50 protein-coding genes, 2 tRNA genes and 1 pseudogene (1 of these 53 only partly in view) are annotated in these 57,671 nt (G+C 65.5%); 25 read left to right on the top strand and 28 right to left on the bottom strand.

Annotated features, from left to right (window positions below; genetic code table 11):
• Positions 1-604: 604 nt before the first annotated feature.
• Positions 605-1,717: a hypothetical protein gene (locus tag H5T74_06415; protein MBC7230007.1), complete on the top strand. Its 1,113-nt coding sequence runs from the start codon at positions 605-607 to the stop codon at positions 1,715-1,717.
• Positions 1,718-1,835: 118 nt separating this feature from the next.
• The gene (locus H5T74_06410) at positions 1,836-2,633 is read left to right on the top strand and encodes a (Fe-S)-binding protein (GenBank protein MBC7230006.1); all 798 of its coding nucleotides are present in this window, start codon (positions 1,836-1,838) and stop codon (positions 2,631-2,633) included.
• A gap of 868 nt (positions 2,634-3,501) precedes the next feature.
• On the opposite strand, the gene H5T74_06405 is transcribed toward H5T74_06410, so the two are convergent.
• A complete protein-coding gene (locus tag H5T74_06405) occupies positions 3,502-4,734 on the bottom strand; it encodes a diacylglycerol kinase family lipid kinase (protein MBC7230005.1) in 1,233 nt (410 codons plus the stop codon).
• A 682-nt stretch (positions 4,735-5,416) separates the two neighbouring features.
• Here H5T74_06405 and H5T74_06400 point away from each other — a divergent pair.
• From H5T74_06400 to H5T74_06345, 12 genes are all read left to right on the top strand, one after another.
• A complete protein-coding gene (locus H5T74_06400; protein ID MBC7230004.1) occupies positions 5,417-5,929 on the top strand; it encodes a CBS domain-containing protein in 513 nt (170 codons plus the stop codon).
• A gap of 229 nt (positions 5,930-6,158) precedes the next feature.
• The gene (locus H5T74_06395; GenBank protein MBC7230003.1) at positions 6,159-6,947 is read left to right on the top strand and encodes an AAA family ATPase; all 789 of its coding nucleotides are present in this window, start codon (positions 6,159-6,161) and stop codon (positions 6,945-6,947) included.
• A 512-nt stretch (positions 6,948-7,459) separates the two neighbouring features.
• Positions 7,460-8,275 (top strand): sulfide/dihydroorotate dehydrogenase-like FAD/NAD-binding protein, encoded by an 816-nt coding sequence (locus tag H5T74_06390; protein MBC7230002.1) that lies wholly within the window; start codon positions 7,460-7,462, stop codon positions 8,273-8,275.
• A gap of 7 nt (positions 8,276-8,282) precedes the next feature.
• Positions 8,283-9,416 carry a glycerate kinase gene (locus H5T74_06385; GenBank protein ID MBC7230001.1) on the top strand — a complete coding sequence of 378 codons (1,134 nt, stop codon included), beginning with the start codon at positions 8,283-8,285 and terminating at the stop codon, positions 9,414-9,416.
• 877 nt (positions 9,417-10,293) lie between these two features.
• Positions 10,294-11,268, top strand: a complete 975-nt coding sequence (moaA, locus tag H5T74_06380; protein MBC7230000.1) for a GTP 3',8-cyclase MoaA — start codon at positions 10,294-10,296, stop codon at positions 11,266-11,268.
• Positions 11,269-11,337: 69 nt separating this feature from the next.
• On the top strand, positions 11,338-11,775 hold the full coding sequence (gene moaC, locus H5T74_06375; GenBank protein MBC7229999.1) for a cyclic pyranopterin monophosphate synthase MoaC: 438 nt from the start codon (positions 11,338-11,340) through the stop codon (positions 11,773-11,775).
• Positions 11,776-11,827: 52 nt separating this feature from the next.
• Positions 11,828-12,271, top strand: a complete 444-nt coding sequence (locus H5T74_06370) for an MOSC domain-containing protein (protein MBC7229998.1) — start codon at positions 11,828-11,830, stop codon at positions 12,269-12,271.
• A gap of 166 nt (positions 12,272-12,437) precedes the next feature.
• The gene (locus H5T74_06365; protein MBC7229997.1) at positions 12,438-12,935 is read left to right on the top strand and encodes a MogA/MoaB family molybdenum cofactor biosynthesis protein; all 498 of its coding nucleotides are present in this window, start codon (positions 12,438-12,440) and stop codon (positions 12,933-12,935) included.
• Positions 12,936-13,035: 100 nt separating this feature from the next.
• Positions 13,036-13,488, top strand: coding sequence for an RsbRD N-terminal domain-containing protein (locus tag H5T74_06360; protein ID MBC7229996.1), 453 nt, complete (start codon positions 13,036-13,038; stop codon positions 13,486-13,488).
• A 93-nt stretch (positions 13,489-13,581) separates the two neighbouring features.
• The gene (locus H5T74_06355) at positions 13,582-14,208 is read left to right on the top strand and encodes a histidine phosphatase family protein (GenBank protein MBC7229995.1); all 627 of its coding nucleotides are present in this window, start codon (positions 13,582-13,584) and stop codon (positions 14,206-14,208) included.
• Between the two features lie 108 nt (positions 14,209-14,316).
• Positions 14,317-14,691: a DUF5318 family protein gene (locus tag H5T74_06350; GenBank protein ID MBC7229994.1), complete on the top strand. Its 375-nt coding sequence runs from the start codon at positions 14,317-14,319 to the stop codon at positions 14,689-14,691.
• Position 14,692: 1 nt separating this feature from the next.
• Positions 14,693-14,884, top strand: coding sequence for a CooT family nickel-binding protein (locus H5T74_06345; GenBank protein ID MBC7229993.1), 192 nt, complete (start codon positions 14,693-14,695; stop codon positions 14,882-14,884).
• A 24-nt stretch (positions 14,885-14,908) separates the two neighbouring features.
• Here the strand turns inward: H5T74_06345 and H5T74_06340 are convergent, their stop codons facing one another.
• From H5T74_06340 to H5T74_06330, 3 genes are all read right to left on the bottom strand, one after another.
• Positions 14,909-15,466, bottom strand: a complete 558-nt coding sequence (locus H5T74_06340; protein ID MBC7229992.1) for a hypothetical protein — start codon at positions 15,464-15,466, stop codon at positions 14,909-14,911.
• Between the two features lie 30 nt (positions 15,467-15,496).
• Complete coding sequence (locus tag H5T74_06335; protein MBC7229991.1) at positions 15,497-16,771, bottom strand: Nramp family divalent metal transporter; 1,275 nt, start codon at positions 16,769-16,771, stop codon at positions 15,497-15,499.
• A 220-nt stretch (positions 16,772-16,991) separates the two neighbouring features.
• Positions 16,992-17,591: a 5-formyltetrahydrofolate cyclo-ligase gene (locus tag H5T74_06330; GenBank protein MBC7229990.1), complete on the bottom strand. Its 600-nt coding sequence runs from the start codon at positions 17,589-17,591 to the stop codon at positions 16,992-16,994.
• A 120-nt stretch (positions 17,592-17,711) separates the two neighbouring features.
• On the opposite strand from H5T74_06330, the gene H5T74_06325 reads away from it, so the two are divergent.
• Positions 17,712-18,200, top strand: a complete 489-nt coding sequence (locus tag H5T74_06325) for a metallophosphoesterase family protein (GenBank protein MBC7229989.1) — start codon at positions 17,712-17,714, stop codon at positions 18,198-18,200.
• Between the two features lie 247 nt (positions 18,201-18,447).
• Here H5T74_06325 and H5T74_06320 read toward each other — a convergent pair whose 3' ends face one another.
• The 5 genes from H5T74_06320 to gltA all read right to left on the bottom strand — a co-directional run bounded on the left by H5T74_06320 (position 18,448) and on the right by gltA (position 23,066).
• Complete coding sequence (locus tag H5T74_06320; protein ID MBC7229988.1) at positions 18,448-19,080, bottom strand: hypothetical protein; 633 nt, start codon at positions 19,078-19,080, stop codon at positions 18,448-18,450.
• Between the two features lie 144 nt (positions 19,081-19,224).
• Positions 19,225-19,956 carry a zinc ribbon domain-containing protein gene (locus H5T74_06315; GenBank protein ID MBC7229987.1) on the bottom strand — a complete coding sequence of 244 codons (732 nt, stop codon included), beginning with the start codon at positions 19,954-19,956 and terminating at the stop codon, positions 19,225-19,227.
• 290 nt (positions 19,957-20,246) lie between these two features.
• Positions 20,247-20,753: a hypothetical protein gene (locus H5T74_06310; GenBank protein MBC7229986.1), complete on the bottom strand. Its 507-nt coding sequence runs from the start codon at positions 20,751-20,753 to the stop codon at positions 20,247-20,249.
• Between the two features lie 35 nt (positions 20,754-20,788).
• A complete protein-coding gene (locus H5T74_06305) occupies positions 20,789-21,268 on the bottom strand; it encodes a zinc-ribbon domain-containing protein (GenBank protein MBC7229985.1) in 480 nt (159 codons plus the stop codon).
• Positions 21,269-21,662: 394 nt separating this feature from the next.
• The gene (gene gltA / locus H5T74_06300; GenBank protein MBC7229984.1) at positions 21,663-23,066 is read right to left on the bottom strand and encodes an NADPH-dependent glutamate synthase; all 1,404 of its coding nucleotides are present in this window, start codon (positions 23,064-23,066) and stop codon (positions 21,663-21,665) included.
• 391 nt (positions 23,067-23,457) lie between these two features.
• Here gltA and H5T74_06295 point away from each other — a divergent pair, with 391 nt between their 5' ends.
• Positions 23,458-24,438: a DUF4349 domain-containing protein gene (locus H5T74_06295; GenBank protein ID MBC7229983.1), complete on the top strand. Its 981-nt coding sequence runs from the start codon at positions 23,458-23,460 to the stop codon at positions 24,436-24,438.
• A 99-nt stretch (positions 24,439-24,537) separates the two neighbouring features.
• On the opposite strand, the gene H5T74_06290 is transcribed toward H5T74_06295, so the two are convergent.
• Positions 24,538-25,653, bottom strand: coding sequence for a fructose 1,6-bisphosphatase (locus H5T74_06290; GenBank protein MBC7229982.1), 1,116 nt, complete (start codon positions 25,651-25,653; stop codon positions 24,538-24,540).
• 312 nt (positions 25,654-25,965) lie between these two features.
• Between H5T74_06290 and H5T74_06285 the strand changes: the two genes are divergently transcribed.
• A complete protein-coding gene (locus H5T74_06285) occupies positions 25,966-28,656 on the top strand; it encodes a calcium-translocating P-type ATPase, PMCA-type (protein ID MBC7229981.1) in 2,691 nt (896 codons plus the stop codon).
• Between the two features lie 280 nt (positions 28,657-28,936).
• Here H5T74_06285 and H5T74_06280 read toward each other — a convergent pair whose 3' ends face one another.
• From H5T74_06280 to H5T74_06270, 3 genes are all read right to left on the bottom strand, one after another.
• Complete coding sequence (locus tag H5T74_06280; protein ID MBC7229980.1) at positions 28,937-30,694, bottom strand: putative glycoside hydrolase; 1,758 nt, start codon at positions 30,692-30,694, stop codon at positions 28,937-28,939.
• 132 nt (positions 30,695-30,826) lie between these two features.
• Positions 30,827-31,927 (bottom strand): polysaccharide deacetylase family protein, encoded by a 1,101-nt coding sequence (locus H5T74_06275; GenBank protein MBC7229979.1) that lies wholly within the window; start codon positions 31,925-31,927, stop codon positions 30,827-30,829.
• Between the two features lie 256 nt (positions 31,928-32,183).
• Positions 32,184-32,417, bottom strand: a complete 234-nt coding sequence (locus H5T74_06270; protein MBC7229978.1) for an Lrp/AsnC ligand binding domain-containing protein — start codon at positions 32,415-32,417, stop codon at positions 32,184-32,186.
• Between the two features lie 400 nt (positions 32,418-32,817).
• Between H5T74_06270 and H5T74_06265 the strand changes: the two are divergent.
• The 4 genes and pseudogenes from H5T74_06265 to H5T74_06250 all read left to right on the top strand — a co-directional run bounded on the left by H5T74_06265 (position 32,818) and on the right by H5T74_06250 (position 35,734).
• Positions 32,818-33,687 (top strand): annotated as a pseudogene (locus tag H5T74_06265) (transposase).
• A gap of 246 nt (positions 33,688-33,933) precedes the next feature.
• Entirely contained in the window at positions 33,934-34,386 is a 453-nt protein-coding gene (locus tag H5T74_06260) for a hypothetical protein (GenBank protein MBC7229977.1), read from the top strand.
• A 517-nt stretch (positions 34,387-34,903) separates the two neighbouring features.
• Positions 34,904-34,978: transfer RNA gene (locus H5T74_06255), tRNA-Ala, on the top strand.
• 303 nt (positions 34,979-35,281) lie between these two features.
• Positions 35,282-35,734 (top strand): hypothetical protein, encoded by a 453-nt coding sequence (locus tag H5T74_06250; protein ID MBC7229976.1) that lies wholly within the window; start codon positions 35,282-35,284, stop codon positions 35,732-35,734.
• 175 nt (positions 35,735-35,909) lie between these two features.
• Here H5T74_06250 and H5T74_06245 read toward each other — a convergent pair whose 3' ends face one another.
• Together H5T74_06245 and H5T74_06240 are read right to left on the bottom strand one after the other, a co-directional pair.
• A complete protein-coding gene (locus tag H5T74_06245) occupies positions 35,910-37,028 on the bottom strand; it encodes a CoA protein activase (protein ID MBC7229975.1) in 1,119 nt (372 codons plus the stop codon).
• Entirely contained in the window at positions 37,028-38,059 is a 1,032-nt protein-coding gene (locus H5T74_06240) for a hypothetical protein (protein MBC7229974.1), read from the bottom strand. Before H5T74_06240 ends, H5T74_06245 begins: the two co-directional genes overlap by 1 nt.
• Before the next feature lie 1,119 nt (positions 38,060-39,178).
• Between H5T74_06240 and H5T74_06235 the strand changes: the two genes are divergently transcribed.
• Positions 39,179-39,886, top strand: coding sequence for a GerMN domain-containing protein (locus H5T74_06235; protein ID MBC7229973.1), 708 nt, complete (start codon positions 39,179-39,181; stop codon positions 39,884-39,886).
• A 386-nt stretch (positions 39,887-40,272) separates the two neighbouring features.
• Entirely contained in the window at positions 40,273-41,211 is a 939-nt protein-coding gene (locus H5T74_06230; GenBank protein MBC7229972.1) for a M20/M25/M40 family metallo-hydrolase, read from the top strand.
• A gap of 60 nt (positions 41,212-41,271) precedes the next feature.
• On the opposite strand, the gene H5T74_06225 is transcribed toward H5T74_06230, so the two are convergent.
• Complete coding sequence (locus tag H5T74_06225; GenBank protein ID MBC7229971.1) at positions 41,272-42,501, bottom strand: zinc-dependent metalloprotease; 1,230 nt, start codon at positions 42,499-42,501, stop codon at positions 41,272-41,274.
• A 302-nt stretch (positions 42,502-42,803) separates the two neighbouring features.
• Positions 42,804-43,496, bottom strand: coding sequence for a PHP domain-containing protein (locus H5T74_06220; protein MBC7229970.1), 693 nt, complete (start codon positions 43,494-43,496; stop codon positions 42,804-42,806).
• A 938-nt stretch (positions 43,497-44,434) separates the two neighbouring features.
• On the opposite strand from H5T74_06220, the gene H5T74_06215 reads away from it, so the two are divergent.
• Positions 44,435-45,559: a hypothetical protein gene (locus tag H5T74_06215; GenBank protein MBC7229969.1), complete on the top strand. Its 1,125-nt coding sequence runs from the start codon at positions 44,435-44,437 to the stop codon at positions 45,557-45,559.
• Positions 45,560-45,800: 241 nt separating this feature from the next.
• Here H5T74_06215 and H5T74_06210 read toward each other — a convergent pair whose 3' ends face one another.
• The 7 genes from H5T74_06210 to H5T74_06180 form a co-directional block, all read right to left on the bottom strand.
• Entirely contained in the window at positions 45,801-46,517 is a 717-nt protein-coding gene (locus tag H5T74_06210; GenBank protein ID MBC7229968.1) for a response regulator transcription factor, read from the bottom strand.
• On the bottom strand, positions 46,517-48,118 hold the full coding sequence (locus tag H5T74_06205) for a GAF domain-containing sensor histidine kinase (protein MBC7229967.1): 1,602 nt from the start codon (positions 48,116-48,118) through the stop codon (positions 46,517-46,519). Before H5T74_06205 ends, H5T74_06210 begins: the two co-directional genes overlap by 1 nt.
• Before the next feature lie 267 nt (positions 48,119-48,385).
• Positions 48,386-49,420 (bottom strand): hypothetical protein, encoded by a 1,035-nt coding sequence (locus tag H5T74_06200; GenBank protein ID MBC7229966.1) that lies wholly within the window; start codon positions 49,418-49,420, stop codon positions 48,386-48,388.
• Between the two features lie 153 nt (positions 49,421-49,573).
• Positions 49,574-49,660, bottom strand: a tRNA-Leu gene (locus tag H5T74_06195).
• 329 nt (positions 49,661-49,989) lie between these two features.
• Positions 49,990-50,907, bottom strand: coding sequence for an ABC transporter permease (locus tag H5T74_06190; protein ID MBC7229965.1), 918 nt, complete (start codon positions 50,905-50,907; stop codon positions 49,990-49,992).
• Positions 50,908-51,013: 106 nt separating this feature from the next.
• Positions 51,014-52,000 carry an ATP-binding cassette domain-containing protein gene (locus H5T74_06185; GenBank protein MBC7229964.1) on the bottom strand — a complete coding sequence of 329 codons (987 nt, stop codon included), beginning with the start codon at positions 51,998-52,000 and terminating at the stop codon, positions 51,014-51,016.
• 10 nt (positions 52,001-52,010) lie between these two features.
• Entirely contained in the window at positions 52,011-52,520 is a 510-nt protein-coding gene (locus tag H5T74_06180; protein MBC7229963.1) for a MarR family transcriptional regulator, read from the bottom strand.
• Positions 52,521-52,780: 260 nt separating this feature from the next.
• Between H5T74_06180 and H5T74_06175 the strand changes: the two genes are divergently transcribed.
• Positions 52,781-53,065 (top strand): nucleotide pyrophosphohydrolase, encoded by a 285-nt coding sequence (locus H5T74_06175; protein ID MBC7229962.1) that lies wholly within the window; start codon positions 52,781-52,783, stop codon positions 53,063-53,065.
• Between the two features lie 79 nt (positions 53,066-53,144).
• Here H5T74_06175 and H5T74_06170 read toward each other — a convergent pair whose 3' ends face one another.
• From H5T74_06170 to pknB, 4 genes are all read right to left on the bottom strand, one after another.
• A complete protein-coding gene (locus tag H5T74_06170) occupies positions 53,145-54,212 on the bottom strand; it encodes a hypothetical protein (GenBank protein ID MBC7229961.1) in 1,068 nt (355 codons plus the stop codon).
• A gap of 361 nt (positions 54,213-54,573) precedes the next feature.
• Positions 54,574-56,043, bottom strand: a complete 1,470-nt coding sequence (locus H5T74_06165) for a B12-binding domain-containing radical SAM protein (GenBank protein MBC7229960.1) — start codon at positions 56,041-56,043, stop codon at positions 54,574-54,576.
• 19 nt (positions 56,044-56,062) lie between these two features.
• Positions 56,063-57,244 carry a geranylgeranyl reductase family protein gene (locus tag H5T74_06160; protein MBC7229959.1) on the bottom strand — a complete coding sequence of 394 codons (1,182 nt, stop codon included), beginning with the start codon at positions 57,242-57,244 and terminating at the stop codon, positions 56,063-56,065.
• A gap of 325 nt (positions 57,245-57,569) precedes the next feature.
• On the bottom strand, positions 57,570-57,671 hold the 3' end of the coding sequence (gene pknB, locus H5T74_06155) for a Stk1 family PASTA domain-containing Ser/Thr kinase (GenBank protein ID MBC7229958.1). 1,698 nt of this gene lie beyond the right edge of the window; the window shows 102 of its 1,800 coding nt (coding positions 1,699-1,800); its start codon lies beyond the right edge, outside the window; it ends in the stop codon at positions 57,570-57,572.

Here is a 57,671-nt window from a genome sequence, read left to right as displayed (position 1 = left end):
CGCAAGGGGAGACAAACCTGGTGCTGGTGGGCTTGGTGCAGGGCATCATCTCCCCCGCGCGCGCAAGGGGAGACAATTGACAATTGGACGGGCGGGACAACACATCTCCCCCGCGCACGCAAGGGGAGACGCTGCTCTTATAGAGACAGTTTTTGGATTCATCTGCGGTCTCCACCCGGGCAAGGGAGACCACCTTCGTCCGCTTGCGCGAGCTCTACCTGGCTACGAGCTTCCCCCGTGCAAATGGGACTTTCCGATAACGGTCCGTGAGAGGGCCACTGCCATCTGACCTTCCCCTGCGCAAGGGGGCCCGCCGCATTATTCCTTTTCCGCTTGCCACATACTGATGATTTTCCCTCGCGCAAGGGACCCGTCCGGGCCACCTCCCGGGGGCCGTGAACGAAAGCCTAAAGCCCGCTCGCCACTACATCCCTTCATCCTCCCGCGAGAACTCCCCCGGCGACCCATTTCACATCCCAGGTCCACTGTACGGTCAATCCACGACTGCCATCCCTGATCCCGCCCGCGACCCAGGATCCGGCTCTGCCCCCCGGCCCGAGGCTGAGGCAGGCCTTGACACAAGCCCATGGGATATCATGAGGGCATGAAGATAACCATGAGGGAGCGCCGCTCTCCCACCCTGCACGATTTCCCCTACCGGGGGGAGGGGCGCAAGTGCTACCACAAGTGGATCGTGAACGTCACTCCCCCGGGGAAGGAGCAATGCCTGCACGCGTGTCTTTACTGCTACGCGCGCGACGCGGTCTATTCCCGGCGCCATGAGGAAGGCATGGTGGTGTATACCAACCTGGCCTCCGTAGTGGAGCGGGAGCTGTCCCGGCTGGAACTGTGCCCTCCCATCTCCATCTCCAACGTCACCGACCCCTGCCAGGAGGTGCCCCAGCTGCGGCGGGCGGTGAAAGAGCTGGTGGGCGTGTTGGTGGCATGGGGGGCGAGCTTCCACGTCATCACCAAGGGCGATCCCTCTTTCCTGGAGGAGGTCCCGGGGTTTCCGGGCCCGGGCCGGTTCTTTCTCGCCGTGACCGTCGAGGGGCCTCCGGAGGTCCTGGACATCCTCTCGCCACAGGCGCCCGCCTACGGGCAGAGGCTCGCCGCCCTGCGCTGGGCCGCGTCGCGGGGCCTGCCCGCCCTGGTGCGCCTGGACCCGGTAATCCCTCCCCTGTGGCGGGCGCTCTACGGCGAAGAGTGGATGGAACGGGCGTGGGATCTGCTGAAGGACTGCGCCTCCGTCGGAGCCGCTCACGTGGTCGGCTCCACGGGGCGCCTCACACGCTCCACCCTGGCTAGGTTGCGCGAGCTGGCGCGAGGCCTGTCCGCCCGCGGTGCAGCGGCGCTGGCGCGGGATTATGCCTACGACCGCTCCTACACGTCCGGCGGCTACATGCTGCGCCATCCCCTGCGCCTGGACTTCCACCTCGCCATGCGCGCTGCCGCGTGTGAGCTGGGCATGACCTACGCCGTCTGCCAAGAGCTTTCGGCGGACGAGGCGGACACGCCGGGGCTTCCCCACTGCGAAGCATTCGCCATGCCCTTTTCGCGCCGCGTGGGCCCGGGGGAGCTCGCCCCCATCCCGGGGTGCACGGCCAATTGCCACGCCACCTGCCCAGACCTGGACGCGCCTCCCTGCGGCCGGCCCGAGCTCGCGGTTCCGCGGCCCTACAGGCCGTCTTTTCTCAAGATGAGGGCAGGTCCATGACCATCATTACCAATATATGGGTTATTGGATGCAAGGCGGGTTGGTTCGGTATGTGACATTACGTGGTTTCAGGTCCAGGAGCGAAGATCTGACCCTGAAGGGACAAAAGGAGGAGAAGATGAGCGGATTGATAGACGAGAGGATGGTGGAGACCATCAGGGAGACCGGGAACGCCGCAGCCGGGCTCCCGCCGCGGGCGGAGGTGCTGGAGAAACACAGCCTGCCATATGACCGCGAGGCGGAGAACGTCATCGTCACCGGCTGCCAGGTGCTGCACCTCCTCCCCCACGTGCTCGCCTCCCTGGCGCGCGTGCTGGACCGCGGCGACTTCTCCTACACCTTTCTCTCTCGCGAGTACTGCTGCGGCAACTACCTCTACCGCCCCGCCATCAAGGCGCGTGACGAGGAGGCCCTGGGGCAGTGCCGCGAGCTCTCCAAGGAGTTCGTGGCCCTCAACCTCATGCGGGCTGACGAACTGGGAGCGAGGAGGCTGGTGATCTTCTGTTCGCCCTGCTATCCCATCTACAAGCACGCCTTTCCCGACCGGGACATCGTCTTCTACCCGCGCGCCCTGGCCGAAGCCCTGGAAAAGACATCCCTCGACAGGGAGATCGACTACTACGCCGGCTGTTACCGGCTTCACCGCAGGTTCTCCCCTGTGCCCATGGACCTGGAATCCACCGAGGAGGTCTTCTCCCGCCTGGAAGGACTTAAGGTGAACCGCATCGACGCGCCGCAATGCTGTTACCGGCCGGAGGGCGCCGCCCATATCGCCGCGAGCGTACTCACCGACACCCTGGTCACCGTGTGCACCGGCTGCTATGGACAGGCCCTGACGGTCCTTCCCGCCGGAGGGGACGTCGAGGTGCTGATGCTGCCCGAGTTCGTGGAACGGGTCCCGGGGCGGACGGGCTAGCGGGAAAGCGGCGCCTCCCCGGCGGTCCCGGGAAGCCCGTGCGGCTTTCGCTTTCCCCTTGGGAGCCGATGCCATACGTCAATTGAACGGGTATGGATCGCCTTTCTTTGCCGGTACGGCGCGGCCCTTCCAAACACGACATGGCATGTGCCCTTCGCCTGACCCGGAAGTGCGGCGCTGCGCGAGGGGAACAAACGGTGTGGATCCATCCTTTGCCGGTGCGGCAGACCCCCGCGCCACCTGTCCGCTGCATGATCCCCCCTTACCCTTTGCGCCGTAAAAGGTCCTTGCTCCGCACGTATACGGCTCGACTCCATCACTTTTCTGGGAGGCCCCGCACCTTTTATCCTTGATCTGCTTTCCTGAATTCTCCAACAGCTTAAAAGGAAGGGAGGCGCCGAAGCGCCTCCTCTTAAAGGGGAGCTATAAGCCACCGGCGGATAGGGCTATTTCAGGGGGTGGAATGTGCTGATTCCATCTCATGCTATAGGGCATATGGGGTTGGCCGGCAGCTTATAGCGTAGGGCCCTTTTCAATGTCCAAAAAAATCGACCCCGGATGGGGCTCAAGAATCGCTACCATATATGTCGTCCCACCCGTCGATTCGAAGTTAGCAGAGTGGTATTTCCATGTCAAGCAGAACGTCCACTTTTCTTCCGCCAAAAGGATGATATGTATCATGCCCCTATCAGGGGATTTGCCGGCCCGCCCCCATCCAGACTGCTCTGTCCCTGATGGCGACCCCGCCCGCGCGATGCCCCGAGACCCCCTTCCCCTCCGGCGCGCCGCGGTCTTTCCGTGCTACCCCGCGCACAAGCATCTCTCCTCGTACCCCGAAGGGGGCTTGCGTTCCGTCCCGCCCGAGCCGCTATCTCCCGCCGCGGGAACCCCTGGCCTTGGCCTCCTTTTTCAGCCTTCGGGCCGCTCCCCGCACCAACCTCTCCTCGCGGTCCGGGCGGAAAAGGACCTGCTGCCGCCCGGTCTTGCGCCGGCGGCTGAAGGTGGGGGCCAGGCGAGGTCCAAGGCGCGCCGCCTCCAAGGCCTGGTCCACCCTGGCCTTCACCCTCCGGGACAGCTCCTCGAGCTCCTCCGAGACCCCTTCCCGCTGGGGGATCAGCCGGAGCTGCACGGGCTCCGAGGGTTCCTCCGTGGGGACGAAGGGCAATCTCCTGTTCTTGAGGGAAGCGGCGGGCACCAGCACCTTCAGGGCCCGCGGGACCACCGAGAGGTTGATGACCCTCCCCGCATCGAACTTGTAGACCTCGCCGTCGATCTGGGCGTAGGTCTCCGTCTTACACTCCACGCGCATGCTCCGCACCTGGTGGTAGGAGACCAGGCGGGAGAAGCCGTGCCGGCCTCCCATGCAGGCGAAGGCGAAGAGCAGCAGGCCGTATACGTTGGGCATCTCCCGGCCTATGGTGAGGTCCAGCAGGCCGTCGTTCATACGCGCATTGGGATTGATCCGGATATAGCGGCCGAAGACCGGCGCGTTGCAGAGGATGGAGATGAGCACCCACCCCTCGAAGGTCTGTCCCTCGTAGTCGAAGCGGACATGGTACCGCTTGCGCTCCTCGAAGAAGCACTTCTTGAGGCCGCTGTAGAAGTAGGCGGGGATGCGGAAGCGCTTCCACTTGTAGGCGCCGTCGGCGATCTCCGAATCGACCCCCAGCCCCCAGGTCACGGCGGCGTACCGGTCGTCGTAACGGATGAGGTCGATGGTGCGGTAGGCGTTTCCCAGGATGGCCTTAAGCGCCTGCTCCTTGTCCTTGCGGTCATACCCCATGTTGCAGGCGAAGTCGTCGGCGGTGCCGGCGGGGAACATGGCCAGCTTGAGGTCGGCGGAGGGGACCTTCATGATGCCGTTGATGATCTCGTTGGTGGTACCGTCGCCCGAGACCGAGACCACCACGTCGAATTCATCGGCCCACTGTACCACCATCTCCTCGGCGTGGCCTGCGCGCTCCGTGAACAAGGCCTCGTACTTCACCCCGGCGCGTTTAAGGCGATTGAGCAGCCAGATACCCTCCTCCTGGGCCTTGCCGCCCCTGGAGACGGGATTCACGATGACCAGGTATCTCCTCTCCCTGCCCTCCTCCGGCACCGCGGCACCTCCGTTTCGCCGACCCGCCCTGCCCGCCCTCCAGGCAAAGCGCTCCAGAACACCAGACCACGCCAGAAGATCATGCCAGACAGAAGCGCGAAAAACTGAAAAATCATATTATCATCTCGCCCTCCAGCAGTAAACAATAGCGCGCCTCCTGTTCAGGTCATACCTCCGGGAAGCCCGGCACGGTACGAGTCAGTCCGTTTTTTGCAGGCTTTCCGGGACTTGACCCTGAAGGGCTGCATGCAGGCAGTTTTCACCACTGCGGTAAAGCAGTAGAAGGAGAGGGGCGGTAAGGCTCGTATAAGTAGACTGCATGCATGTAGCTTTCACCACTGCGGGGAAGGGCGTTGTAGTGAGCGCGGAGATAGGACCCCCGTCCTGAAAAGTCACGCCGGCAGTTTTCACCATGGGAGGTCCGCCGAGCGACCCACTGCCGCGTGAGCGAGTCCCCGTACTAAAAGAGGCAGGCCGGCAGTTTTTGTCTATGGTGCCGTTTATTCGCCTTACAACCAGCGGTGTCGTGCATTTTAGAACCGCCGGACTCCGGCACCCCCGAAGGAAACCCAGACCTCCTGCCGCCACCGTCCCTCCACCCCCACTAGGCGTGACCGGGAGACGGATGGAGGGCATAATAAAGCCGAGCGGGCGGAAAAGGCGCCGTACAGAAGGAGGGACGATGCTCGTTAAGGAAGCGATGAACCGCAACCCGCCCCGCATCCACGATACCGCCACCATAAAGGAGGCCGCGGAGAGGATGGCCTTGACCCAGGCCGGCGACCTCGTGGTCACGTCAGGCGAAGAGGCGGTGGGGATGATCGGGGCCGAGGAACTGCTGCGCTGCCTCGTCCCCGAATATGACCGGCTTGTGGAGGAGCGCGGCGCTCCATCGCGGCTGCACCCGCACCGCCGCTCGACCGACCTCCTCCCCCACCTCAAGGTAAAAGAGGTGATGCGGCGGGTCCGCATCTTCCTCGACCCGGAACAGTCCCTGGAGGGCGCCTTCGGCCTACTCCTGGAGGGAGGAGGCGGGGCGCTGCCCGTGGTCAGCGAGGGGAAGCTGGTGGGAAGCTTGTCCATGGTGGACGTGGCGCGGGCGCTGATGTGGCGCGACCGCGTCGCACCCGCCCAGGGGCAGCCCGTGGTGGAGCGCCGGAAAGGCGGGAGGCGCGAGGGGCCCGGCTCCGCCTGATGATTTCCGGTAATTGCCCGCCGGGGTTCCCGCCAATAGGGGAAGTCGCCGCGAGACGGGGGCTTGGCGCTCCCGACAGGGGAAGAGATGTACATGAGCCAGGGCAGTGCCTCGGGATCCCCGGCGTCCTATCATGGTCACGGTGGGGCCGCGGGGACGGGAACGCGGATGCGGAAACGGGCCGCGGCACGGCGTAGCGCATAAGCGCGTATGCAAAGGAGTGGTGGTCTTGAAGATAGCGGTCACCGGCAAAGGAGGGGTGGGAAAGACCACCCTGGCGGGCGGCCTGGCGCGGCTGCTCGCAGACGAGGGTTACAACGTCATCGCGGTTGACGCGGATCCCGACGCCAACCTGGCGTCCAGCCTGGGCATCTCCGAGGAGGAGATGACGGGCGTGGTGCCCATCGCGGACATGAAGGAACTCATCGCCGAACGCACGGGGTCAAAGCCGGGCACCTTCGGCACCTATTTCAAGATGAACCCCAGGGTGGACGACCTCCCCGAAGCCCTCTCGCGGGTGCACAAAGGGGTGCGCCTGCTGGTGATGGGCACGGTCAAGGAGGGAGGCGGCGGCTGCGTGTGCCCGGAGTCGGTGATGCTCAAGGCGCTGCTGCAGCACCTCCTGCTCGCCCGCGACGACGTGGTGATCCTGGACATGGAGGCGGGGCTCGAGCACCTGGGAAGGGGAACCGCGGGGGCGGTGGATGCCATGATCGTGGTCATCGAGCCGGGCATGCGGAGCGTGCAGACCGCCAACACCATCCGCCGCCTGGCCTCCGACCTCAAGGTGAAGAACGTTTTCGTGGTGCTCAACAAGGTCCAGGATGCCCGTGAGGAGGAGCTGGTGAAGGGCCGCCTGGACGGACTTCCCTTCCTGGGCTCCATCTCCTACAACCAGAGCATACGGCGCTCCGACCTGGAGGGCACGAGTCCCTACGATGCCGATCCCGCCTTCGTCTCCGAGGTCAGGGCGATCAAGGAGAGGCTTTTCCAGGAACTGGGACGCCAGGCGGGCTGAGCGAGGGCGCCTCATCTTCTGTCCGCAAGCTCGCCGCGATCATGACGCGACCCGCTACGCATGCGCGGGAAACCGTGCCGAGGCCCCGGCAAAGTCCTCGCGGGCGTCACCCGATCCGCGTGCACGGGGAATGCCGCGTGGCGGCCAAGGAAATCGCGCGAGGTAGATATGCGGAGGGGTTTCCGTACACACGGATCCCGCAACAACCGGTACGAACCTATGCCCGGCTCCCTCTCTTCAGGCGATGCACCGTAACCCGACCATGGATGTAGTCTTTGCCGCACGCCGAAACGAAGTCCATGAGACCCGGCTGCGGTCACGGCCCTACCGTGCTGCTGTGGAACGTCTCCGCGGCGGTTATGGTATCTTATTTAGCGAGCTCTCCGTGGCTCAAAGACGGCGGGGGCCGGGGGCCGGGTCGCGGCGCCGCGCCCGGCGGGACGAACCCATCTCCGCCGCGGCGGAGGTCCCGGACGACCAGCTTCCCCATTGGGTGCTGAAAAGGAGGTCGCATGTTTCCCATCACGGCAAAGGAGCAACTGGCGGAGACGGTTTTCTCCGTGAAGGTCAGGGCGGAGAAAGTGGCGCGCAGGGCGCGGGCGGGGCAGTTCGTCATCCTGCGCCTGGACGAGACGGGCGAGCGCTTCCCCCTCACCCTCTGCGACTGGTCGCCCGAGGAGGGGTGGATACGGCTGGTGCTGCAGGTGGTGGGCCGTTCCACCCGCAAGCTCAGCCTCATGGAGGAGGGAGACGACATCCTGGACCTGGTGGGGCCCCTGGGCCGGCCCACGGAGATATGCGACTACGGACACGTGGTATGCGTGGGAGGGGGCGTGGGCATCGCCGCCATCTTCCCCATATGCCGCGCCCTGCGGGAGGCGGGCAACCGCGTGACCGGGATAATCGGAGCCCGCAGCGCCGACCTCCTCATCCTGGAGGAGGAGATGGCGGGGGTTACCGACGAGCTGGTGCTCACCACCGATGACGGGAGCAGGGGGTTGAAGGGGCGCGTGACCTGGGCCCTCGAGGAGCGCCTGAAAGGCGAGAAGGTGGACCTGGTCATCGCCATCGGCCCCGCCATCATGATGAAGTTCGCAAGCGCGGTGACGGCGGAATACGACGTCCCCACCAGGGTGAGCCTCAACTCCATCATGCTGGACGGAACGGGCATGTGCGGTACCTGCCGGTGCGAGGTCGAGGGCAAGACCCGCTTCGCCTGCGTGGACGGCCCCGAGTTCGACGGCCATGCCGTGGACTGGAACCTGCTGCTCTCCCGCCTCGACCAGTACCGGGAAGAGGAGGAGATCGCCCGACGCCTTCCTATTTGATCCGCCGATGCGGGTATTGGTCGCCCCGGACAAGTTCAAGGGATCCCTGAGCGCGCAGGAGGCCGCCGAGGCCATGGCCCGAGGCTTCAGGAGCGCCTGGCCGGAGGCGGAGGTTGAGCTCTGTCCCCTGGCCGACGGGGGAGAGGGCACGTTGGAGCTTCTGGTGGAGGCCACCGGCGGCAGGACGCTGGACTGCGAGGTCAGGGGCCCGCTGGGCGAACCCCGCCGCGCCCCCCTGGGCATCCTGGGGGACGGGGCTACCGCGGTGGTGGAGATGGCCGCCGCCTCGGGCCTGGCGCTGGTCCCGGCCGTGATGCGTAACCCCCTTATCGCCACCACCACGGGCACGGGGGACCTCATACGGTGCGCCCTCGACGCCGGCCTGCGCCGCATCGTCGTGGGCATCGGGGGCAGCGCCACCAACGACGGGGGCACGGGCATGGCCGCCGCCTTGGGGGCATGCTTCCTGGACTCCTCGGGCGCGGAGCTCCCGCCGGGAGGGGGCGGCCTGGTAGATCTTGCCACCATAGACCTCACGGGGCTGGACTCGCGCCTGGAGGAGACGGAGGTGATCGTCGCCTGCGACGTGGCCAACCCCCTGCTGGGGGAGGAGGGCGCATCGAGGGTCTATGCTCCCCAGAAGGGCGCGGATGCCTGTGCGGTGGAGCGCCTAGAGCGGGGGCTGGCGAGGCTGGCGGAGGTCACGGAGAGGACGCTGGGCCTGGACTGCGCGGACCGTCCCGGTGCCGGGGCCGCGGGAGGCCTGGGCTTCGGGCTCATGGCCTTCCTGGGGGCCGAGGTCCGACCGGGCATAGAGGTGGTCATGGAGGCGGTGGGCTTCGAGGAAAGGCTGGACGCCTGCGACCTCGTGGTCACCGGAGAGGGAAGGCTTGACGCCCAAACCGCCCAGGGGAAGACGGTCACCGGGGTCGCCCGGGCCGCCGCGCGCCGCGGTATCCCGGTGCTGGCCCTGGGTGGTGAGGTCGCCGCGGGAGCGGAGAAGCTGCACGAACTGGGGGTGACCGCGCTCCTGGGCATCGCTCGCGGCCCCATGAGTCGGGAAGAGAGCATGCGCTTCGCGGAGCCTCTGCTGGAGAAGGCCTGCAGGGAAACGGCTTCCCTCCTGCGCGAGTTGAGGTAGGATGGCTTTCCCCCCCGGGATGAGGACGGCCAGGCCCCGTGACGGTCATGCCGATGCCTTGGACATGACCTGTGTGGAGAATAGAGGTTGCTGTCGCTAGAAGTCATCGAAGTGAAGTATCGAATGCCGGAAACCTCCCGTGTTTACGGCTCTTAAGCCTTTCGTCTGTATTCCTTCACATTCTGAGCTTTCCAGAGCAATCCAGGTTCCCTCTCGATCTTGCGCAATAGATGCTTACCCGAAGTGAGCAGCACAGGATGTATTTCCCCCTCGTCCTTTAAGAGTGTAAGGAAATCGATTTTGTTCGCTCGCAAAGGCAAGAGGTCGGAAAGACCCTCCCGGCACTCGAGCACCAGGCGGTCCGCCCAAGAACTGACAACCTTGATATACGATGCATAATCATTGCGTAGAGTGGGCAGGAGAACGTTATGCAATTCGTTGATGTCGTATCCTATGTCATCGAGCGATATATCGCGCCGATCCCTCCTGCTCATGCCGCTAGAGTCCCCGGTAGTGATGTATAAACTGAAAGGCCCCTAGCAAATCAAGCTACATAAAGGACGCGCTTTTCGAAACCACCATAGCGCGCGATGTATTGCCGCTCGCCCATGTGGACAAGCCGGCCCTGTTGCGACGCCTTTTCGAGCTCGGATGCCTTCACTCGGGCCAGGTACTTTTCAACAACAAGACGAGGGGCAGCCGCGGGATGCCGGCAACACCACCTTCCGGGGAGCGCCGAAGGGCATGCTCTCGCGCCGGGTCCCCTGCCGACCCCTGTGCTATAATCTCCCCGTGAGCGAAAGACCTGCATAGGCGGTGATCTACGCATGTGGCGGCGCGGGTTCGCCCTATTTTTTACGCGTCCGGGAGATATAAGATGACCTCCCTTAAAGACCCCTACGCCAGGAAGATCGATTACCTGCGGCTGGCGGTCACCGACCGCTGCAACCTGCGCTGCGTCTACTGCATGCCCCCCGAGGGGGTGCCCCACCTCGACCACGCCGAGGTCCTCACCTACGAGGAGATCGTGCGCGTGCTCGGGGTCGCGGTGGAGGCGGGCATCAGCAAGCTGCGCCTCACGGGAGGCGAGCCCCTGGTGCGCAAGGACCTCGAGCACCTGGTGAGCGAGGTGGCGTCCCTGCGCCCCTCCCTCGACCTCTCCCTCACCACCAACGGCACCCTCCTCGCGGACCAGGCGGAAAGGCTGGCCGACGCGGGCCTGCGCCGGGTGAACATCAGCATCGACTCCCTGCGCGAGGAGACCTACCGTTCCCTGACGCGCACCGGCAGGCTGGGCGACGCCCTGCGAGGCCTGGAGGCCGCCCTGGCGGCGGGCATGGACCCAGTGAAGGTCAACGTGGTGGTGCTGCCCCACCTCCCCGAAGAGCTGGAGGATTTCGTGTCCCTGGTGCGGCGCCTCCCGGTGCATGTGAGGTTCATAGAATACATGAGCCCCTGCGGGGTGGTCGACGGCAGCTATTACGTGCCCGCGGAGAGGATACGGGAGGCGCTGGAGAGGCACGGGGAACTTAGGCGATGCGAACCGCCCCGGGGGGCGGGCCCGGCGCGTTACTTCCGCCTCCCGGGCGCTCGCGGCACCATCGGCTTCATATCCCCGGTGAGCTCGCATTTCTGTCCCCAGTGCAACCGCCTGCGCCTCACCGCGGACGGGAAACTCAAGCCCTGCCTCTTCTCCCCCTCGGAGACCGACCTCCTGGCGATCATGCGGGAGGGAGGCAGCGACGCCGACATCCTCGCCGCCCTGCAGGCCTCCCTGGCCGCCAAGCCGCGCGACCACGGGGGGCTGGCCAGCGGCGCCCCGGGCAGGACCATGTCCCAGATAGGAGGTTGAGGGGTGGCGGGTACCGGAGAGAGGAAAAAAGGCAGGCTCTCCCACCTGGACGCGTCGGGACGCGCCAGGATGGTGGACGTGTCGGCCAAGCAGGTCACCGCGCGGGAGGCGGTGGCCCAGGCCACCGTGACCATGCGGAGGTCCACCCTCGAGCTCATCACGGGCGGCGGGATCGAGAAGGGTGACGTGCTGGCGGTGGCCCAGGTGGCGGGGATCATGGCCGCCAAGAAGGCCAGCGAGATCATCCCCATGTGCCACCCCATCGCCATCACCGGGGTGGACCTGGAGTTCAAGGTGGACGAGGAGGCCTCCGCCATCACCGCCGTGGTCACCGCCCGGACCCGGGACCGCACCGGGATCGAGATGGAAGCCCTCACCGGGGCCGCGGTGGCGGCCCTCACCATCTATGACATGTGCAAGGCGGTGGACCGCGACATGGCGGTCACCGAGGTTAAGCTGCTCTTCAAGACCGGCGGCAAGTCGGGGACGTACCGGCGGGAAGAGTAAAGGGCGGCGGGCCATGACACCCGGATACGGACTGAACCGGAGGTAGGTCTGAATGGCGGAGGGAAGGATAGAGGCGGTCTGCGTCAGCGCGGAAAAGCACGTGCAGAAACAGGCGGTGGACCGGGTAGTGCTGGTCCCCGATAAGGGCATCGAGGGCGACGCGCATTACGGCTTCGGCCACCGCCAGGTAAGCCTGCTGGCGGACGAGAGCGTGGACAAGATGCGGGAAAAGGGCGTCAAGGACCTCAAGCCCGGGGCCTTCGGGGAGAACCTCCTCACCCGGGGCATCGACCTCCTCTCGCTGCAGATAGGGGACCGCCTGCGGGTGGGCGACATGGTGGTCCTAGAGGTCTCACAGGTGGGCAAGGAATGCGTCGACCGCTGCGCCATCTACTATGCCGCGGGCGACTGCATCATGCCCCGCGAGGGGATCTTCGCGCGGGTGATCGAAGGCGGGGCTGTCGTGCCCGGAGACGCGGTGCGGAAAGAGGGATAGGGCCGTCCCGGAACGCCGCGCCCGGAGGGTGAAGCGGCACGGACTAAAAAAAGACCGGGCGCGCATCACCTCTGGCCACGGAGCGATCCGCGGCGGCGGAACAACGGCGTGCTGGGGCGGACGGACCTCGAGACGAAGAGTGGAAAAGGGCAGGGGAGCAAGCAGGATGACGGTATACCGGGTGGCGATACTCACGGTGAGCGACAAGGGCTCGCGTGGAGAGCGGGAGGACCTCTCGGGCGCGGCCCTGGAGGAGGCCGTCCTCGCCCGGGGATGGAGCGTGGAGGTCCGCGAGGTCGTCCCCGACGAGGAGGAGGCCATCGCGGAGCGCCTGGTGCGTTACTGCGACGAGCTCAAGGTGGACCTGGTCCTCACCACCGGGGGCACGGGCCTGAGTCCCCGGGACGTGACCCCGGAGGCCACGCGCCGCGTCATCGAGAGAGAGGCGCCGGGCTTCGCCGAGGCCATGCGCGCCGCCTCCCTGGCCAGAACCCCCCACGCCATGCTCTCTCGCGCCGTGAGCGGCCTGCGCTCCTCCACCCTCATCGTGAACCTCCCGGGAAGTCCCCGCGGGGCGCGCGAGAACCTGGAGGTCATCATGCCCGCCCTCCCCCACGGCCTGGACAAGCTGCGCGGCGACGGCGGGGAGTGCGCCGTCCCGTGAGAGACGGGGACGATTTGAAAAGGGCCTTGAAACGGTTATAATATCCCTGTCTTTCGCCCTACATGGAGCCCGAACGGATATCGCACCTGCGGAGGTTGCCGTGCTGACCAGACGATTCGTTAAAATGATCGAGACCAGGGCGGACAAGGTGGCCAAACTCTGGTTGAAGGAAGTCAGGCAGTCCAAATACACTCCCACCTACCACCACTTTCCCGAGGAAATCCTCTTCGAGCGGGCCATGGCGGTCTACGAGCGACTGGGGTACTGGTTGAGTCCGGAGACCAAGCAGGAGGAGATAAGGCACTTCTATATGAACCTGGGACAGCGCCGCTACCAGGAGGGGTTCCGGCTCGAGGAAGTGATCATGGCCCTCATCCTCCTCAAGCGGTACCTCTGGCTGGAGGTGCTCTCGGAGGGGCTCACCCAGACCAATCTCGAGCTCTATCAGGCCCTGGAGCTCAACAACCAGGTGGTCCTCTACTTCGACCGCGCCGTCTACTACACCACCCTCGGTTACATGGAAGCCCTGGATGCCGCCAGGGCCTCGGGTTGAACGGAACGCCTTCATCCCCGCGGGTCTCAGCAGCGCCCACGCTCATATGGAACGGAACCCCTGCGATGAAAGCCTGGGAGAAAGGATAGAGTATTGGACCTCGTGCTGGTAAGACACGGAGAGACGGAATACAACCGCGCGGACGTCTTCCGCGGCCGCGTCGATCTCCCGCTGAACGAACGGGGACGGGAGCAGGCGGAGGCGGCGGCGCGCTACCTGGAGGGCGAGTGCTTCGAGGCCTTCTACTCCAGCCCCCTTGCCCGTTCCATGCAGACCGCCCGCGCCATCGCCGCGCGGCACGGGGCGGAGGTGGAGGCCCTCGACCTCTTCCTCGACGTCGATTACGGCGAGTGGAGCGGAAAGAGCGTCGACGAGATCAGGGAGACCTGGCCGGAGGAGTTCGCGGCCTGGTCCGATGACCCCGAGAAGGCCGTCTTCCCGGGCGGCGAATCGGTGCGGGAAGTGAGGGAAAGGCTGCGCCGGGGGCTGGAGTGGCTCTCCTCCCGCCATGCGGGAAAGGTGCTGGTGGTGGGGCACAAGCTCATCAACCGCCTGGTCATCTGCATCGTCCTCGACCTGCCCACGCGGGGCATCTGGAGGGTGGAGCAGTCCAACGGGGCGATCAACGTCATCACCCGCGGGGAGCGGGGATGGGTGTTGCGGCGCATGAACGACGTGGCCCACCTCCGCGGCCTGGAGAGCAACGACCAGCAGACTTAAAAAGGCGCCGCCCGGCGCGCGGGGACCCGATCCGTATCCTGATCCACGACGCCCCGGCGTCCCGGCGCGTAGGGTATAATGGACGCGACGGGATGGGAGTGAGGGAAGATGAGAAGCGTGGCGACGACGGTGGATTACACTCTGCGCAAGCGCTCCGTGCTGCGCGACTACCGCTGCGGGCGCCTCTCGGTCTACGACGTCTGCGACGCCCATCCCGAGATCCGCCGCATCGCCACCAACGTGGGCGAGACCACCTCGTGCCTCTGCCCGGTCTGCCGCAAGCATAACCTGCGCCTGCTCAACTTCGTCTACGGCAACGAGCTCGACGGGGACAACGGCCGCGTGTTTCCCACCGAGGTGGTCTTCGACGGGCTGAGGAAACGCTACCGCGACTTCACCTGCTACGTGGTGGAGGTGTGCATAGGTTGCAGCTGGAACCACCTGGTGCGCAGCATCAGCTTCAAGAACGCCGGAGGTGGCTAAGATGTGCGAATCCCACGCCTATCTTCTGGAGGGCGAGGAAGAGCGGCTGGTCATGGAGGACGTGATAAGCATCCGGGAGGAAGGGGGCAAGGTGATCCTCTCCAACATCATCGGGGAGGAGAGCACCCTCGAGGCCGAGGTCGCCTCCATCACCCTGCTGGAGCACAAGGTCCTGCTCAAGCCGACGGCTTAGAGCCCTCGCGCGTCCCCCGGCCCTTCAGGTCCGTATGACCAGGGCCTCCTCGTCCACGCGCACGATGGCCTCGTAAGGGATGACGTTCGCCTCCCCGGCGCGGTTGTAGCGGCGGCGCAGCTTCCCCACCAGGCGCTCCATCCGCTTCCCCGCGGGGAACCATTCCATGCCCACCTGCAACCCCTCCAGGAAGAGAAGCACCCCCTCACGCTTGAGGATGACCGCGTCCACGCGCTGCAGGCGGTTCCCCTCCGCGTCCACCATCTGCTTATTGAGGACGTCCCTGCGCAGGAGCAGCTTCCCCTCGCTGGAGGAGACCTCGAAACGCGGATGCTCATGCCGCAGGTAGACCGCCTCCGGCTCCAGGGCCTCCACCTCCGACCACGGCAGCAAGAGCACGATGTCCTCCACGGGCCGGGGAAGCAGCAGTTCCCCCACGCGGTCCGTCCACTCCAGGTGTACGGCGATGTCGGTGGCCACGGGCGGCCTCGCCGCGAGGTCAAAGGCGAGGTCCTCCAGATGGCCGACCTCCCGGTCCTTCGCGTCCCTGACCTCGCGCCTGAGCAGGGACGCCAGCATCAACTGGCCTTCCTCCACGCACCCTCACCCCCCTTATCCGGATGGTATAAAAGTGGACACGATCATGGCCAGGTTTACGAGGTAGAGAAACACCGTCACCGTCCACATCACGGCGTTGAAACGCGGTGAATTGGCATATTCTCCCATCAACTCGCGGTCGTTCACCAGGATCATCATGAAGGTCACGATCACCGGCAGCAGGATGCCGTTCAGGGTCTGGGAGGCCACCATGATGAAGACCAGGTTGATGCGGGGGATCATCACCAGCAGGGCGCTACCCGCTATGAACAGGGTGTAGGTGAGGTAGAACTGGGGCGCCTCGCGGTAGGGGCGGTCGATGGTCGCCTCCCAGCCGAAGGCCTCGCACACCGTGTAAGCGGTGGTGAGGGGAAGGATGGAGGCGGCGAAAAGGGAGGCGGCGAAGAGGCCGAAGGCGAAGAGGTAGGAGGCATAACCCCCCGCCACCGGAGCAAGCCCGGCGGCCGCCTCCTCGGCGGAGGTGATGTTGACGGCGCCCACCCCGGGCTTGTAATAGAAGGCGGCGGCGCAGCAGATGATGATGAACATCCCCACCACCACGGCGAAGAACACCCCCACCAGGGTGTCGGCGCGCTCGTAGGCCAGCTTATCCGCGTCCAGTCCCTTGTCCACGATGGAGGACTGCTGGTAGAAGAGCATCCAGGGGGCGATGGTGGTGCCGATGTTGGTCACCGCCAGCACGAGGTAGGGCGTCTCCATGCTCAGCCTGGGGACCACCAGCGAGCGCCCCACCTCGGACCAGTCCGGCCCGGCCAGGAAGGCGGAGACGAAATAGGCTATGTAGACCAGGCTCACCACCAAAAAGATCTTCTCCACCCGCTTGTAGGTCCCCTTGACCACCAGCCACCACACCGCGAAGGCGAGGGGGGGTATGGCCAGCAGGGGAGGGAGGTGGAAGAGCTGCAGGCTGGCGGCCAGCCCGGCGAAGTTGGAGACGGTGTTGGCGAAGTTGGTGAAGAGAAGGGCGAGCATCACCAGAGCGGTAAGGCGCAGCGAAAAGCGCTCCCTGATCAGGGCGGCCAGGCCCCTGCCGGTGACCGTCCCCAGGCGCACGATGACCTCCTGGATGAGGGCGAGAAAGACGGCGGTGACGGTGAGGACCCAGAGGAGGTCATACCCGTAGCGGGCGCCGGAAACGGAATAGGTGGCGATGCCCCCGGCATCGGTGTCCACCATGTTCACGATGATGCCGGGGCCGAGCACGGCCAGGAACAGCAGCAGTTCCCGGCGGGTCAGCCTCCTTTTCCTGCGCCCCTCCCTGGCGGGCATGGCTGTCCTCCAAGGTCATATCACTCCCGCTTGTCCGCCGGTGGGTCTGGGATCCCCGCGCCCGGCCCGGAACCGGCTCGGACTCGAGACCGTGCCGGCCGTGCCCAGCACACGCCCTTTCCGACCACTCGCGCACGTTTTTCGCGACTTCCACGCACGGGGCTCCCGCAGCCTGTACTGGTTGATTATACCACGCGGAGGTGAGGCAGGCCCGCCGCGGTCAGCGCAGGCGGCAGGCGGCGGGGCAGTCGATGACCCGCTTCTCGGTGACGATACTGTGGATACGCGCGTCGTGGTCGGCGCAGGGCACGTGCTCCACGATCTGTAGCTCGAAGGCCACGGCGATGAGACGGCAGCGGGGGCTGCACTTCTCCAGGAAGCGGTCGTAGTAGCCGCCGCCGTATCCCAGCCTGCCTCCGGAGAGGTCGAAGGCCACGCCCGGCATGAGCACCACGTCTATCTCCTCCGGAGGCACCGGCCGCAGGCATTCGCACCTGGGCTCCAGGATGTCGTAGTTCCCCGGCGCGAGGTCCTCCTGCAGGTCGAGGATGCGCGAGGCCACCATGCTCTTGTCACCGTCGTTGGTGCAGGGAACACAGACCACCTTGCCTTCCTCCAGGGCGCGCCGGATCATGGGCAAGGTGTCCACCTCGCTGCGGAAGGAGATAAAGAAGAGAACGGTCTTCGCCGCCGCGAACTCGGGGACCGTCCACAGGTTCTCGGCCACGCACGCCGAAAGCAGCTTCCTCTGCTCGGGATCTATGGCGTCGCGGAGCTCCTGGACCTTCTTGCGCAACTCTTTCTTCTTCTTGTGGATCATGTCGTTCTCCCGAGGTCCTGACCTCCTATAATAATATAGCAGGCCGGGGAAAAGGCAACCCGCGGCGCGGGGGGCGGCCGTGAGAGAAAAGTCGGCTATGCTCGAGGGGGAGGAGACGGCATGGCGAAGGTGTTGGTGATATCGGACACCCACATACCCAAGGTGAGCGATTCGCTGCCGCGGGAGGTCCTGGAGGCGGCAAGCAGAGCGGACCTGGTGCTGCACGCCGGAGACTTGGTGGAGATGAGGGTGCTGGACGAGCTGCGTTCCCTGGCCCCGGTGCGCGCGGTGGCGGGGAACATGGACCTGCCGGAGGTGAGTTCGGTGCTGCCCCAGCAGGTCACCGTGGAGGTGGAGGGGAAGCTGATCGGCCTAACCCACGGATCGGGCCCCCCCATGGGCATCGAGAGGAGGGTGCTCTCGCGCTTCTCGGGGGTGGACGCGGTGGTCTTCGGCCATACCCACAAGGCCCTCGTAGAGGAACGCAGGGGAGTGTTGCTGGTAAACCCCGGCACCCCCACTGACCTGCGCTTCTCCGACCGCCTCTCCTTTGCGTTGCTCACCGTCGAGAACGGCGCCATCGTTCCGTCCCTGGTATGGCTGGATTGAAGCGGCGCCGGTCCTAGGCGGAAAGGGCTTCGGCTCTCGCGGGCCACGGTTGTCATGCGTTGCTCACCGTCGAGAACGGCGCCATCGTTCCGTCCCTGGTATGGCTGGATTGAAGCGGCGCCGGTCCTAGGCGGAAAGGGCTTCGGCTCTCGCGGGCCACGGTTGTCATGCGTTGCTCACCGTCGAGAACGGCGCCATCGTTCCGTCCCTGGTATGGCTGGATTGAAGCGGCGCCGGCGCGGGGCTTTCAGGGGGTCTCGCCCCAAGGTTCATCCTCCGAGAGGTCCAGGCCTCCCACCACCACCCAGCGTCCCCTGCCGGCCAGTTCTTCGAAGCCGGGGATGAAGAGCAGGGGGTCGTTCGCCGCGTCTTCGTACCAGCGGAGATATATCTCGCCCTTCTTGTCGCCGAAGCTGTCCTGCTTGTACTCGGGGCTCCCGAACATCTCCTTGCCGATATAGCGCACGCCCCCGCCGGTGAGGGCCACCGTGGCATCCCTGCCGTCGTTGCTGACCTCCTCCATCTGCACTTCCAGGAACTCTATCTCCCACTCCCTGGAGTTCCACATCTCCCGCAGGGAATCCACCTGCTCCATGCCCACGAACTGCCCCTTCTCGTCCTGCAGGAAGGCGGGGTTCACCACCTCCAGATAGAGGTCGAAATCGCGCCCCTTCTCGGGATCGCGCACCGTCTTGCCGCCGGAGCTCTCGCCCTCCTTCCACTCCATGGACTTGAACCATTTCTTGACCGCCGTCACCGGGCTCTTGTCCTTGGGGTCGAACTCTTCCTTGAAGGAAGCCCCGCTGCTCCATCCGCATCCCGCGCAGGCGAGAAGAAACACCGCCGCGGCGGCATATCCGAACCATCTCGGTATCCGCAAGCTCGACCTCCTGTCCACAGAGACACCTCGCCCCGATCCCGCGAGCGGAGCAAGTAGCCGGCCCTCATCATGCGCCCGGCACGGCCATCCGGCCGGCGCACCTCCGTCTCGACCGCCTAAGTATATTGCACCGGCCCACGCCTGTCAGCTCGGCCCCTGCGCCCCTTCCTCGACCTCCGGAAACTCCGGCTCCCCGGGTCCGATATCCTCATAGTAGTAGGGCAGTTTGGCCAGCTGGTAATCCTGTACCACCCACGCGCCCTCCACCCTCACCAGGCGCACCGTCCTCGGGTACTGGGCGAAATCGATTCCGCCGCTGTCGCCCCCCGAGTTGTAGAAGCCCTTGAAGGTCCCCCCCACCAACTCGACTTCCGCGTAATCCCCCTCCTCCTTTACCAAGCGCGTCTTGAGCCCCTCCAGGAGATAGTAGTCGTAATCGATGCCCTCGGTGTAGGGATCGGGCTCGTATTCGCCCCGCTGCGCCATCTTGTACAGCTCCATGTCCGTGTGCTTGAGGAAGAGCATGACGTCCTTGTCGCGGATGGCGCCGTAGAACTCCTTGACCGCTTTCTCGGGCCCGCTCTCCCCGCCTCCGGCCAGCACCATCACGAGCACCACCGCCGCCGCTACCAACGCCGCCAGGAGCAGCAAACCCACCAGGGGGCTGGTGCGGCGGCGGGCGCGGCGCCTCCTCCTCTCGGCCTCCTCGGCGTCCAGGCCCTTGCGGAGGGCCTCACGGCGGTAGCGCGCCGCCTCGCGCTGGGAACGCCTGCGGGCGCGCGCCTTCAACGCTTCGAGTTCCATTATCTTCTCGCCGCACTCCTCGCAGTAACGGCGCCCCTCCGGGTTATCGAACCCGCAGTTGGGACAACGCAACTCAAACCCCCTTGTCCATCCGGGCAAGCCCACGCATATCCACTTCCACGCGCGGCGGGGCCGAAAACGCCGGCACAAGGTATCCCGTCAAGTGACCCGGCCTTTCCCGGAGCTTTCGTGAGCGACTCCGTTCCTCAGTATATTCTAACCGCCTTCCGGAACCCGCGCACCCTCCCTTGAACGCGGGCGTTCCTTGGTCTGCCACGTGCCGACCCCGACCTTGCCACCTTCCGCGCCGCGGTGGACGTCGCCGCGCATTCTCTGACACGCACGTATTCCCATTCACCGCTTCACGATCTCGCCGCTTCCTCGAGGGCGCGGATAATGTAGAGGTCGAGTGCCTCCAGGTACCATACGCCGTCTCTGCGCACCAGGTAAAGTGGCACGAAATCCTCGCGCGCGAAATCCACCTCTCCTTTCTTTATCCAGGCTCCTCCCGCCCTGCGGTAGAGCACGCAGCGGCCGGAGACGATCCTCACCAGGGCACGTTCCCCATCCAGGTAGTCGGCCTCCAGCCTTATGCCCGTGAAGGCCATGCGCCAGTCCACGGGCGCGGCGAGATACACACGATATAGACCCTCCCAGGCGCGCGCCAGTTCCCCATCCCCTTCAGAGACCCTTTTCAGAGCCTCGGGATTGACGCATGAGCGCATGGCCGGGAGGTCGTGGGACTGCACAGAGCCCAGGAACTTGTACACCGTTCCCTCCGGCGTCTCCTGTCCGCATCCTGCCGCCGCCAGACAGAGCGCCAGCGCGGCGGCCAGCGGAAGGAGGACCCTGGCGGCACGGAAGGCCATCTCCGTTCCCCGGGTATGCGTCCGCCGGCCTTCCCCTAGATCTTCGTCCCGCAGTTGGGGCAGAAGGCCGAGCCCTCGGGGACCTCTCCTCCGCAGGAAGGACAGGTGCCGGCGCCCGCGGCGGGCTGTGGGGCGGCCCCGGGAGGGGGCGGAGGGGCAGCCTGTGCCGGAGCCGCGGGGGGTGCTGGGGGAGCGGGAGCGGCACCCGGCGGGGGCGGCGCCGCAGCCGCGGCGGGCGCCTGGGCGGCGGCCCTCTGTTCCTCGATCTGCTTCTCCAGCTCGATGATCTGCCACTCGAGGTTGAAGATCTCGTCCACCTGAGGGCGCAGCAGCTCGGCGTCCACCTGCTGCTGCCTGAACTGTTCCACCAGTGCCTCTCCCAGCCTTGCCACCAGCTCGCCCCTCTGTTTGCGCAGGGCGTTCACCTGGCCCTTCTGCCTGGTGGTATCCAGGGCTTGGTCGAGCTGGGATCCCAGGCTGGAGGCCTGCTCCTTGATCTTGTCAAAAAATCCCATTCACCTCACCTCGTTCTTTTCGCCGTCGTTCTCCTCGGCCGCCAGCAGGCCGCTACCCGGTGCCGTTTCCATGTCCCGTTTTCCCTGTTCGCAAAACCCGGCCGCCGCAGCCCCGTGCCCGGAATCATCCCTCCGGGTCTCCGTTTCTATAATAATAAGCCATCCGCCCCTCGAGCGCGCCGCCCCGGCCTCGCAGGGGTAGAGCGCCTGCCGCTCCTCGCAGCCCCTTCGACATGCCGTCCGTCCCCTCGAGCGCGCTGCCGCTCCCGCCACGCGGCCGGACGCCCGGAAGGCGGCGGGGACACCGCACGGGCCTCTTGCGGGAGATACCCGGACGTGAAGGGCCCCCGCGCGCGGCGGGATGCGCCGCCCGGGAGCGGGGTCGGCGTCCCTCTCAGGAGAGGAGGGAATGGATGGCGCGGGCCGCCCTCTTTCCCGCCCCCATGGCCTCGATGACCGTCGCGGACCCGGTCACGATGTCTCCGCCGGCAAAGATGTTGGGCACCGAGGTCTGACCCGTCTCCGGGTCCGCCTCTATGTATCCCCACTTGTTCAGCTTTACCTCCGGGAGGGTGGAGGTGAGAAGGGGGTTGGCGCGGGTGCCGATGGCCATGACCACCAGGTCCACCTCCAGCTCGAACTCGGAGCCCTTGATCGGGACGGGGCGGCGCCTGCCGCTCTCGTCCGGCTCCCCCAACTCCATGCGCAGGCACTCCATGCCCCGCACCCACTCGTCCCCGAGGATGCGCACCGGCAGGGTGAGGAATTTGAAGGCCACCCCCTCCTCGGCGGCATGGGCGATCTCCTCCGCCCGCGCCGGCATCTCCTGCCGCGAGCGCCGGTAGACGATGGTCACCTCCTCAGCCCCCAGGCGCAGGGCGGTGCGCGCGCTGTCCAGGGCCACGTTGCCGCCCCCGATCACCGCCACCCGCTTGCCCCGCTTGATGGGGGTGTCGTAATCGGGGAAGAGGTAGGCCTTCATGAGGTTGGAGCGCGTGAGGTACTCGTTGGCGGAATATACGCCGTTGAGGTTCTCACCCGGTATGTCCATGAACATGGGCAGGCCCGCCCCGATGGCGATGAAGGCGGCGTCATAGCCGTCCGCGAAGAGCTCCTGCAGGGTGTAGCTGCAGCCGATGACCTGGTCCAGCCTGATCTCCACCCCCAGGCGACGCACGTATTCCACCTCGCGCATGACGATGGCCTTGGGGAGTCGGAACTCCGGGATGCCGTAGGTAAGCACCCCGCCCGGCGCGTTCAGGGCCTCGAAGATGGTGACCTCGTGCCCCATGCGGGCGAGGTCGCCGGCGCAGGTGAGGCCGCCGGGTCCCGACCCTATGACCGCCACCCGCTTCCCCGTCGGGCGTTCCTTGGGGGGCATAACGATCTCTCCCCGCGCCGCCTCGTAATCGGCGGCGAAGCGCTCCAGCCTCCCTATGGCCACCGGCTCGCCTTTCCTGCCCAGGGTGCACACCGCCTCGCACTGCGTCTCCTGGGGGCACACGCGCCCGCAGATGGCGGGGAGGCTGTTCTTCTCCTTCAGCTTGGCGGCGGCGGCCATGGGGTCGCCTTCCTCTATGAGCTTGATGAAGGCGGGGATGTCGATCTCCACCGGGCAGCCGGCCACGCAGGGCTTTTTCTTGCACTGCAGGCAGCGCGAGGCCTCCGCGGCGGCGGCCTCGGCATCCAGGCCCAGGGCTACCTCCTCGAAATTGAACCGGCGCACCTCCGGGTCCTGCTCCGGCATCTTCACGCGGTCTATCTTCACCCTTTTCTTCTTTCCGCCGTCTTCGCTCATCCGTGCTCTCCTTTTTCCGTATCGGGCTGCTGTCGTCACCATCCCCGGCATACGCGAGGTGGCGTTCGGCGTCGGTCCCCCTATTATATCGTGGGGCTCCGCGCCGGAGAATCACATCATCAGGACGATCTCCCACGAGTGCACCGGCTTTACGGAGATCCTTCAAAAGCAAAAAGAACGGGCGACCGGCATCTGGTTGGGAGGAATTTCCTGTAACTTGACCGTTCGTTCATCTCTGGCCGATACACGGCAGCCCGCCTACGTCCTCCCGCGCCGGCGAGAGAAACCCGGACCCCGTCGTCCGCAGCCCCGCCTTCCGAAAGGAACCGCGGCCGTTCCCGGGGCGTCAACAAAGAGAGGGGATCGAGGGAGAGCTTAACGGAGGGGAGAGATGGCTGGGAGAAAATGGTTATGGGCGGCGGTGCTGCTGGTGCTGGTCTCGGTGACGGTCTCCGCCGCCGTGCTGGGATGCGGGACGAAAGAGGCCGGATCCGTCGTCGGCGACGAGAGCGTTCTTTCCGACCGCGCGGGAGGAGAAGCGGACAAGGGGCGCTCACAGGGCGAAAGAGGTTTGTTTTCGGAGGGGATGGAGAACATGAGTGCCGAGGCCGCCTCGGGATGGAGCGCGCCGACTCCGCCCCAGGCGACTTCTTCCGCCGGAACCTCCGCCGTCCTGGAACAGCTGCAGCTCAAGGTGATCAAGACCGCTCTGGTGAAGATGGAGCTCGCAAAGGGAGAGTACGGCTCGGTGCGGGAGGACGCGGTGGCGGCGGCCAAAGCGGCGGGAGGTTACGTGGAGGACGAGAGCTCCAGCCGCGACGGCGACGGCTACACCCACGCCACCCTCACCCTGCGTGTCCCTGCGGACAGGTTCGACGAGCTCCTGGGGGAGGTGTCCTCCCTGGGGGAGGTGACCTCGAGCCAGGTCAAGACCCAGGACGTGAGCGAGGAGTACGTGGACCTGGAGAGCAGGCTGCGGCACCTGCAGGCCCAGGAGCAGTTTTACCTCACCCTCATCTCGAGGGCTCAGACCATCCAGGAGATGATCTCCATCCGGGAACATCTCGACTCCATCCAGCTCGAGAAGGAGCAGGTGCAGGGGCGCATGAACTTTCTCGACAAGCAGGTGGGCTTCTCCACCCTCACCCTTTCGGTGGACGAGACGTCCAGCGAGGGGGGAGGCGAGGAATTCTGGGACAGGGTGGGCGAGGCCTTCAAGAGCTTCGGACGCGGCATGAAGAAGCTGGCGGTGGGCTTCTTCTACGCCCTTCCCTACCTGCTCATCCTGGCGTTGGTGACGGGGGCGGTATGGCTGCTGGTGAGGCGCGCTCGCAGGTCCCGCTCCGGAGAGGGGACCGAAGCCGGCCGGTAGCGGACGGGCACCACGTGACGGGTCGAGTAAAGGAAAAACGCGCCGCCCGGGGCGGCGCGTTTTTCCTCTCGCGTACTCCGCGGAGACCGCGTCCCGGCCTTAGTGATCCCGCTCCGAGCCCTCCAGGGGGATGAAGCGGTCGGCCAGCTTCTCCAGCACCGCGGGCATGGTGGTGTATTCCATCTCGTCCAGGGGCAGGCGGTGCGGCTCGAAGGGTCCGTGCGCGCGCAGGTAGTCCGCTATGTCCAGGGCCTTCTGCCTCGCATTGTCGTAGCTGGGGTCCGCGAACATGTCCCTGGGCCCTACCAGCCTGCCGCCGATGAGCTGGAAGCCGAGGGCCACCACGCGCGGTGGGCCGTCGAAACGGGTGGGGGTGTCCCAGTCGGTGCCCACGGGCATGAACGGGCCGTGGTGGCTGCCGCGCATCCATCCCGCCACGGTGTAGGGGAAGGCGAAGGGCTCCAGCACCTCGCCCACTGCCGGGAGCCCGCTCTGGCAGCGCACCGCCATCACCGGGTCGTCCTTGCCCACGTAGCGCCCGGCCATGAGGAAGAGGCGCTGGGTGGAGGTCACCGCCACCGGCTCGTCGTCGCCCTTGCGGAAGACGTGCTTGATGACGTAGCGCGAGGGGGCGCCGATGAACACCAGCATGTCGTAGATCTCCTCCGGGGTGTTGAAGATGACCTTCTTCTCCTCGATGAGGTCGTGCACCTCGAAGCGGAATCCGTTGTGCATGGAGGGGTCGATGACCAGCCCGGCGGTGTTGAAGGGGTCCGCAAACATCTTGTAGAGGGGGAAGTTCCAGGAGCCGGGCTCCGTCTTGTCGGCCAGGAAGACGATCACCGGCTCGCTCTTGCGCTCCTCGAACTCCATCTCCGCGAATCCCGGACCCATGCCCCGCAGGTTGCCGGAGAAGGCGTCGGTGAGCAGGTCCTGCCCCGCCCCGTACTGCCCGAGCTCCTTGGCCACCTCGGTCACCGCCTCGAAGGTGTCCCAGGCGAAGCGGTGGATCTCCTCGTTGTCGGGGCCTTTCTTGTGGGTCATGATCATGGCGATGTCGTCGCCGCACTTGGCCTGGCAGTAGTCGATGAGCAAGCCCTTCTCCTTCGCCTCCGCCAACAGCTCGCGTGTGCGGCTGAGCATGGCCGGGTGCACGTCGGAGTGACCGACGTAACCGCCCACGTCGGCCTTGATTATGCTCAACGTGACCTTCATGCCACTACCTCCTTTGACTCGAGGAAGCCCGAAAGCTCCTCTTCCGCCCTGTTCCTCTTGTTCTCACCCCGGTCATAGGACAGTCGCCATTATAATATCTATACGGTATCATTTCAAAAACGCGCCGGGCGGGTTCGCGCGGCCCTCCCGTGCCGGAAGGCGCCCTGCCGGGCAGCTCCGGGCTCGACCGGTTGACCGTAAAGTGGAGGTCGCCGCGCGCCGGCGGCCATCTCCGCTTCGCGGGAGCCCGCGGCCCGGCATCCGCGGCCCGGTTTAACGCTCTTGTTCCCGGGAAGGGGTCAGGAAAAAGCGATGGGGGCGGACAAGGACATATACTGGCATGCCCTGGAGGTCGACGAAGCCGCCACGCGGCTGGGGACGTCGATCGTGGACGGGATATCGGAGGATGAGGCAAGGGAGCGCCTGCGCCTGCACGGTCCCAACCTCATCCGCGAGGAGGAGCGCGTCAACCCGCTCTCCCTCTTCCTGGACCAGTTCCGCGACTTCATGATCTACGTGCTGCTGGCGGCGGCGGTGATCTCCGGCGCCGTGCTGCGCGAATACCTCGACGCGGCGGTGATCATGTTCATCGTCATCGCCAACGCGTTGCTCGGATTCGTGCAGGAATACCGTGCCGAGAAAGCCCTGGAGAGCCTGAAGAAGCTAAGCGCCCCCACGGCGCGCGTGGTGCGGGGCGGGAAAGAGATGAGCATCCCCTCCTCGGAGCTGGTGCCCGGCGACCTCATCCTCCTGGAGGCCGGCGACCGCATCCCCGGGGACGCGCGCCTGGTGGAGGTCCACGGGCTGCGCCTGGAGGAGGCCTCCCTCACCGGCGAGTCGGGAGCGGTGGACAAGAACGCCTCCTGTCATGCCCCCGGATCCCTCCCCCCCGGGGACTGCAGGAACATGGTCTTCACGGGCACCCATGCCGTGCACGGCCGCGGCAGGGCCTTGGTGGTGGCCACGGGCCGGGAGACGCAGCTGGGGCGCATCGCGGAGATGATCGGGGAGGCCGGTGAGGAGAAGACCCCCCTCCAGGTGGAGCTGGGCCGGGTGGGGAAGCGCATCGCCCTTCTCTGCCTTGGCGTGTGCGCGGTGATCTTCGCGGCGGGGGTCATGCGCAGGCTGGAATGGGCGGATATGTTCCTCTTCTCCGTCAGCCTCGCGGTGGCCGCCATCCCCGAGGGACTTCCCGCCATCGTCACCATCGCCCTGGCCCTGGGGGTAAGGCGCATGGCCTCACACAACGCGCTGCTGCGCAAGCTGCCCGCCGTGGAGACCCTGGGCTGCGCCGACGTCATCTGCACCGACAAGACCGGCACCCTCACCCGCAACGAGATGGAGGTGCGGGAGGTGCTCCTTCCGGGGCGTCCGCCCGTGTCGCTGGAGGAGGCGGCGCGTGAGGGTGGGGGCCGGGAGGCATTGCAGCCCCTGCTGGCCACGGCGGTGCTCTGCAACGACGCCAGGGAGCAGGAGGGGGAATTCCTGGGGGAGGGGACGGAGATAGGTCTGCTGCGGGCCGCCCTCCAGGTGGGCTTCTCGCGCCATGAGGCCCTGGCCGCCCTGCCCCGCGTGGAGGAGCTGCCCTTCGAGAGCGAGCGCAAGATGATGAGCACCGTGCACCGCCGCGGAGAGGGCGACCGCTACTTCCCCCTCCCTCACGCCCCCTACCTCCTCCTGGTCAAGGGGGCGCCGGAGGCGGTGCTCAACCGCTGCACCCATGTCCTCACCCCCGCAGGCCTGGAGGAGATGGGGAGCGGAAGCCGCGTGCGTTACTCCGCCGAGGCGGAAAGGATGGCCGAGCGCGCCCTGCGCACCATGGCCTTCGCCTGCCGCCCCCTTGACGAAGCGCCCGAGGAGGCAGAGGCCGCGGCGCTGGAGAGGGACCTCATATACCTGGGGACGGCCGGACTCATGGACCCGCCGCGCCCCGAGGTCTTCGCCGCCCTCGAGAAATGCCGCAGGGCGAGCATAGAGGTGGTGATGATCACCGGGGACCACGCCGCCACCGCCCGCGCCATCGCCGAGGAGCTGGCCATCCTCACCCCCGGCAAGGAACTGGTCACCGGTCCGGAGCTGGCGCACATAAGCGACGAGGAGCTGGCCTCTCGGGTGGAGAGGATAGCCGTCTATGCCCGCGTCTCCCCATCCGACAAGGTCAAGATCGTGCGCGCCTGGAAGTCGCGGGGCAAGACGGTGGCCATGACCGGGGACGGGGTCAACGACGCCCCGGCCCTGAAAAACGCGGACATCGGGGTGGCCATGGGCATCACCGGCACCGACGTGAGCAAGGAGGCCTCGGACATGGTCCTCGCCGACGACAACTTCGCCACCATCGTCAACGCGGTGGAGGAGGGCAGGATCATCTACGACAACCTGAAGAAGTTCATCTACTTTCTGCTCTCCTGCAACATGAGTGAGGTCTCCACCATGTTCATCGGCATGCTCTTCTCCTCCGTGACCCCGCTCCGGGCGGTGCAGGTGCTGTGGATGAACCTGGTGACCGACGGCTTTCCGGCCATGGCCCTGGGGGTGGACACCCCCGCCCCGGACATCATGCTGCGCCCGCCGCGCGACCCCTCGGAGAGCATCCTCTCCTACCGCAAGCAGCTTCTGGTGGTGTGGCAGGGCCTCCTGCTTTCCCTGGGAGCCCTGGCCGCCTTTTTCGTCTCGCGCTCCATCCTCTACCCACACCACGCGGCGAAGGCCCAGACGGTGACCTTCACCACCCTGGTGATCTCCCAGCTCATCCACGCCTTCAACTCGCGCTCCGAGCGCCTCTCCATCGCCGAGCTCTCCTTCTTCGACAACCGGGCCCTCATCGGCGCGGTCCTCGCCTCCCTGGGCCTGCAGCTCATGGTGGTGCTGGTCCCGCCTCTGATGCGCCTCTTCGGAACCGCCCCGTTGGGCGCGGAGGGATGGGGACTCATCCTCGCCTGCTCGGTGCTGCCGTCAGTGCTCGTGGACCGCGTAAAGGTGGCGCTTCGAAGGCGGGGCGGGTAGAAGTTTGGGTGGGAACCGCGCACCCACGGCCGCTCCTGACAGAAGGGGGCGCAAGGGCGAAGGCTCGGTGTCGCGTGCCGGCGGATCCCGGCCGTGCTGACCGGGTACATGAATCCCTTCTGCGAAGGCAGAGGGCGACTTTCCGGCCGCAGGATGCCCCCAGGATGATGTCTCGTAAGCATGGCCGGTGCCTAAGGCTGTGCTTGTGGAACGTGCGGCGATATAAGGGCGGGAAAAGCTCGGGCCTGGCAGGTCTTGCCAGGTATGTATCGCCGGATATCTATGAGGCGGGCCGGAGGGCTTCCTCCGTGAAGGTGCAGTTGGGGTCCCACAGCAGCCACTCCTCGATGCCCAGCTCGTAACAGGCGCGGATCTGGGCCTGCACCTCCGCGGCGCCGTAATTGAGGCTCAGCGAGAAGTCCTGCAGCCAGGGGCGCAGCTTGCACCCCGTGCCCTCCAGCTTCTTCTGGAAGTCCACCAGGCTGGCATAGACGGTGTCATGGGGGTTGGCCTCGGGGTCGCCGATGTTGTACTCGCCCCGGTTGTAGTGGGAGGGATAGACCATGGGAGACATGTAGTCCAGGTAGCGGCCCATGGCCGCGACGTCCTGTCCGATGCCCATGTCCCCCTGCCCGGAGGCGGTGAGGCCGAAGACGTCGGCGGAGAAGGCCACCCCCAGGGGCTTGAGGCCGTCGCGCATGAAGGCGAGGAAATCGGTGATCACCTGGGACTTGGTGCGGGTGTCGCTTCCCTGGGCGGGGAAGACGCAGGTCCTCGTGTCGCCGTCGGAGGGGAAGCGCACGTAGTCGAGCTGTATCTCCTTGAAGCCCTTGCGTGCCGCCTCCACGGCCAGCCCCAGGATGTAATCCCAGTTCTCGCGGTTGTAGGGATCGAGCCAGTTCCCGTCCCCCCACCTTCCTCCGGCGGTGTTGTGCACCGCTAGGTCGGGGCGCTTCGAGGCCACTACGGGGTCCTTGAAGCAGACGATGCGGGCAATGGTGTAGATTTCGTTGTACCAGCACTTGTCCATGACCCGGCCGATATCCACCCCACCTTTGGTGAGATGGCTGTCCGTCTCCACCGCCAAAGGGACCTCGCTGGGATAGGCCACGCGCCCGCTCTCGTCCTTCACGTCGATCTGCATGCCGTTGAGCTCGGTCCTCATCACCAGGTCCACCATCTTCTTGAAGAGCACGCGATCCGCCGCCACCCAGATGGAGACGTGGATGCCCTTGACCTTGGGGGGCGGCGCGGTATCCACGAGTATCTCCCTGCGGTTTCCCGCCCGGTCCAGAGCCACCAGGGTAACGGCCTTGCGCTCGTAGCGGTCCACCTCGACCTGGAAGGAGCCGTCCGCTCCCAGCGAGAGCCTCCTGTCGTCCAGCATCAAGACGTCGGCTCCCTCGCACCTGCCCCTGATGACCGTCTTGCCATCGTCCCTTAACTCCCACTCCTCCACCTGCACCAGCGGCGGGGTGCCGTCCACCGTGAAACGCGACGAGGCCTCGACCTTGTCCCCCACCGCGATCTCCACCACGTGCACTCCGTCCTCCAGGTCGAGGTCCAGGGAGAGCTTCCCTTTCTCCACCGCCGCCTGTTCCCTGCGGTCCTCTCCGTCCACCAGCACCCCCACCGACCCGGGGTTGATGTTGCTCCTCAATGAGGCCTCGATGTGCACTGGCGAGCCCGCAACCAGGGATCCGTCGGCGGGCACCAAACCGCTGACGGCCGGGGAGTGCAGCAGCACCACGAGCATGACGATGAGGAAGACCACGGAGCCTAGACCGACCAGCGCCCAGACCGCGCGCGGGTTCATCTTCGTCCTCTGGCGGTAGATGCGCTGGCGGGGACGGACGGTGGGGCGCCTCACCCCCGTGGACCTCATCCCCGGCCTCGGCTCGGCCGTTCTCGCTCCCCCGGTCCGGGCGGTACCGGCCGAAACGGCCCGCGCGCCGGTTATCTTGGCGCGCGGCGCTATGCGCGACCTCAGGCGCCGCCGGGTGAAGATCCTCTTACCGCTTCCGGGATAGTAAGCCAATCCAGTCCTTCCGGAGCCCTGCCTCTCCGCACCAGCCCTCCTCTTCCTCTCCCTCGCGGTCGCCGACAAGGCACGGGGGCGACCCCTGCCTCATAGCCCCGCAGCCGGAAAACCCGCGGGCCAGGCGCAACGTCAATAGGTCCTCAGCTCCTTGCCCCCGAGCCTGCTCATGTCCACGCGGTCGGCCATGTGCCTGGGAACGGTCACCGTGGCGGGGTTTCCGTCGCTGCGGTAACGCCGCTCGGGGTTCTCCATGAAATACTGTATCCACGCGTAGATCCCGCAGTTGCCGGTGTCCAGCGAGGGGTCCAGCGCCTGTACGCGGGGAAGGCGTAGGGGGTCGAAGGAATGATCCACGGGCGAGGGGGCGGGATTGGCCCCCACCAGGAGCGAGGCCTGGAACCTGACCTCCACCCCGTCGTAGGTGCCGTGGGTGAGGATGGCGGGATTCTTGGGCTCCGAGCCGTTGGGCAGGGCGATGCTCGCCTGCTCGTATCCGGGCAGGTATTTCTGCACCATCTTTATATTCCCGGCCAGTTCCTTCAACGCACTTTCGTCGTCCAGGTCCCCAAGGGAGGGGTGGTTTATGGTATGGTTTCCGATATCGTAGCCATTCTCCACCAGCCAGGCGAGCTTTTTCTCAGCATACTCCTCCTGCCCGAAAAGGGTGGGCAGCACGTAGAAGGTTGCGGTGATGTTGAAATCGGGGTGCTCACGGCGAAATTCCTCCATGACCCCGACCGCGCAGCGGGGGTCTATGACCAGATCCCCGTTCTGCTCGACGTAGCGGAACTGGCTGGGGTCCGCGTCATCGAAGGTCAGCACCACCGGAGTGTAGCCGGGCTCGACATTGATGTCGTTGCTCACCAGGTCGTCAAGGCCTATGCAGCGGTAGCCCTGTTCGTAGAGGTATTCGAGGTCCGCGCGGAAGTTCTCCGGAGTGCGCGACCAGCGTCCCTCCTCGGCGATGCGGTGGTACTCCAGGACCATCACCGCGCCGAGCTCGTTGACCTTGAGGCGGTTCAGCTCGCCCTCGCTCAGGCCTATGGCGCCGGTAACGGCGGCTTTGAAGTCGGCCCCCGTGCCGCCGCCGGACAGTGAAGCCACCAGAATGACGGTGATGACGATCAGCCCTAGGGCGGCCACCAATGCGTAGAAACGCCGCGTGAACTTGAGCCCGCCACGGCGCCTGCGCCTCGCCGTCCTCCTGGCAAGCGTTTCCTGCTCCGTCATCCTCCCGCCTTCCATCACGCGTACGCTATTCCGGACCGGACCGGGCCCTTGCCGCGGCCGGGTTAAAGTTTAACATCAACCCCGCGGCGCCTCCAATGACGCCTCACAGGCGGGTCGGGCCTCTTTCCCCGCTGCCGTGCGCCTTGAGAGTCCAGCGCCTTCATCCGGCTCTCCTATGGATAGACTTTCTCCGCCATGCCCCGGGTTCCCTTGCGGGCCGGCGCGCCGGCGGGGATGCAGGCAGGGGGCTGCCGGGTCAGGCCAGGTCCACGACGATGCGCGTGTCCGTTCCCTTTATCCCCTCGACGTCATGAAGGTCGGCGATGACCACCTCGGATATGCCCCTGGCATCGTCGGATTCCAGCACCGCAATGATGTCGTCCGGCCCGGTCACGCAATAGGCCTCCTTTACCGGCGGCATCTGGCTGACCGCCTGCATGACCTCCTTTATCTTCCCCGGCTCCACCTTGATGAGCACGAAAGCCTTCATCTCCGCGACCCCCTTTCCCGTGACGTCTTCCTTTTCCTCCGCCAGGGAGTTCCCCTCCCTCCGGAAGGACGGTCTGGGACAACAACCATTAAACGACTACTTCATATACTAATTATATGACCCATCCGCAGGCGGCCAAACGGCGCTCCGCCGTAACGCCCCTTGTTTTCCCGGTTGATCCCGGTCGGCTCGGAAAACACGCGTTTCCGGACGGCTCCTCAAAGCCGGGCGCCACCGGACAACCCCTCATCGCCGGCGGCCTTTGGTTTATACCGGATTTCTCATATTAAAACGGAAGGATTCCTTGCTTGTATTGATAAAATATGCATCGGATAATGCAATAGCGGCAATACAAGAGGGAAAACACGGGAATCTTGCGGGTGAAGCGGAAAGCGGGGGCCTGAAGCCCCGTTTTGACGCACGTCTGAGGCTGCGATCCTGGGGGGCGAAGGTGACGACGGACGCCGGCCGCCTCGCTGTTCGGGAGCTGGACGAGGCGCTTGGATTTACCGAGATGGCGGGAGCGATGATACAAGACGGATGAACGGGCAGGAACGTAAGGCATGAATCAACCGGCCTGCTGCACCAGTCGGTCTATGCGCGTCTGGTCGGCTAGGAGGACATGAACGACCGGGAATTGCTACGCTTCCCCCGATATCTACGAATACCTGGAGGATAACAAGACGCTCTACGACATGAGGCTCAAGGCCGGCAGCGGGCTCTGCGACACCGTAGAACATCTCATGGAAAGGCCTCCGGCGGAGCCCTCCGCCAGGCCCAAGGTCCTCTACCATGACTTTTTGCCCTGCGCCCTCCCGGGATAGGCCAAGGAGGGTGCACGCCAAGATAGAGCGGCGCCGGGGAGCTCTTTTTCCGCATCGGGTTCATGGTCACCGGCTTAAGCGGGGCAGCGGAGAAGGTGGCGAGGCTCTACAGCCGGCGTGGCTTATGCGAACAGCCTGTAGAGGAGGGCGAGTATGCCCTCTCCTGGACCAGGTTATCCTGCACCAGGTACATGGCCCACCAGGTGAGGTTGGCCCTCTTCGGCTCGGCCCACAACCTGGGCGACTTCCTGCGCCGCCTCGCCCCGCCGAGGGAGATATCCCGCTGGTCGCTTTCAAGCGTCCATCTCAAGCTGATAAAGATGGGGGTCAAGGTCATAAACCGCTCAAGAAGGACGGTCTTCCGGATGGCGGAGGCGGCGGTGCCGGGGGGACTCTTCGCCGGGGTCCTTTCCCGCATCCGCTCCCTGGCCGCCGCTCCCGCCTGAGGCAGTAGGCAACGAGTAACTGCTTATGGAACTCACCTCGAGCGCTCAAGCTTCTCTGGATATCGCTTAAGTCGAAGCTCCCGGCGCGAAAACGAGGCAGGGCATCATGGGAAAGGAAGAATGCCGGGGCTTGGACGTTTCTGCTTGCCCGCAGGGAGGTTGGATATAATGACATCGGGAGGCGCATATAGGAAATACTCCATAGAGAAGGTCTGCAGCAAAATGGCCTGTTTAAGGAGGTGTGAAATGGCCGGCAACAGGAAAAACGCGATTCTGGCAGCGATCATCGGGGCCCTCGTCGTCCTATTCTGCGCCACCTTCACCCTCGGCTGCGGATCCGGGGATAAGGGCGCGGCTCCCAGCGCTGAAACGGGTGCCGAAAAAGGCGCGGAAAGCGATACCTCGCCTGCGGCCGCGCAGGGTGGGGAATACGTGTTCTCCACCACCGTGAGCCAGGACACCAAGACCGACGTCTTCGAGGTCTTCACCAGCTCGCAGACGCTCCATTACAACGTCATCGGGGGAGAGGACTCAGGGGTTACCATAATCGTTTATTCACACCCTGACGGCAAGATGCAGGCGGGCGCCAACGCCTTCGAGCCCGGCCCCCACCAGACGACGATCTATCTGACGCCCGGCAAATACTACATGGAGATCCTCCCTAGCAATTGCTCCGTCGAGGTGAAGGTCCAGGATTAAGTCTTGGGATCGTATCTTCGATGCGATTAACTCGGGTTCATGGGATCATGTCTTCAATCATGGCAATGCCCCGCATCATAGTCCAGGTTTGTCAAAGTCGTGGTGCTGCCTCTTTTGCAAAATCCAGATACCGGGCATGACCCTTTGGATTTGAGCCGATGGAGGGCAGACGAAGGCCCCGTGGACGAGCCCGTGGAAGGCCATGTATGAAGACGGGTGGGTGAGCGCCCGGTTGTTGATATTCTTGTCGGACTCATTGCCGCTCTTGCAGCCGCCGATGACTGGGGTGTTGCGGTAGGCGCAGAGCATCTTCACGAAAAACTGCTTGAGGTCGGGTCTGCGGTCCGTCGAGTGGCCGTGGGTTAAGCGCAGGCTCTCGTGCTCGCCCTTGTCCTCGCACCCAGGGCAATCTCCGATCGTCTGTCCCTATCACCGAGGGCCCGACCTCGCTCTCGTCCTCGTCCTCGCACCAAGGGTAATCACCCTTTATAATTCACCTTGTGGACAGCGGGAACGCGGGGATGTAGCTCAGTGGGAGAGCGCCTGCCTTGCAAGCAGGAGGTCGGCGGTTCGAATCCGCTCATCTCCACCATTGAGGATGCCCGGCCGGGGGATTTCCCGGACCGGGCTCTTTTCATCACCGAATGGGGTCACATCTTCGATCTTCGATGCCGGGAACCTGCGTCGCTCTGGGGGACCTTAGATCAGCGGTGCGGGACACAATCACGGGGACGGACCGTTCGCCTGCATTTCTTTTATTTGCCATTTCCGGAGGTCCGGCCCGGCATGTGGTAGGGTCGGTAAACCTTGAGGGGATGTTGCAGGCAGCAGAGCATGCACTCTATATTTTAAGGAAAAGCCCTTAAGCAAAACGGCCCTTCAAAGGAGGTGTGAAATGGCCGGCAACAGGAAAAACGCGATTCTGGCAGCGATCATCGGGGCCCTCGTCGTCCTATTCTGCGCCACCTTCACCCTCGGCTGCGGATCCGGGGATAAGGGCGCGGCTCCCAGCGCTGAAACGGGTGCCGAAAAAGGCGCGGAAAGCGATACCTCGCCTGCGGCCGCGCAGGGTGGGGAATACGTGTTCTCCACCACCGTGAGCCAGGACACCAAGACCGACGTCTTCGAGGTCTTCACCAGCTCGCAGACGCTCCATTACAACGTCATCGGGGGAGAGGACTCACAGGTTACCATAATCGTTTATTCACACCTTGACGGCAAGATGCAGGCGGGCGCCAACGCCTTCGAGCCCGGCCCCCACCAAAAGACGATCTATCTGACGCCCGGCAAATACTACATGGAGATCCTCCCTAGCAATTGCTCCGTCGAGGTGAAGGTAGAGGATTGAAGCGAGCCCGGTGAGGGAGCGCTGAAGCGGCGCCTCTCCCCTGCGATGATGCCGGGCAGCGCCGGCTTCTTCCGCCGGGCACCGGGTGTTGTCGGCGAGGCGTGATGCCCTTTCTCGCGACCTCTCTCGGCGGCCCCGGTACGATAAAACGTTTCCCGTGCCACTCGTACGGCATCTAGGCTTTCTCCGGCCTCCACAGGGCACCGCGAGCAGGCGCATGGGACCGCCCCCGGGAGCGCAGCATGTCGATGAAGGCCTCCAGGCGCGTGGCGGTGCCCACCGTGGAGGTGTGCTCGTCGAAGCACAGGCTGAGCAGGGGGACGTCCCGCGTGGAGCTGATGTGGGGGAGGATGGTGCGGCAGATGTTCTCAGGCATGCAGGTCAGGGGATAGGCGTGGATCACCCCATCGAACCCCTGGCGGGGGGCGTCAAGGGTGCCGGTGATGGTCATATGCTCCTCCCCTCCCAGCACGTAGGGCAGATAGGCGCGGCTGACCCGTCGCGCCCGCGACGAGGAGAGATGCAGGAAGGGGTCCAGCCAGAGGGGGCTCAGCAACCAGCGGTAGGTGGAGAGGATAGGCTGAGCCTCCACGCCGTGATCTGAGCCGAGCCTCCGTACCAGGTCGAAGTTCAGGGAGGGCTCCAGGAGCACGTAGAGCTCTCCCACGATACGCACGCGCAGGATGCCGTTCTCCTCCCTTAAGGGCAGGGCCGAGAACTCCTCCCGCAGCTCGCTCCGGATCTCGTGTACCTGCCTTATGGTGTCTGCTTCGTCGATCCTGGAGAGATAGCGCTGCATGAGGGCCTCCGTCTCCCCCGCCCTCTCCTCGCGGGGCCTCGCATGGCGGGACAGTCGTTCTATCTCCTCCACCGCGGCGGCCTTAGCCCGGAAGACGGCCGCCGCTCCCAACAAGCGGTGGAAAGCCCCCCTGCCCACCGCGCGTTTGACCTTCTCCCATACCACGCGCGGTTCTTCCCTGCCGATGAGCAGCGACTCGAACTCGTAACCCATATCCCTGAGGATGAGGTGCTGCACGTGCCCGTAGTTGCCGAACCGGCATGCCCACATGCCGCAGACCATGGCCATGGTGTCGGCGCCCTTTTCCAGGGCGTTGATGCAGTCGCCCAGGGTGATCTTGAAGGGCAGGCAGACGAACTCCGGCGCGTATCTGGCCCCCAGTTCCAGGGTGGCGCGGTTGGGGCGCTCGGGCACCACCGCCTCCACCCCCATGTGCTCCACCAGGGCGCGCAGGGGGATATAGGCGTTGCCCATATGAGGGAAGGCCACCTTCATCAGGCCGTCACCGCCCTGGAACGAGACCTCTTGCGGTGGCGCAGGAGGTCCACGAAAGCCTCGGCGCGCGTCCTCACCCCCGACTCCGCGCTGTGCTCGTCCAGCACCATGTCCAAAAGGGCCCTGCCGTGGGGGTTGGGCACCTCCCGGCGCACCATCTCCGTGACCAGCGAATCTGGGCCGCAGCCGAAGCTGGTGAGGTAGATGATGCCGTCCACTCCCTCCCTTTCCATAAAATGGGATACCGCCGCCAACAGCTCCCTCTCGTAACTCCAGGACAGGTCAGGCAGCCTGCGGGCCTCCCTCTCCAGTTCGCGCGGCGAGAGCATGGTGCTCGCCAGCACCCTCGCACCCGAGGAATCGAGCCAGTGCACCAGGCGCTTGTTCACCAGCGGGTCTCCAAGGAGGTAGGGGTGCCCCACCACGGCCACGGCGACATCCCGGTCTTCCGAGGCGTAACCCGGGGGAAGCCCCCCGTTGCCGTTCTCCATCCTCTTCAAAGCGTCGGCCGGCAGCAGGCCTTGATACTGCAGGTCCTCGAAACGCCTCTGCTCGCGTACCGCCGCCGCGTAAGCCCGCGCGATACCGCGCAGCGGGACCCCCAACTTCCTGCCCAACCTCACGCAGCCCCACCACCAGGGCGCCCTGCCGACATCGACCACGAACTCCAGGGGAGGGGGTAGATGCGGGAAGGAGAAGCGCACCATGTCCGGGGCGGCGATGAGCTTGGGACAGGTGAAGGTGTCGTAGTCTCTCTTCTCCACGCTCACAAGACGGGGGATGAGCACGGCGTCCACCTCCTCCTCGAGGTAACGCACGTGACCGAAGAGGGCTTTTACCGCCACGCATACATCGTCCACGCAGAGGTCGGTCCCCATACCCATGATGCGCAGGTTGGTGGGAGGAGAGGCCACCACCTCGTACCCAAATCCTTCCAGCAAGGTCTTGAGAAAGGGGTAGTAACGGTAGAACATGAGGGCGCGGGGCACCCCTATCCTGCTTATCGCCTTCGGCTTGCCAGTCTCTCTCATGGGCCGTCCTCTCTCCCGGCCGCCTTCAGGAGCTCTCGAGTCGGCCGGCTAGTAATGGGGACCCCGGTTCCATGGGAGCCCCTTCGGCCTCCCGCCTCCCGTATGACGCTTCCGCAAGCACGGCTCATCCGTTCTCTGTTTCTCTCATGGGCCGTCCTCTCTCCCGGCCGCCTTCAGGAGCTCTCGAGTCGGCCGGCTAGTAATGGGGACCCCGGTTCCATGGGAGCCCCTTCGGCCTCCCGCCTCCCGTATGACGCTTCCGCAAGCACGGCTCATCCGTTCTCTGTTTCTCTCATGGGCCGTCCTCTCTCCCGGCCGCCTTCAGGAGCTCTCGAGTCGGCCGGCTAGTAATGGGGACCCCGGTTCCATGGGAGCCCCTTCGGCCTCCCGCCTCCCGTATGACGCTTCCGCAAGCACGGCTCATCCGTTCTGTGTTTCTTCTTTTCCCGACGTCGCAAACGCCCTCGGAGCCGCCGCTGCCTCTGGGGCGACCCTTCCTCGCCCCAGAGGCGCATCCGAGCACCTCATACCCTACAGATTATCCCTCCCGGCGCTCCGGGGCAAACGCGCCTGTCCCCGACACGGACCGGGGCCTCGCGCCGGCGCTGCCTGGGACGAGGGGACGGATGGACCTTCGTGTCATCGACGTCTCCTCTTATCGGCGCTCCCTGGGACGAGGGGACGAGGTAGCGACACTCGCGCGAGGCATATGGCGCGGGTGGCCTGGGCACGCGGCGCCCCTTCTTACATCTCTACATCTCCGCCGCCACCTTCATGTACATGACCGCCGAGGGGGCGACCTCACGGCGACGCTACCGCTTCGTCTCCGCCCCGGGCGGGGCAAAAGCGGGCGCGCGCCGGTGGCCACACGAGGATGCCGCGGCATGCCTCGGATCCGGTGTGGGCATCCCCCTGTCGCAACCGGCCGAGGGACATACGGTCATCGTGGGATGCGCTTATCCGCCGCGGCGTGGCGCCATCCACGTCCGGTGGAACCTTGCCCGCGACACCGGCATCTCCATACAATAAGGCAGGGCCGTATTCTACGGTCCACGGGTCTTACATGGACCGCACGCTGGATCGGTCAAAGGTTAGTCAAGGCGCGAAGGGAGCGTGACCATGCCCAGGAAGCCGTTCGCCGTCATCGCCGCCGCGGTGCTTCTCCTCCTGGTATGCGGCGTGGCGTATGCACAGGAACAGCAGCCGACACCGGAGCCTGCCCAGGGGCAGTTCGGGCCCGAGGTCACCCAGCCCGGCGGGGAGACCGCCCCTCCCGGGCACGTATATTTCTTCCGGGACGGCGAGCTGGCCCAGGTGGAGCGCGAGATCACCGGAGGAGGCCAGATGGTGGAGTTCGCCATCCTCGAGCTCCTCAAAGGCCCCACGGAAGAGGAAAAGGCCGCCGGATACGTGACCTTTATCCCCGAGGGCACCAAGCTCCAGTACACCACCATCAAGCAGGACCGCAGCGAGTTCAGCCTCAACCTCTCGCATGAGCTGATGCAGCTGGCGGGGGACACGGAGGCCTCCCGGAAGGCGATGGTGCAGATCGTGCGGACGGTGCAGGACGTATCGGGGATCCAGAACGTGGGAGTCACGGTGGCGGGGGATGGCGCGGGCGGGCAGCCCCGGGACGCTTATGAGGCCTTGGGGCTCTCCCGGTCGGAGATCACGGGAACAAGCGGCGGAGAGGAGAAAGGTGGCGGGGGCGCCAGGACGGGCTTGATACTTGGTATGGTCTTCGGTTCCCTGGGAGCCCTGCTCCTCATCGCAGGCGCTGCCCTGGTATGGAAGAAACGGCGCGGAGCGGGGGAAGGGCGCCGGTAAGCCGAGCACTCCCGGCTCCGCCGACAGGAGGGCGAAGAGGAAGAAAAAGAAGCGGGGGAAGGGGAGATAGCCGCTTGGGAGGCACGGCGCATTCCGGAACGGGGTTTTCTGGCCCTGTGGAACGTCCCGCATCCGTAGAGGGGGCCTCCTCCCCAGTACCGGCCGGGAAGGGTGGAGGATCTGCACCTGTGGACCGTCCCGCATCCGTAGAGGGGGCCGCCCGCCATCCGCAGGATGCGGGCGGCCGTTGCCTTCTCGGCGTAAGGATGCGGGTCTCGCGACCGCCGCTATCGAGCATGCGCTCGAGGATTAAGCCCCGGTCCGCCAAGACCGAAGATCGAAGATGTGACCCCATTTTCATACTCTTGCTCGCCGCCGTCCTGGTGGTGGCGGGATGCGGAGGATCGGCGCCCCAGGATGGCGAAAAAGATGGTTTCCTGCTCTCCCTCGCCGACGCGGTGGATCCCGGACACATGATGCGTGATATAGAGTACCTTGCGGGAGAGGGGCTGCGGGGGCGTCCGGCCGGCTCCTCCGAGTCACGGGAACTGGAGGCCTTCCTGGCGCAGCGCTTGGAGGAGCTGGGGCTCGCGCCGGTGGAGGAGCTGGGCCTGTCGGGCTTTCGCCAGGAGTTCCCGGTGCCCGCGGAGCGGTGTTTCCTCGAGAACCCTCCCTCCGAGCCCGCCGTGACCTGCGCCAACATCCTGGGAGAACTCCCGGGAGAGAGGGGCGAGGAGGTGGTGATGGTCACCGCCAACTACGACGGGCTGGGCGTGGATGCCGCCACGGGGGAATACTTTCCCGGCGCCGACTACAACGCCTCGGGGACGGCGGCGGTGCTGGAGCTGGCGCGGGTCATCTCCTCGCTGTCCGATCGTCCCCGCAACACCGTGGTCTTCGCCCTCCTGGGAGCAGAGGAGTGCGGGGGGTACGGCTCCTCCGCGCTGGCCGAGGTCCTGGAGGAAAAGGGCTTCAAATCGCGCGTGCACATCATCAACCTCGAAGGCCTGGGCGCGGGCGAGGGCGATTACATGGACGTCTGGGACCTCAACTACCGCAAGAACCGTCCCGCGGTGGAGGCCCTGGACGAGGCGGCCGCCATGCTGGAGGTGACCCTGGAGATCGGGGGGGCGGACCCCGGCACCTCGGCTGCCACCTTTTTCCTCCATCACCTGCCGGCGGTGACCTGCGACTGGTCCTGGTTCGAAAGGGACGAGCACCCGGACTTCCACCAACCCGGCGATACCGTGGAGCGCCTCGGGGAGGAGGGGCTGCGCGCCGTGACCAGGGTGGTGGCGGTGGCGGTGTGGCTGCTGGCGGATTGAGGCCGGCGCGGGAGGTCTGCATCCGGGCCCGCGTGAGCGAGACTTCCGGCAACGCCGCGCTTAGATGGTGCGGCGCAGGACGGCGCGCCTCTCCTCCTCCTCCATGCGCTCTATCCAGCGGAAGGCGTACCTTATCTCCTCGGCGGTGGGCAGGTATTCCTTTCTTTTCCAGGCGCGGTTGAGGAAATCGATGCCTTTCTTCTCCGCCACCTCACGGCAGAAGAGCTCCCCCACCTGGTACTGCTGCAGCTTTAGGTCGAAACCCAGCATCCTCTCCACGAAGCGCTCCGCCCCCGACTTCCCCTCGCGGCGGCGGCGGAAAGCGGCGCTCATCGCCTGGAAGGAGGGGATGACCTCCTTCCCCGCAAGGTCCATGACGAGGTTGCTGTATCCCTCCACCAGGGACATGAACGCCTGAATGCTCGCGAGGATCTCCCTCTGTTCCGGGGTGTGCAGGACGGAGATGAGACCGCCCTGGTTGATGATCTCGTTCAGGCGCACGGAGTCCCTGAGCTCCCGGGGGCGCAGGCGCATGCCCATCTCCTCCAGGCGCAGGGAAACGCTGCCGAAATACCTCTCCATCAGCGACCGCAGGTAACCCTTTATCCAGGGATTGGCGGCGAACTCGAAGGCGTGGGTCACCTCGTGCAGGGTTATCCAGAGGCGGAAATCCTCGGGCACCAGCCGCATCTTCTCCTCCGCCTTCAGGAGGTTGGGATAGACGATGTACAGCCTGCCGCCGTCCTCGGGCCGGGGCAGCCCCAGATCGAACTGGCCCAGGACGTTTCGGGCGAGGTAGCCCATGACCATACCGAGCTGGGCGGTGAGGACGCCCTGGGTGAGGGCCCTACCCGCGCGCAGCGGCTTCCTCCTCTGCTCCTCCAGCTTCCCGATGGTCCTGCCGTAGCTCTCCGCCAGCGGCTCGAATATGAGCCGGAAGCTCTCCAGGTTGGCGTCTATCCAGTCGGGGCGGTCGAACACCATGAGCGGCCCCAGGGGCTCCCTGGGCTCCAGGCGCGAGTACTCACGCACCAGCTCCTCGCTGCGGCCTTTCATGGCCTCGAAATCCTCTCGCGGCGGAGCGGCCCGCGGCGGCGCGGCGGGCTCGGACTGGGCCACCAGCACGGCGATCTCCCGCGCCTGCTCCCAGTCCACCATGCCGTCGCCCCCCTCCAGGAAGGCACGGCGCAGGGAGCGGTAGAGGGGGAGCCTCCTGGCCACCCCTTCCATGAACGCATTGACCCCCTGCAGGCTGCGCTGCCAGAGGTCTTCCTGCTTCCTGTCCACCATCACCTCTCACTTCCGTCCAGGCGCCGAAACGGGAAGGTCGCGCCCGGTACGGGGGAACTTCCCCTTCATGCCTTCGCCGCCGGCGACCTCGCGCACGATCCCTCATCCATGCCCGTCCCGGGACCCGGTGCCCCTGCCTCACGCCTCCGCCTGGCCGCGGCATGGCGACCCCGCGGCATGGCCAAGGGATGCGGCCCGGAGGCTCTCACCGTGGCCCGTTCCTCCCGTGAACCGAAAAACGAAAGGCACCAGGCCGAAGGCCGGGGGCCGGGGGCCGGGGGCCATAAGCCCGTGGGCCAGGCTCACTCGCCCTGCGATAAGATGCCGGGGCGGACAGCATCTTCCGCCATCCCGGGGCGGACATGCGATGCCCGCGGCAGGGCGTCCTCGATATAGGCCGCCCTACACTCGCCCCCCTTCACCATGGCCACGAGCTCTTCCTCGCTCCCCGCCGCGCGGGGCAGGACCGTGACGCAACGCCCCAGCCCGCGAAGGTCATGGGCATCGCTCCCGCCCACCTGCGGCAGTCCCATTTCGTGCGCCATGCGCGTAGCCAGCACGTTCTCATGGTAAGAGCAGCAGCCGTTCAGGACCTCCACCGCATCCACCATGCGCAATACCTCTCGAGGCGGAAAGCCCTTGTATCTGCGGCGGTGCCCCCAGTACCCCCGTGCCGGATGGGCGAGCACCATCATCCCTCCCTCTTCCCTGACCAGCGCATGCAGTTCCTCAAAGGCCATGTCTGGCAGCAGCTCGTCCCGCACCCCGAAAACCAGTAAGTCCCCGCCCGGGGTATAGACCTCCACCCCCGCGAAAACGGTGAAACCCTCCTCGCGGCCCAGCTCACGGGCGACCAGCGCTCCGTGCATGGTTCCGTGTTCGGTCACCGCCACCGCGTCCAGCCCCATTGCCCGTGCCTGGACGATCATGTCCGGCGGCGCGATCTCGCTGCACCTGGAGGAGGTCCGGGTATGCACGTGAAGATCCACTACCATCTGCATGTCCTTCCGTCCCGTTCCGAACGTCCCCTAGTGTAACACAGCCCGACCCTGCGGCATGCCGGCCGTGATCGTGCGCGGCGCACGGCGCGCAGGCGATTCTTGCTTCCGCCGATAATGCCTTTTTCCCGTTTTTCTAATACCACGGTATTATTTTTCCCATTAATTACTACCTGCGAGGAATGGCGCGGCCCCTTGCCGCCGATGTAACTTCTAGGCGTAGATGGAACCTTGAAATAGGCCCCAAGCGGACACCGGGGGAATAGTGCCTTAGAAACAGCGGATGAAAGTCATGGACGAGTCGGCATCAGCATCAGTCGCAGCCCCCTTAAGTAGACGCAGTAGCATTCCCCTAGCACCATCCGAAGCCGACTAGCCGAGACAGCCATCTACCCCTATAGCAACAGAATGCAGCCCAGACGGACTACTTAACACGACTCTCGTCCATGACGCCCCAATGCACACGGCAATCGTCGCAGCAAGGTCGCGGAAACGTTCGCAGCTCACTTCGCAGCAACATCGGCGGCAATCATCCAAACAGGATTCGCAGCAACGATCGCAGCAACACCGACATCCCTGAGGTATCCCCTGAATCCCCATAGGAGTCCGCATTAGCGGAAGGCCCCGTCCCCCCTGCGGGGCCTTTTCCGTTTGCCCGGAAAAAAGCGGTTTTTCCTTCACCGCCTTTCGCCCGCGCGAGGCGGCAGGGGACCGCCGCGGCGGACACGGGCGGCGGATGGAAGCCGACGGCGCGACGCGGACGGCGCGCTTGCGCCCCGTGTTGATTCGTCATAAGTGAATTCGCACGGTTGCATTCAGCTGGTATGAGTGGCAGAAAGGCAAGGATATCTTCCCGTGTTGATTCGTCATAAGTGAATTCGGCCGGTTGCATAGCCGCCAACCCTCCTTTAACCTGTTGGGAAAAGGAGGTGGATATGCAGGACGGCAACGCGTGCCCCGCCTGCGGACTGCCGCGGTGGCTGAGCCGCAAGCTGGTGTGGACCACCGACGGAGGGATCTATTTCCGGTCCAGGCGATCGGAGCGCCTCGTGTTCCTTGCGGAGGAGGAGATCTCCGTCCTGGTGGCCGAGGGTGTACGGCTGCGGGGGGACCAGCTGCTGGACACCCTGCGGGAGCGCCGCCGCGAGTTCACGCGCGCCGAGGTGGCGTCCCAGATGACCCCCCTGCGAAGGGCTTTCCTGCGCCGCCGTCCCTTTGCCGGGAAGTTCGTGCGGCTGGCCCTCGAGGAGGCCTCGCTCCTCGGATGCGGCAACCTCGAGGTCGTTCGCCTGAAGCCCGGAAAAGAGCTGGAGTTGAAGGCGCGCCATCCCTATCATCCCCAGCTCCTGGCGGGCGATATATGGGGTTTCTGGGAGGGTATCTACGGCGTGGAGGCGCTGCTCTCCCTCAACGCCTCCACGCAATATGACTGGAACATCACGGTGAAGACGGTGGCCCGCGGAAAACACGAACCGCGCCGCGAAGCGCCGCCGCGCCGGCCCCAGCGCGACTACGATCTCGAGGTCTGCGAGAAGTGCCGCCTTCCTCTCTTCACGTGGGAGCTGCGCTGGGACGAGGAGCTGGGCACCATCTACCAGGCCGGCACCCACCGCCACATGGTCATCACCTCGGCACGGGGGTGGCAGGCGGTGTTGGAGGAGATCGTAGGCAGCAGGGACGGGGACCTGCCTCCCGCCGTGGGAGGAGCCCTCGCCGCGGCCGCGGCGGCCGAGTACGGAGCCCTCAAGGCGGAGAACTACAAGACCGCCTACCGGAATTTCTTCATGGGTCTGCCCTTCCTCGGCTGGGGCAAACCACGGCGGGTAACGCGCAAACCCTTCCTGATCGAGGCGGAGATCGACGGCGTTCCCTTCCCTCAACTCCTGGCCTGGAAGATGGCCGGGTTCTTCGAGGCCTTGGAGAGGGAGCCCGCCGATATCAAGCACCAACGGGAAGGCGAAACCGGACGCCGCTATCTCATCGGCCCCCGCCTCGAGGGTCGATTCCTGGAGATAAGGCGCATGCTCCCAGAAGAGGGGCGATTTGTGCTGCCCTTCTGAACGGCTCACGAAGCCCCGCTCGCCCGGAGCGGTCCCGTGCAGGGAGGGGGGCCCTCGGGGGCGCGCCGTCAAGCCGCAGATCCCCGCCCGGAGACGCCCGTACGTATCACGCCCGCCAGCGTCATCCCCTCAACAAAAGCCAGGTCCGCAGACCGCATGATGAAAAACGGCTTCCGGCAGAGATGACCCCCTCGATCGCGGAGGACCGGACTCTTATGTCCCATGTCCGGGGCTGACCCCATCAGATGGCGGGCTTGTCGGGCCTGATGGTCTCCTTGTCCTTGAGCACCAGCCCCCGGTCCAGTGCCCAGAGCACCGCGTTGGTGCGGTCCGCCACCCCTATCTTGCGGAAGATGTTGCGGATGTGCACCTTCACCGTGTGTTCGCTGATGAAGAGGATCTCGGCTATCTGGCGGTTGTTGTACCCCCGGGCCATGAGCTTGATGACGTCCACCTCGCGCTGGGAGAGGTCCTCGAAGCCCTCTTCCTTTTTCTTCCTGCGAAGCGTGGGTTCGGTCATCTCGTCGATGAGCTTGCGCGCCACGGAGGTGGAGATGAGCGATTCCCCCTTCGCCGCAGCCCTTACCGCCTTCACCAGTTCTTCCTTGGCGGCGTCCTTGATGACGTATCCGATGGCGCCTGCCATGATGGCCTGGCGGGCGAACTGCTCGTCGTCGAAGACGGTCAGGGTGATGGCCTCGATGCCGGGGTAGTCCCTTTTCACGCGCCGGATGAGCTCGATGCCGTTCATGCCCGGAAGCTGGATGTCCACGATGATCACGTCGGGCTTGAAACCCTCCGTCCGCTCCAGCTTCTCCAGCGCCTCCTCGGCGCTGCGCGCCACCGACACGATCCTGATCCCCCCCTGCTTCTCCAGGATGCGAATGAGCCCCTCGAGCACCACCTCGTGGTCGTCCACGAGCATGACGTTGACGGGCTTCTGGCGTTCCCCGACCATCACCCCTCCCTCCCCGTGATCATGGGAATCTTCACCGTGATGCGGGTCCCCATGCCCGGCAGGGAATTGATGATCAGCTGTCCTCCCAGCAGCTCCGCCCGCTCGCGCATGGCCATGAGGCCCAGGTGCTCTCCGCTTTCCTGCTCTTCCTCCAGCATCTCCGGATCGAAGCCGACGCCGTCGTCCTCCACCGTGAGGATGAGGTCTCCTCCGGACGCCTCCGTCCTTATCCTCACCGTGCTGGCGCGGGAGTGTTTCCGCACGTTGGTCAGCTGCTCCTGGAGGATGCGGAAGATGGGGAGCTCGGCCGCGGTAGGGATTGATTCCAGCCCCTTGAGGTCAACGCTGGTGCTGATGGCGTATTCCTCCTCGAACTGCTCCGCGTAACGCTGGATGGTCTCCTTGAGCCCCAGGATGTCCAGGGAGGTGGGCCTGAGGTTAGCCATGATCTCGCGCAGCTCGCGCAGGCAGTCCTTGGCGCGCTGCTGCACCTCCTCTATCTCATCCACCGCCAGCTGTGGGTCCTCCTTGATGAAGTCCAGCGCGAAGCCCGCGGCGTAGATTATCTTCAGCAGCGACTGGGCGACGGAATCGTGCAGCTCGCGTGCGATGCGGGCGCGCTCCTCCTCGTGGGCGGTGTTAACCCGTGCCATGAGGTGGTCCATCACCCGCCTTTTCGCCATCACCTCGCGGTAGAGCTGCGTGTTCTCGAGGGCCATGCTCACCGTCTCCGCGTAGGAAGCGAGGGTTTCCATCTCCCGCTCGCCCAGGCCGCCGCCGCGGGCATCTCCCTCCAGGTAGAGAAGTCCCCGCGGCGTCCCGGTGGTGTTAAGGGGCACCAGGAAATAGAGGGCGCCGGGCTCGGGGGTGAGAAAGGCGATGCGGTCGCCCTCCCGGGCGCGTTCGGCGATGATATGCGCGCCGAAGATGGCCCGCGCCTCCGGGGAATTGGACATGGGGGTGAGGGGGTACTGTCTCCTCTCCTCGAGGATCCTCTCGCCCCAGAAAGGCTCCATGCGGTCCCGCGCCGACTGGGGGATGAGCAGGTCGTGTTCGAAGAGGAAGACCACCGCCCGCCGGTAGCCCAGTACATCGCATGCCCCCTCGACCACCAGGCGCAGCAGTGCCCTGCGGTCCTGAGTGACGCGCACCCGGTCCAGGAACCTGTTGTACTCCTTTACCTTCTCCTGGCGCTCCCGCACGTAGTCGCGCGCCAGGGTGTTGGCGGCCCTGAAGTAGGAGTCCCATACTATCTCCGCCGCCCGGAGCTTGTCCTCGGGGGGGTAGCCGGCCTCGTCCCACGCCGTCTTTATCCACTTCCAGGCGATCTCGCTCCCCACCTGGAAGGCGCGCAGCATATCCACCAGCTCGAAGTCGCGGAACTCGACCTCCAGCCGGTCGAAGGTAACCCTCTCTTCCTCCACCTGCCGCAGGAGGGTCTGGCACGCTCTCCTCGCCAACACGCGCAGTTGCGCTGCGAAATCGGGGGGCATGCGCATGAAGGAGGGGATGGTGTTGAGCACGCGCCCCACGATCTCCTCGACGATGTCGTCGAGGTGTTCGCGAAGGTAGGCTATCCCTTCCGTGAACGCGGTAGTCAAGGCGATGACCTCATTACATACTCCTGGACGGCCACTGCCGTGAGCGCAGGCAAAGGCCCCGCCCTCCGGGGCGCGTTGTCTCGCGGACGCCTCTCTTCCAGCCTATCCCATCCTTTATCCGCCGGGCTCCGGCTCCCGGAAAGGCTGCCCCTGCCGGCAACGGCCGTACCGCTAGCCGGACGCATCCCACCGGGCCGCAACCCCCTCCGTGCCCCTTCTCGAGAAGAAGCGCGGCCCGCGGGGCGTCGGTCTTCGCGGGCCAGACTCTCACCCCACGGTGAAGTAGATCAGCTTTTGGTTGTTCTCCAGGAAACTCTCCTGGGGAACCGGGCTAACCTTTATCTCCAGTATATTACGCACTCCGGGGGTCGGGCGCAGGTCCCGGAAGGAGACCTGGAGGGTCTCGCCGGGGTTGATGGAGGTGATGGTCTGCTCCTGGCGCGTGGGGGCGGGGTTTCTCTCCGTGTAAAGGCTCACGGTGACGGTGACGTCCCGCTCGGCACGGTTGCCCTGGTTTTCCACGTTGACGGTGATGTTCAACGCCTCCGTCTCCGGAAGACGGTGGATGTCCTCTCCCCCTATCTCCTCCACCTTTCCCTCGGGTTCCAGGATGACCGCGCCCACCGCCACGCCGTGCACCTCGGTGCCCCTCAGGTTGGTGAGGAAGGCCTTGACGTTCTCGTAGGAGGCGTTTGTCCAGTCCGAGAGCCACACCGAATCCGTAAGCGGGGCCACGTCCTGGATGCCGCTCTTCTCCAAGGCTTCGGTGACCGCCCGCCGGTAGAAGCGGTAGGAGCCGTCGGAATGCATCAGCTCCTGCAGGTCCTCGGAGATGCTGCGGGCGTAGACGTCCAGGTCCACGGCGTTCAGGGAGTTCACCAGGTCGGAGCGGAAGGTCTTGGCCCCCCGGTAGCGCTGCTCGAGGCAGATGAGCAGGGCGGCATGGGCATTGCCCAGGCCCTCGGGAGCCTCGATGGCCTTCGCCTGCTCCAGGAGGTCAAGGCAGGACTGCTCTACTCCGGTGAGCTGTTGGTTCAGGCCATCGGGGTCCGCCACCAGCTGCGCCAGGGAGGAGCGGATGGCGTTCCATCCCGATCCCACGCTGGTGGAGGTGTCGATGATGGGGCGCACGCGGTTCACGTACTCGGTGAGGGCGGACGTGCTTACCTCCTTGCCCCCCTTACCGCAGGTGAGGTTGAAAAGCCAACATCCCAGGATGAGGACGACGATGGCCACGATGATGGCCGGCGCGGGATTCCTCCTGCGCCTGCTGAACTTCGGGCCTCTCACCTGGGCATACATGCCGTTCCTCGCTCCACTCGGGGTCCGTTAACGCCCCGCCCATGGTCTTTTTCTGGCAACCATGCCGTTATTCCTTTGCGCGCTCCGCCCGCCTTTTCCCCCGGTCAAGGGCGTATTGAAATAAGGGACGGCGGTCATGCCGTCCCCGGTTCCTGGTGGGCGAGGCGGGACTCGAACCCGCATGCCCGTACGAGCACTGGACCCTGAACCCAGCGCGTCTACCAATTCCGCCACTCGCCCGGATTCAGACCGTATTATAGCAGGCCGCTTCGGAGAATGCATCGCGATAGCGCCGCAGGCGCTACGGTGCCGGTGCCTGAACGGCGGGGCGTCATCCTTTATCGCGCGAGAGCCTGCATCGCGAAAGCGATAGCGCCGCAGGCGCTACGGTGCCGGTGCCTGAACGGCGGGGCGTCATCCTTTATCGCGCGAGAGCCTGCATCGCGAAAGCGATAGCGCCGCAGGCGCTACGGTGTCCAGTGCCTAGACGGAGCGCAGCGAGGTCCAGGCCTGGCACGCATACGCCCGCCCATACAAAATGTCCCATGTCCGGGGCTGACCCCATAGGTTTATTCGGCGCGGTTGAACTGCCAGAGGGCCAGGAAGAAGAGGAAGGCCCCGAACCCCAGCATCACCACTATATTGAGCCACATGGGATAGGCCTGGGTGGGCAGGGCGGCCCTCTGGGTCATGGAGGAGAGGGCCGCGGGGTCCGGATACCCCTTGCTCATCCCGATCTGGTAGATCTGGGGGTCCTTGAACCACACCGCGAACTGCGCCACCGAGGACTGCATGCCCGCCCCGATGTCCACTCCCCTCAGCATGGTCCCCCGCAGGGCGTCCACCCCGTAGGTTAGGGGGTTGATCTTGGTGAGCACGGTCATCCAGCCGGGGAGACCCTGCAGTGGGAAGAAGGCGCCGGAGAGGAAGAACAGCGGCATGAGGAGGAAGTTCATCACGATGGGGAAGCCCTCGAAGGAGGTCATACGCGCCGCCACCGACACCCCCATGGAGGTGAGGCTCAGCGACAGCAGTACGAGGATGGGAAGCACCGCCAGTACCTTCCACAGGGTGGAGAGGCTGAACCCGTAGAACCAGGGAGTGAAGGCGAGCGCCAGGAAGATGGCCCCCTGGAGCAGGGCGGTGGTGGAGCCGCCGATGATCTTCCCCAAGGCCACGCTGGAACGAGGCACGGGGGAGACCAACACCTCCTTGAGGAACCCGAACTCTCTATCCCATATTATGGAAATAGATGAGAAGACCGCGGTGAAGAGAACGGTCATGCCCAGGATGCCCGGGAACATGAACTTCACGTAGGAAACGTCGCTGCCTCCGAAGACCTTGAAGGCGCTCTGCATGCCCACCCCCAGCAAGGCGAGGTAGATGATGGGCTGGGCGAAGCCCCCGATGCGGCGCGGCCGGTCCCTCCAGAAGCGTTTGAACTCCCGCAGCCAGATGATGTACACGCCGCGCATGGCCCACTGCAGGTTTGACCGCCCTCGCCCCGCCGTATCGCCCACGGCCTCTTCCATCCCGGCCTTATCTTTCGCAGTTCCCGTCATCTCCACTCCTTTATGCGTCCACCACGTCCGGTCATCTCGCGAAGGGAGGCCGCACCCTCGCCAGGGCCCTCATGCTCCCGAGCTCGTCAGCCTCTTCCTCCCGGATCTCGCGCCCGGTGAGCTTGAGGAAGACGTCGTCGAGGGTGGGGCGGTGCAGGCTTATGGCCTGGATGCGCACCCCCAGCTCCCTGATGACCCGGGGGATGAACTCCTCACCGCGCTCCACCTCGAAGCAGACGCAGTCGCGGTCCTCGAGGATGTTCACCCCGAAGCGCTCTTTCAGTTCCTCCTCGGCCTGCGCGTCGTCCTCCGTCTTTATCCTGATCACGTCCCCGCCCACCATGTTCTTGAGGTTCTCGGAGGTGTCAAGGGCGATGATCTTTCCCCGGTCGATGATGGCGATGCGGTCGCAGTGCTCCGCCTCCTCCATGTAATGGGTGGTGAGGAAGATGGTGTTGCCCTCACGCTTCTTCAGCTCGTCTATGTAGTCCCAGATGTGGCTCCGCGTCTGGGGATCGAGGCCGATGGTGGGTTCGTCGAGGAAGAGCACCTTGGGGTAGTGCAGCAGCCCGCGCGCGATCTCCAGCCTCCTCTTCATACCCCCCGAGTAGGTGATGACCAGGTCGTCAGCGCGGTCCAGGAGGTTCACCATCTCCAGGACCTCCCTTTTTCTCCTCTCCCTCTCGGAGGAAGGAACGGCGTAGATGACGGCGTGGAAATCCAGGTTCTCGTTGGCGGTGAGGCGGTCGTCCAGACTGGGGTCCTGGAAGACCAGCCCTATGGACTCCCGCACCTCTCTCCTCTGGGTGCGTATGTCGAACCCGTTCACCCTCGCCGTACCCTCGGTGGGAGCGAGCAGGGTGCAGAGCATGTTGATGGTGGTGGTCTTGCCCGCCCCGTTGGGCCCCAGGAAACCGAAGACCTCTCCCCGGCCCACTTCGAAGGAAACCTCATCCACCGCCGTCAGGTCCCCGAACCTCTTTACCAGTCCCTCCACTTCGACCGCGTATCCGTCCACCTTCTTCTCCTCACCCTCGTCTTTGCTCTCCGCTTCCCCGCCCCTTGAGCTGTCGGGGCAGGCGTTCCGCCAGGTCCTCGAGGAAGAGCACCGTGCCGGCGAGCCCCTGCCGGTCCTCGTCGCGCATGAGCCGCAGGAACTCCGTTTTCTGCATCTCCCACAACCTCCGCATCACCTTTTCTCCCTCCCGGGTCAGGCTCACGTAGGTGGCGCGGCGGTTACGCGGGTCCTTGCGCCGCTGCAGCAGGCCCCTGGCGCAGAGCCCGTCTATCATGCGGCTGGCGGTGGGGGCGGTCACCATCATCATCTCGGAGACCCCGGTCACGCTCATCTCGCCGTGGGTACCCACCATCTTCATGAGGAAGAGCTGCGGTCCGGTGACCCCGTGCTCGCCCATGGCCCGGCGGAACACCGACCCCCGCATGCGCATGATCACTCCCATGCTGTCCACGAAACGGCCCGCGAGCTCCTCGAGCCCGGGGGATCCCTCCCCCGCGTCTCCGCGTCCATGTTTAGCCATGCTAAACAATCTAGGGCAGGTTGTCGTCCCCGTCAAGGCCTCCCGGTTGAGGGATATCACGTCATGCGGGAACACCGCCGCACGCCCTTCGGAGATGTAAGGGGGTACCGCGAGGTATGATGGTGCCGGCCGGAGGCTCAAGGGGCGGCCCGGAGGGAGGAGGCATTGGACATCGCGGGCCCTCGGGGACAGAGAGGGGGTACCGCGAGGTATGATGGTGCCGGCCGGAGGCTCAAGGGGCGGCCCGGAGGGAGGAGGCATTGGACATCGCGGGCTTTCAGAAACGCATAGGGGACATCTACCTGGAAAAGGACGGGCGGCGGGGGACCTGGGGCACCTATGCCTGGATGGTGGAGGAAGTGGGAGAGCTGGCGCGGGCGCTGCGCTCCGGGGACGCCGCGTCCCTGCGCGAGGAGTTCGCGGACGTCCTCGCCTGGCTGGCGAGCCTCGCCAACCTCTGCGGCGTGGACCTCGCGCAGGCGGCGGAGAAATACGCCTCCGGCTGCCCCAAATGTCTCCAGGTTCCCTGCGCCTGCCCGGAATGACGGGAGCAGACGCACCCCCGCAAGGCGGAAAGGCCGCGCGCGACGCCCGGCGAGAGGCGTGCCTGCACTCGGAGGCGGCTTAGGCGGTGACGACCTCCACCATGAGGTCTCCGTCCTCCCTCTCCTCCCACTCTACCCGCCCTTCCCTGCCGGTCACCAGCTCGAAGATGCCCTGCACCAAGCCCACCAGCACCAGGTTGAGGCAGGGGTTCTCGATGTGGAAGCGCAGGGAGCCCTCGCCCCATTCCAGCCCCACCAGGTTGCCAAGGCCGCGCAGTGCCAGGGCTTGGCGGAGGTCCTCTCGCGACCGCGCCTCGTCCACGCCGTAGAAGCCGCTGCGCAGGAAGCGGCGCTGCGCCTCCACCACCACCCTCGGGATGGTATCCCCCAGCTCTTTCTCCAGCTCGGAGATGATGGCGTCAAGGGTGGCCGGTCCCAGGGCCACCATGCGCCGCCCGCTCTCACGGTGCAGGATGACGCCGCGCTCCGGAAGCCACTGGTAGCGCGCGAGGGCGCGCGGTAGTCCGCACCCCGGGCAGCGCTCCAGCCCCACGTCCCCCTTCTTGTTCGCGTAGGGCTTCGTCTTCAGCCTCTCCTGCAGCTCCAAGGGATGGGGGGTTAAATGCGCGGTGATCTCGTATTCCCCGGGGGCCACCTCCTCGTGGGTGATCCCCACCTCGCGCCGGTCGATGGCGTTGAAGGAACCCGCCAGGTCGCCGCTGAAGAGAGGCAGCGAATATAGTTCGCTCGCCTTGATGGTCACGAAGTCGCCCTCGCTGTGGGTACGGCGCATTCTCGCCAGCTCCAACTTCCCGTAACCCATCACCCTTCCCAGGGCGGTGACGTTGCGGATCACCGGCTTCACCCCTACCAGCCTGACCACCGCCTTCACCACGCCGGGGAGCATGTGGTCAACGAAATCGAAGGTGGCCCTGCGCTTGGCCTCCACGATGATGCGGTCGATGGGCACGCCGATGATCTCCTCCACGCCGCGGAAGGTGGAGTTGATGTTCTCCAGCTCGATGAAGATCATGCGGTGGTCCGGGTTCTTGCTCTGTACGATGGTGCCGTTGTCCAGCCATGCGTGCTCGCTCGCGAAACGCCTGGGAACCCCGCATTCGCGGCAGCTCTTCAAAGTCGCCATCATGCATCACCCCCGTCTCTCTCGAGCCTCGTGCCCCCCGCGCGCCTCCATCCCCTCTGAAAGACCGCCGTCTCTCACCATCGAAGCACGCTGTGACCTTTCCCTTATCCTTTCTCTATCTCATTCTCCGCCGAGACGCTCTTGCCCTGCGGCCACCCCGGCGGATGGGGTTCAGGGCTTCGGAAACCTCTAATTTTCTCCCCCATCGGTTCAGCCCGAGGCCCCATCTCCGTGGCACCATCCCGGCCTTTTACCCCCTCTTGCCTCGGCTCCGGCACCGGCGGCACCGCGGTCTGTCTTCGCCCCCAGACCTTTACGTCCACGTGCCCGCATCCGGGCCGCCACGCGCAAGTCGTCAACGGTATCAATAGTATATCCACTCGAAGCGGGAGCGGCGATCCGCCCAGCCCGCGGCCGCCTCCAGCAGCGGGCGCCGCAGCCTCCACGGGATCCCGTCCGCCGTCAGCAGGCGGTCCAGGGCACCGGCGGCCGCTCCTCCGGCCCTCCCGGCCTCATAGAGCCGCGAATACAGCTCGGCCAGGGGGTAGAACTTCTCCTTGGCGAAGGCGTAGGCGGGATCCCGGAAGGCCGGGATCTCCAGGGAGCTGCGTCCGTCGAAGATGGTGTCCACGTGGCGTCCCGAGAGGTAGCCCTTCTTCTCGCAGTAGGAGTAGAGGCGCGTGTTGGGGTAGGGGTGGTAGGTGGATACCTGCATGCAGTTGGGCCGCGCCATGGCGTTTACCTTTATGGTATCCAGGAGCGCGGGCAGGTCCTCGTCCGGGAGGGCGGTCATATTGGTGGAGACGGTCTTGATGCCGTACCGGCGGCAGAGGTGGAAGGCACGCACGATATCCCGGTTGGACATGTGGCGGTTGAGCACCTTCCTCCTCAACCCCTCGTTGCCGCTCTCGATGCCCATGCAGATCACCGAGCATCCCGCGCGGGCGAAGAGGGCCACCGTCTCCTCGTCCAGCACGTTCACCCGCGAGTTGCAGATGAAGGGGAGGTCCACCTCCTCCCGGTAACGTTCCACTAGCTCCCGGAACCATTCCCGGTCCAGGGTGAGGATGTCGTCGTCGAAACGGATGTAGCGCAGGCGGCCCCCGGTATCGGCCGCGATAATGGCGCGGATCTCCCGCATCACGTTGTCCACGCTGCGGAAGCGCACGTAGCTGCGTCGGTTGGGATAGATGCTGCGCTGGGCGTGGTTGGAGCAGTAGGTGCAGCTGTAGGGACAACCCCGCGAGGCCATGAGGGTGCCGCGCTCGTGCTGCTGCTCGCAGAAGTTGGCGGGGTCGAATATCTCCCGGTCCGGGAGGGGGAGAGAATCCAGGTCCTCCACCAGGGGGCGCACCGGGTTGCGGATTATCTCCTCTCCTCTTCTCACCCAGAGGGAGGCTATCCCCGAGGGGTCGCGGCCTTCCTCCAGGGCGGCGCAGAGCTCCGCCAGCGTCTCCTCCCCCTCTCCCAGGCACACCGCGTCCAGGGGCGCTTCGCGCAAGGCCCCCTCCGGGTCCAGGGTGGGGTGGGCGCCGCCGCACACCGTGAAGAGGTCGCTCTCCTCCTTGATCCAGCTCACCCAGCGGCGCACATGGGGGAACATGTGGGTGGTGCTGGAAACGGCTACCAGGTCGGGCGATTCCTCCGCCAACCTCGCCAGCAGTTCCTCCCTGCCCACCGGCCGCACCAGGTGGATTAGGGAGGTGCGATGTCCCTCGCGCTTGAGGTAGGCGGAGAGATAGCCTATCCCCAGGTAGATGCGTCCCTCGGGAAGGTAGCGCTCCTCATCGTACTGGAAAAAATCGGGATAGAGGAAGGTGATCTTCAGACCCATGCGCCCACCGCCGTCCCTTTCATAGCGGGTGATCCGACCTCCGGCAGTTCATGAGGAAGCGCCCCATCTTGTCTCCCAGCCGGGGGATGCGGGAGGTGGTGAAGAGCAGGGGGTTCACGAACCACGGCCTGTTGCCGTAACGGATGGCCATGGTCCCCAGGCGGAAGTAGCGACGGTAATACCATTCCAGGATGCGGCGGTAGTTCTCCACCAGCCCCGCGTCCCCGGAGCGCAGCGCTGCCGCCAGCGTCTCCCCCGCCCAGCGGCCGCTCTCCAGGGCGTAGGTTATGCCCTCGCCGCTGATGGGGTTGGTCATGGAAGCCGCGTCTCCCACCAGCAGCACGTTATCCCTCACGGTGACCGAGCCACCCAGGCCCACGCGCAGCAGGGCGCCCCGCGGTCTACCCAGGGGCTCGGCGCGGCGCAGCTTCGCCGCAGCGTGGCGCGTGCGCTCCACGAAGGCCTCGAAGACACGGTTGATGTTCAGGGCGTGCCCTTTCCCGGCATAGAGCATGTAGCCCGCCCCCACGTTCACCGTCTCCCCGTCCACGGGGAAGATCCATCCGCAGGCGGGGGAGATGGCGTCCTCGGGATAGATCTCCAGGAAATCGGAGACGCCCTCCGCGCCCCGCATATAGCAACGCACGGAGACCCCCAGAAAAAGGGGGTCGCGGTTGAGCATTCCCAGATCCCCGCCCACCCTGGAGGTGGGTCCGTCAGCGCCCACGATGTAGCGGGCAGCTATCTCCAAGCTCTCCCCGCCGCGCTCCGCCCTGACCCCTGGGAAACGGCCTCCCTCGCGCGGCAGCATCCCGGTCACACGGCATCCATCCCACACCTCAGCCCCCAGCTCCCGTGCGTGCCGCAGGAGGAGGTGGTCGAGGTCCCGTCTCGGAGCCACGTAGCCATGGTCCGGGTAGCGGCTCCCCATGGGATACCGCACCTCGGTGAGCCCGCCCCAGGTGGCATAGAAACGTATGCCGGAGGTGCGCTTGAAGCGCCCCTCCAGCTCGTCCCGCAGGCCAAGGCGGTAGAGGGCATGCACGGCCCGAGGGGCTATGCCGTCTCCGCAGATCTTCTCGCGTGGGAAGCGGTCCTTTTCCAGCACCAGAACACGGTGCCCGCGGGGTGCAAGAGCACATGCGGCCGCGCATCCTCCGGGGCCGGCCCCCACGATCACCACGTCGTATTCCCCGTTCATGGCGTCGATTATAGCACGGGGCGCTGGAGCCGCTTCCGCTCCTCGCGGGGGTGGCGGGGGCATCCTCAGCGGGCGGGGGCGGGGAAGCCTCCCCGCTTCCGACCCCGGCGGCGGCCGGCCTGGGGATACCTTCCGTGGCGGGAGGAGGGAGGGCCGTCCCGGTGGCGTTCGTCCCTGCGGCGGCCGCGCCGAATCAGCCGGGTAGCGGCATGAAAGCCCGGGGCCGGATCTCGGCGGCTTCCCACCTCAGGATATGGTAATCTTTGGCATCAGCACGGGGGGAGCCCCGTCCCCGGAGCGCTCTCCGCCGCGCCCTCTCCCCCGCTCAGGAGGAACGCCCCACGAAAATGCGCACGTTGTAGCCCGCGTCCACCGTGGCCCCGGGAAGGGGCACCTGGTCGAGGACCTTTCCCACCTGGGTGGAGTC

Source organism: Actinomycetota bacterium, from assembly GCA_014360645.1.
Taxonomy (GTDB): Bacteria; Actinomycetota; Geothermincolia; order Geothermincolales; family RBG-13-55-18; genus Solincola_B.
Note: the sequence above shows the minus strand (reverse complement) of the source record. Positions and strands in the feature narration are given on the sequence as shown.

Bases quoted from the DNA above. Each gene is read 5' to 3' on its own strand.
- H5T74_06415 (MBC7230007.1), top strand. From the start codon at position 605: ATGAAGATAACCATGAGGGAGCGCCGCTCTCCCACCCTGCACGATTTC.
- H5T74_06410 (MBC7230006.1), top strand. From the start codon at position 1,836: ATGAGCGGATTGATAGACGAGAGGATGGTGGAGACCATCAGGGAGACC.
- H5T74_06400 (MBC7230004.1), top strand. From the start codon at position 5,417: ATGCTCGTTAAGGAAGCGATGAACCGCAACCCGCCCCGCATCCACGAT.
- H5T74_06390 (MBC7230002.1), top strand. From the start codon at position 7,460: ATGTTTCCCATCACGGCAAAGGAGCAACTGGCGGAGACGGTTTTCTCC.
- H5T74_06385 (MBC7230001.1), top strand. From the start codon at position 8,283: ATGCGGGTATTGGTCGCCCCGGACAAGTTCAAGGGATCCCTGAGCGCG.
- moaA (MBC7230000.1), top strand. From the start codon at position 10,294: ATGACCTCCCTTAAAGACCCCTACGCCAGGAAGATCGATTACCTGCGG.
- moaC (MBC7229999.1), top strand. From the start codon at position 11,338: ATGGTGGACGTGTCGGCCAAGCAGGTCACCGCGCGGGAGGCGGTGGCC.
- H5T74_06370 (MBC7229998.1), top strand. From the start codon at position 11,828: ATGGCGGAGGGAAGGATAGAGGCGGTCTGCGTCAGCGCGGAAAAGCAC.
- H5T74_06365 (MBC7229997.1), top strand. From the start codon at position 12,438: ATGACGGTATACCGGGTGGCGATACTCACGGTGAGCGACAAGGGCTCG.
- H5T74_06350 (MBC7229994.1), top strand. From the start codon at position 14,317: ATGAGAAGCGTGGCGACGACGGTGGATTACACTCTGCGCAAGCGCTCC.
- H5T74_06345 (MBC7229993.1), top strand. From the start codon at position 14,693: ATGTGCGAATCCCACGCCTATCTTCTGGAGGGCGAGGAAGAGCGGCTG.
- H5T74_06335 (MBC7229991.1), bottom strand. From the start codon at position 16,771: ATGCCCGCCAGGGAGGGGCGCAGGAAAAGGAGGCTGACCCGCCGGGAA.
- H5T74_06330 (MBC7229990.1), bottom strand. From the start codon at position 17,591: ATGATCCACAAGAAGAAGAAAGAGTTGCGCAAGAAGGTCCAGGAGCTC.
- H5T74_06325 (MBC7229989.1), top strand. From the start codon at position 17,712: ATGGCGAAGGTGTTGGTGATATCGGACACCCACATACCCAAGGTGAGC.
- H5T74_06310 (MBC7229986.1), bottom strand. From the start codon at position 20,753: ATGGCCTTCCGTGCCGCCAGGGTCCTCCTTCCGCTGGCCGCCGCGCTG.
- H5T74_06305 (MBC7229985.1), bottom strand. From the start codon at position 21,268: ATGGGATTTTTTGACAAGATCAAGGAGCAGGCCTCCAGCCTGGGATCC.
- gltA (MBC7229984.1), bottom strand. From the start codon at position 23,066: ATGAGCGAAGACGGCGGAAAGAAGAAAAGGGTGAAGATAGACCGCGTG.
- H5T74_06295 (MBC7229983.1), top strand. From the start codon at position 23,458: ATGGCTGGGAGAAAATGGTTATGGGCGGCGGTGCTGCTGGTGCTGGTC.
- H5T74_06290 (MBC7229982.1), bottom strand. From the start codon at position 25,653: ATGAAGGTCACGTTGAGCATAATCAAGGCCGACGTGGGCGGTTACGTC.
- H5T74_06285 (MBC7229981.1), top strand. From the start codon at position 25,966: ATGGGGGCGGACAAGGACATATACTGGCATGCCCTGGAGGTCGACGAA.
- H5T74_06275 (MBC7229979.1), bottom strand. From the start codon at position 31,927: ATGACGGAGCAGGAAACGCTTGCCAGGAGGACGGCGAGGCGCAGGCGC.
- H5T74_06270 (MBC7229978.1), bottom strand. From the start codon at position 32,417: ATGAAGGCTTTCGTGCTCATCAAGGTGGAGCCGGGGAAGATAAAGGAG.
- H5T74_06260 (MBC7229977.1), top strand. From the start codon at position 33,934: ATGGCCGGCAACAGGAAAAACGCGATTCTGGCAGCGATCATCGGGGCC.
- H5T74_06250 (MBC7229976.1), top strand. From the start codon at position 35,282: ATGGCCGGCAACAGGAAAAACGCGATTCTGGCAGCGATCATCGGGGCC.
- H5T74_06245 (MBC7229975.1), bottom strand. From the start codon at position 37,028: ATGAAGGTGGCCTTCCCTCATATGGGCAACGCCTATATCCCCCTGCGC.
- H5T74_06240 (MBC7229974.1), bottom strand. From the start codon at position 38,059: ATGAGAGAGACTGGCAAGCCGAAGGCGATAAGCAGGATAGGGGTGCCC.
- H5T74_06235 (MBC7229973.1), top strand. From the start codon at position 39,179: ATGCCCAGGAAGCCGTTCGCCGTCATCGCCGCCGCGGTGCTTCTCCTC.
- H5T74_06225 (MBC7229971.1), bottom strand. From the start codon at position 42,501: ATGGTGGACAGGAAGCAGGAAGACCTCTGGCAGCGCAGCCTGCAGGGG.
- H5T74_06220 (MBC7229970.1), bottom strand. From the start codon at position 43,496: ATGGTAGTGGATCTTCACGTGCATACCCGGACCTCCTCCAGGTGCAGC.
- H5T74_06215 (MBC7229969.1), top strand. From the start codon at position 44,435: ATGCAGGACGGCAACGCGTGCCCCGCCTGCGGACTGCCGCGGTGGCTG.
- H5T74_06210 (MBC7229968.1), bottom strand. From the start codon at position 46,517: ATGGTCGGGGAACGCCAGAAGCCCGTCAACGTCATGCTCGTGGACGAC.
- H5T74_06200 (MBC7229966.1), bottom strand. From the start codon at position 49,420: ATGTATGCCCAGGTGAGAGGCCCGAAGTTCAGCAGGCGCAGGAGGAAT.
- H5T74_06180 (MBC7229963.1), bottom strand. From the start codon at position 52,520: ATGGCTAAACATGGACGCGGAGACGCGGGGGAGGGATCCCCCGGGCTC.
- H5T74_06170 (MBC7229961.1), bottom strand. From the start codon at position 54,212: ATGATGGCGACTTTGAAGAGCTGCCGCGAATGCGGGGTTCCCAGGCGT.
- H5T74_06165 (MBC7229960.1), bottom strand. From the start codon at position 56,043: ATGGGTCTGAAGATCACCTTCCTCTATCCCGATTTTTTCCAGTACGAT.
- H5T74_06160 (MBC7229959.1), bottom strand. From the start codon at position 57,244: ATGAACGGGGAATACGACGTGGTGATCGTGGGGGCCGGCCCCGGAGGA.